Below are 42,960 nucleotides of genomic sequence, written 5' to 3'. Positions count from 1 at the left end.
AGCCCTCGAGGGAAACGGGGCCTTCACCGTCATCATGATTAAATAAATGAATAGGTTCCGAACATGCTGACCCCATGTCGTTGTCGGTAAATTCTTCGCCGGGCCAGCTGTCAAACATATTACCTTCATCATTCCAAAGCCATGCGGCATACTGGTTGTAATAATCGCCCTTAACGATAATGGTATTCTGAGGAACAACACAGGAATCTTTGATTTCAGCAGGTTCAAAAATCAAAGACTGATCGTTGCCGATTGTAGGATTATTACTGTCAACCCAAGTATCGGTCACCTTGCTGTTATCGCCGCCACTGCTGCCGCCACTGCCACATGCCGTAAGTGACATGGATAGAATTGCAGCAGAAACTGCAAAACAAAGCTTATTTTTATTAAACTTCATAAAACACTCTCACATTGTTAAGTACACAACACAAAGGCAAAAAGCCAAAAAAATGGCAAAATGCCAAAAAACAGTGTTCGAACTATAAATGAAAGCGTTACCAAAAATTGTGACAAGCGTCTTTATTTTTGGTAAAAAGAGTACATTTTCTTAAAATCTGTGAACAGCATCTATTTTATTAAACAACACATAATGGTTTTTTGTGTAAAAATTACCATGTTTTTATGTTATCAAGTATATTTAGTATGCTAATGTAAGCTTTTTTGTGGAATCAGTAGCAAAAAATAAAGGGAACTTCACGGAATTGTTGCAGATAAAGGAATGCGAAGGATTTTAAAGAGAAAATTCTGAATGAAAGTAAAAGCTGACAGGACCAAAAAGACATGCCGTGATGTGTTAACCGACAGTCTGAATCTGAGAGAGTTCGAAGGAAGTTCGGTAAGAGAAATACGTTGCACTCATAATGAACTGGTTGCCTGTTATGCCGTGAAGGAAGAGAGACTCTGTCTGTTTGAATCACTTGATGAGAAAGAGGATTACCGTGCTACTGCTGATTAAGTGCTTTCGTCGCATGGAACATGGAAAAGAGGAATCACGTACTCCGGAAAATTAGAAGCTTAATATAAAACAACTGAAAGGATGGTGAGTCCATCCTTTCTGTATTGGAAAACCGGAGGTGCAGGATAATTTTCCGTTCGCAGGTTTTACTCCCGTTAAACCGAATCCTCTCTGTTTACGAAGGCTTTAACTGCACTTAAGTCCTGTGAGCACGGGAACAGAATGCCTGACATGACGTTTACGCCAAGTTCCTTGAAGGTTTCCAGGGTAATCATGCTGTCAACATCCTGCAGAATAATCTGCGGTTCGGTATCCTGAATCCATCTCTTTACCATACGGCTCAGCATGAAACGGTCATATTCACTGGTCAGAACCCTCTTGGTAAGGGAGCCGCTGAGCATTACGGAGGAGAATTTGTTCTCCTTTATGAAATCCATGTCGATGAGTCCCATATTGTAATTCTGCAGCGTGAAGTGGTATCCGTTTGCAGACAGCTTTTCTATGGCGTCGAGACAGTTTGTAATGTCGTTACTGATTGCGTTTTCCGTAAGGGCAAAGGTGATTCTGTTTGGAAGAATGTGGTATTTTACCGTTACCATGTCCAGAAAACTAGGCAGATCACTGTCAAGCAGCTGACCGTAGTTCAGTGGAATAATCATGTTTATGTTATGGTTGGTGTCCTGATCAAGTTCGGCTAGATCATGCAGGGCGTTTTCAACCTTCCAGTAGCAGTTTTCGGTATTGAGACCGGAACTGATAATCTGGTCCGTAAAATCGTCAAGATTGTAGGTAACACCTTCCTGGAACCAGAAGCTCTTGGCAATCAGGCTGACAATGGTTTTGCCGGAAACATTCATTACCTGATCGTAACGCATGGTCAGATCTCCCTTCATTCTGGCATGTTTCAGTCTGTTTGCAAACGCCGTGTCTATGCCTGATGTCTGGGTATTCATGGAATCGGTATATACAGCATAGCTGTCGTTTACGTCCAGCTCGCAGCTGTGCTGATATGCAAGGTGAGTCTGCTTCATGATAAGGGCAGGGCTTATGGAGTTGCTGAGTACCTGAACGATACCGGCACTGATGCGAATCTCCTTGCCGTTATTGATCTGTTCAGACAGCTCCCTGCGGAAAAGGTCAAGAAGCTCATCCATTTCCGTTTTGTTTTTGATGCTGGTCGTCAGCAGGTAATACACGGTAGGTTCATAGAAGGCCAGATAGTCCTTTTCATTGATGAGGTTCAGCATTACGGAGGAAATGCGGTGACACATCTTCTCATCGTCATAGATTTCCTTAGGAAGTACGGGACAGAACTCCACGGCAAACAGCTCGATGGCACTGTTGACCTTGCGTTCCGTCTGCAGATGAGTAATCTGTTCCAGTATCCACTTACGGTTTGGCAGGCTGGTATGAGGATCGTAGTTGGAATAGAATTCCAGCTTGTTGTGCAGTGACTCAATCTGTGTTGTAAGATCTTCGTTGGAATTTAGTGAGGCCTGCAGGTGACCGAGCAGTGCATAGACCTCGTCAGAGCTGCGTGACTTATTTGATTTTGCGTATTTGCTGATGCGGGATCGGTTTCTCAGGAAGAAGCTTTCGAGTCTTACAAGATTGAAGACATAATGACACAGAATAAGCACAGCGAGAATAGTGAGTATGCAGGTTATGGTGATGTTGTTGACTATACCGTGCTTGATGGCGGCTGTAAGCGTTACCTTAGGAAGGAATGTTACGGTATAGCCTATAAGCTGATGATTGAATGTAATAGGAGTGATTACATAGTTTCCGAATCTCTGATCCTCACAGATTGCATCCAGAAGATTTTTGTAGGTAGTTTTGCCGTTAAGTGAATATCTGTACTTGGCAATGCTGTTAAGGATTCTGTTTTTCTTGTTCGGTTCTATGAAGTTTCCCCAGGAAAGCTTTGTTACGTTCTGATCCAGCCACTGCAGGTTGTCCTGATCGGTAATGCCGAACAGCATGATGGTAGGGCGGTTGTTAAGGTTTTCCAGAAGTTCAGATATTGAACGGAGCTTTAAGGCCACAATGGCTCTTCCGGAGATCTGGTTTATCTGATATGAGTTGTACAGCAGAATGAAGCATTCATGATCGCAGATGTATTTGGTGTATTCAGCAGAGATGTTTCCCTGTTGTTCCCGTTCCTGAATGCTCTGCTTGAATTTTTCCAGTATATTATGCTTGATGGTTGAGTTGTTTGGTGTTCTGGTTACCGGTCCTTTGTTGGGATCATCCGAGATCCATTCTATGTAGGAGATATTTGAAGGAATGCTTGATGACAGAGGATTGTTTTCAAGTACCTGAATAAGGGAAGTGATGTCTTCATGGGATTTGCTTTCCATGAAGTCATATATGGTGGCGCTCTGAGAGGTGATCATGCTTTCGGTATTGATGGTGTTAACCCTGTTGGTTCCGAAATACGCAACGTATACGGCAAGGATAATACATACTGAATAAAGAACCACACCCACCAGAAACTGGCGTGAAAACGGAAGATTTATATAGCGCATAAAATATCTCTGAACAATTTACAGTTACAGAATGGAGGCGGTAAAGAAAGACCCGGTGGGTACCGGGTCTTTCTTTTCGGTTAAATCCTCGGCAACATTAATAAAATATCACAATATTTTTAACGTTGTCTCAGTAAGATTGAAATTATGCTGAGTACTCTGCACTATTCTTTATGGTAACCCAGTTTAATTCAATCTTATCTTCAAGTTCCTGAGGCTTTGCAATCATGTATCCCTGAATTGCATCAACGTAGAGAGCTTCCACCTTCTGACGCTGTGCAATTGTTTCAATACCTTCCGCTACGATCACGCAGCCCTGGCGGTGTGAAACTTCAATGAGCATGCGGACAAACTGCTGAGCGGTATTGTCTCTGTCAAATGACTGGCAGATGTTCGGATCAATCTTAATGTAGTTAGGCTTGAGTTCCCTGAACAGTCTGAATGATTCGAGTCCCTTACCGAAGTGGCTGATACTTGTTGAGGCTCCGCTTCTGTGGATGATGCCGAACAGTCTTTCGGCAGCCATGTTGCTGCTTTCAAGAAGAGCTTCATCAATTTCAAATACAAGGCCTTCCGCAATGTCTGAGTTGCGGATAAGGGTTCTTTCCAGCCAGAGCAGGAAGGAGGTGCTGAGCAGGGCATTTGAAGAAAGGTTGATGCCGAATCTCATGTCGGTCTGGTTGATCAGACGGTACTTGGAAATGATGGAATCTATAATCATTTCTTCAAGCTTTACCAGAAGTTCATGACGCTGTGCTGCGGCAAGAACGGTTTCGGTTGACAGATGCTCACCTTCCTCGGTTGAGAAGTGGGCATAGATTTCCACGTATGGCTTGATGGAAATGTTCATGCTCTTAATCGGCTGGTAGTAGAGAGTGATGTTGCGGTGTTCAATAATGTCCTTAATGGTTTTTAACCAGTGCATTTCACCCTGGAAGTAGTTATCAGTGTTTTCGGTCTGAATTGCGAAGCCGTTACCGGTTGAGGTCTGAGCCTTGGCAAGTGCAAGATCCGCTCTTGACATGATGTCAGCCTTCTGTTCCTTAGGTCCGAAGAATGTGTAGCCGCTGTAACATACATTGGTCAGATCATAGGTCTTCTGGAACTCGGAAATCTGCAGCTTCAGGGTGTCGTTAATCGCATTAACCACCTTTTCGTCTCCCTTAGGTACAAGGATGGCGATATCGGTACCTGAGATTCTGTAGGCGTTGGTGCCTGGGAAACGCTTGATTGAGTCCTTGATGATGTCTGCAAGGTCGTGAATGTACTTGTCACCCATCTGGTAACCGCGTTCAGAGTTGATGTAGTTGATTTCTGATGCTCTGAAAATACCCAGAATCGATTTTTCTCTTGAAGCAACCTTGTTAAGAAGACCTTCAAAAGCGTTGTTAAACGTAGTGCGGTTATAAAGGTTTGTCATTGGATCCATTGCGGCAGCATTGGCGAGATGCTCAATCTTCTTTTTGGCATCAGCGATTTCCTTTTCATTCTGAGTGTCGTTTCTTAAAAGCTCGCGAGAAAGATCCTCAAACGGAAGATCCTCATATCTCTTGCTGAGAATTGAGTTCTTGATGAACAGGGCATACTTATAGTTTGCGATGAGGAACAGCTGAGCGGTAACAAGAGCCGCAATAACAATAAGTACGATCAGGGTAACAATCTTAATCAGGAATGAATTGTATATTTCACTTGAGTCAATTGAGAATTTAACGTCAGTGTTGGCGATTTTGAATTCATCCGTGGTAGTGAAGATCTTGTCAAAAATGCTTGCGGTATTGGTATTTGAGTTATAGACCTGATTATTGCTTACGTACACGCTGAGAGATGCCAGTTCCAGGGTAGGAATGGCATTGTTTCCAATGTCAGATGTAAAGTTTGCCCAGTCGTAGGCTCCCATCAGAACATTCTTGGTTTTTGCAAGCTGTACTGAACATTCCCTGCTGGTTGTGTAAAAAGCAATACAGATACCTATAAAGCATAATAAAACTGCCACTAGTACGCTTTTTGTCATGGTACTAATTGATTTAGACATGAAGTCCGCTCCTTGATTTCCACTGTGTTGATTTATAAGATTGCACAAACATACCGCTGTTTGACTTAATTCCGTTAGAAATTATTTTTATAGTCTGTTTATCAGTTTCACACATGCCTTAACATTCCCGTCTGCCGGAAAGTACAAATTAACGGAGTACAAAATACCAAACCGAGGTTACTTTGATTAGTTAACAAAATTATAACATATTAATAGTGACTTACAATACAAAATTGATTAAAAATTAACAATTTTTTTTAAAATTGTTTTTTGCTGATAATATAAAAATAATAGTAAAAACATAACAAAAACTAATATAAGCATGAATAAATAATACATATCATATATTTGTGTTTATTATCTGTAATTTTGTTAAATGTTTAAAAATTGTTAACAAAATATAGGGTTTTTCAGAAGTTTTTTATGACGAAAAACGTTATTTATAAGGTTTGAAGCCTTTTTTACAATGCCGAAAAAAGAGAATTCGGGGAATAATTATTTTTATGTAACATGGGACTTTTCGACAAAAACGGGGCATGCGTATCTCGCATGCCCCGGATTATTTTCAGATTATCACTCAGATCTGAATGAAATCCGTTTGGGATTCCCCAGGTTTTTTATCTGTCCGTTTCATCCTTGGATTCCGGATTTTCCTCAAAAACAGGGAGAGGCTTGTGAACCTGTCCCACGAAGGTGTAAATCACCGGAAGCACAAAAAGGGTAAACATTGTACCGATTGAAAGACCGGCAACGATTACCAGACCTATTGAGAAGCGGCTGGCAGCACCGGAACCTTCCGCAGTGAGAAGCGGAAGCAGACCGGCAACCATTGCGGCCGTGGTCATCAGTATCGGACGGAGACGGATGGAAGCGGCTTTCTTAACGGCTTCAATCTTGGAAAGTCCGTTTTTGAGCTGTTCCTCTCTGCTTACTTCGCAGATAAGGATGCCATGCTTAGAAATCAGTCCGACAAGAGTGATAAGACCTACTTCTGTATAGATGTTAAGAGTTGCAAGACCAAGTGAAAGCAGCAGCATTGCTCCGGAGATTGCCAGCGGTACCGCAATAAGGATTACGCATGGGTCTCTCCAGCTTTCGAACTGGCAGGCAAGAACCAGGAATATGATGAACACGGCAAGGGCGAAGGTGGAAGCCAGAGAGCTACCTTCGGTGGTGTACTGTCTTGATTCACCCTTGTAATCATGGGTGTATCCTGCCGGAAGGGTTGGAACCACTTCATTTTCAAAGAAGCTTACCGCTTCACCCATGCTTACTCCCGGACTAAGCGCAAAGCTCAGGGTGGCTGCGTTCTGCTGTGACATCTTTGATAATGATGCAGGTTCGGTCTTGACCTGGAGGTTAAGTACAGAACCAACGGAAATCATCTTTCCGCTCTGGGTTCTGATAAAGTAGCGGTCAAGGGATTCCGGATTCAGACGGTTGATACGTTCGGTCTGAGGAATGACTTCATACGCACGGCCGTCAATTGCCACGCGGTTTACGTAACCGTCTGCTATCATGGTTGACAGTGTCTGGCCGATGTCACTCATGGTAACACCGTAGGCACCTGCCTTCTTGCGATCTATTTCGATGTGAAGGGTAGGTGAGTCGTATGTCAGGTCACTGTCGAAATAAACAAAGAGACCGCTCTTTCTTGCCTTGTCCATGACTGTTTCGGCAACGGAATTGAGTTCTTCGAAATTATTCGGAGTCATGATTACGAACTGCATAGGCAGACCGCTTGAACTTCCCGGAAGCGGAGGCATCTGGAATACGGTGGCGTTAATGTCCGGGCTTTTGCTCAGAAGAGGGGTAACTCTTTTAATAACGTCTTCCTGCTTGTCTCTCTCGGCAAATTCCTTCAGAACCATGATGGCCATGCCCTGGTTTGATGCGGGAACACCGATCATGCCCAGAGTGTTGGCAACGGATGAATCCTTGCCGGCTTCCTCAGTAAGCTTTTTGATGCCGTTTTCAAGATAATCAAGGTTGGCGTTGGTCGGTCCTTTACCCATCATCATGAATGCACCGGTATCTTCGTACGGAGCAAGTTCGCTGGAGGTGTATTTGAACAGAATCGGAAGGGTAATCATGATGATTGCCGCCGTGATTATGATAGGTGTTCTGGTACGGAGCACCGCATCAAGGGTATTGGTATAGGCGGTTGTTAATCTGTTCAGGATAGTGTTTACGGTTTCTTCAAACTTACCCGGCTTTTCTTCGGCTTTAAGCATTTTTGAGCACATCATCGGTGAAAGGGTGAGTGCGATGATGCCTGAAATAAGCACGGAACCGGCAAGAGTAAGTGCGAATTCGGTAAACAGGGAACCGGTGATGCCGCCCATCAGTGCAATCGGAGAGTAAACCGCACCGAGCGTGATGGTCATGGAAATAACCGGAATTGCTATTTCTCTGGTACCAATGATGGCTGCCCTGAACGGGGTTTCGCCTTCCTTGATGTGACGGTCGACGTTTTCAACCACGACTATGGCGTCGTCCACCACCAGACCGATGGCAAGTACCATTGCAAGGAGTGTCATGAGGTTTATGGAGAATCCGCATACGCTCATCAGCATGATTACGCCAATCATTGACAGCGGAATCGTAACAATCGGAATGACTACCGATCTGAATGAGCCCATGAACAGGGTTATAACCACAAGAACGATGATGGCAGCTTCAACAATGGTTTCTATAACTTCGGAAATTGATTCATCGATGGAAATGGTACTGTCGTAGATAATATCCATTTTCATTGATGGAGGAAGATTCTTGTTCATTGAAGGCAACATCTTCTTAATGCCGTCCGCAATGTCCAGAGGATTGGCAGTAGGGGTCGCGTCGATTGCGGCTACCACAGCCTTCTCTCCGTTGGCAATGGAGCGGAAGGTATCATGGTTCGCTGCAAGTGAAACCTTGGCCACGTCGCGCAGTCTTATTACGGCACCTTCCTTTGATGCCACGATGAGTTCGGCAAGCTCTTCGGTATCAGACACCTGTGTATCGGTATTGGTGTTCATCAGGGTGTACATGTTGTTGATCTGACCTGATGAAGTCTGGAAGTTGTTTGCCTGGAGAACGTTCAGAACGTCCTTGGCAGTCATTGAATGAGCAGCAAGCTTAAGAGGATCTATCCAGATTCTCAGAGCATAGTCATTACCGCCGTAAAGGGTTACCTTGGCAACACCGTTCACGGTGAAGAGCTGCGGAATGATAACGCGGTTAAGGTAGTCGGTAATCTGCGGACCTTCCATTTCACTGCTGGAGAATGAAATGTATATTACGGAAGTTGTTGAACCGGTTGAAAGGGAAATGGTAGGGTCCTGGGCTTCACTTGGAAGCTGGGATTTAACCGAATTCACGCGGGAAAGAATGTCTGCAAGAGCTCCGTTCGGATCCGTGTTGAGTTTCATGTACACGGTAATGGTTGATGTACCCATCTTGGAGTTGGAGGTCATGTAGTCAATGTTGTCCGCCTGGGCAACAGCCTGTTCAATAGGTTCGGTTATAAAACCCTGAATCAGATCGGATCCTGCACCGTAATAGCTGGTTGTCACGGTAACCACTGTGTTGGTCATTTCAGGATACTGGCGCACGGCCATGTTTTTCAGGGCCTGAAGTCCGAGCAGCGCTATCAGGAGACTGATACATACCGCCATGACCGGTCTTTTTATAAAAATATCAGTAAACATATTTATTAGAGCTCCGGTACGGTATCTGTCTTATCAAGAAGGTCTTTGTCGGTAATTTCAATCAGACTGCCGTTTGAAAGTCTTACCAGACCTTCGGTGATGATTTCATCACCAGGATTGATGCCAGAGGTGATTACGACGCGATCCTTGTTTTCCTCGCCTGTCTTCACGTTAACAAGTTCGGAAATCTTCTGACCGTCCTCATTTGTCTTTACGCGATATACTGATGTACCGTAAAGGTTATATGCTACGGCAGTCTTTGGAATGGCGATCTGTTCAGTCTCGTTCGGAATCTGTACGTTTACCTTGGCGTACATGCCGGTAATGAGTTTGCTGTGAGGGTTTGGTATGGTTCCCTGAATCTGGAGAATGCCGGCATCGTGATTCATTACGACTTCAATTGCAGTGATTTCTCCTTCGAAGGTTTCTCCCGGATATGAGTCCACGGTAAGTTCAACTTTTTCATGAAGGGCGATTTTCTGAACATCGTTCTGTGATATCGTAAAACGTACCTTAACGAGAGAATTGTCTTCAAGATGAACAATCTTTGTTCCCGGCTGGAGATACTGCCCCATGTACACGTTTCTGATACCGAGTTTACCGTCAAACGGAGCTCTGATCTTCAGCTTGTCTATCTGAGCTTTGATGGCATCAACGTTGGCTGATGATGCTTCATAATCAGCTCTGGCATTATCCAGATCCTGCTGTGAAACGTTACCCTTTGTAAAGAGGGCTGAATATCTTATGAATTTCTTTTTGGCAGCTTCAGCCTGTGCTTTGGCGGCTTCGTAGTTTGCCTGCTCAACATGGTCGTTAACCTGAATCAGAACCTGCTCCTTCTTGACGACGTCGCCTGACTCAAAGTACAGACCTGTAATGCTTCCGGATGATTCTGATGATACTTCAATACCCTGATTTGGTTCAATGAAGCCGATGGCACTGATAACGTCATGCCATGGTTCCTTTTTTACTTTCATTGTTGCCACGGGATTTACTGGAGGTTTCATGTTGGCAAGGTAATCCTGAATCATCTTTGCCTTATACATGTTGAAACCTATCACGGCTCCGAATATGACTGCTGTTGCCGCAGGAACAACGATTTTCCATGAAGGCATAGAAATTTCTCCTTTAAAAATGAGGATTATTATCGCGGTCGTTAGGTTTATCGATAATAAAAAAACAAAAATAACTATTACCAGCTATTAATACCACATTTTTTTATTACGGGTATTTAGTTTGTGCCGTTTGATAAAAAAAATATTTACAAACGCACGGCATTTCATAATAAGACGGTGACTGACGATTATCAGAGGGAAGCGAGCGACAGGTGATTAAACGTAAAAGATAAAATGAAGAAAAAGGTATGCGAAGACAGTAATAACAAAAACTGTAAGGATATAAGGAACTGTATAAAAGATTATTGTGATTAGGAGAGGTGGGGTAAGAAAGGATTTAATGGCTCCTCCTGCTGGACTTGAACCAGCGACATACGGATTAACAGTCCGCCGTTCTACCGACTGAACTAAGGAGGAACTTCATTAGTAAGATGTAAGTAAATTTAATGGCTCCTCCTGCTGGACTTGAACCAGCGACATACGGATTAACAGTCCGCCGTTCTACCGACTGAACTAAGGAGGAACTTAAATTGTCAGCTTTGCTTTTCGTTAGTTCGTTAAGCACTGCCAACGCTGTGCATGATATTGGTTTTGCTAATTCCTGTCAACAATATTTTTTAAAAAAGTTTAAAAACACGTGTGTTTGCGTGTATTTTAAGCAAAAAAGGCTTTTTTTTATTAAAAACGAACAGAAAACAGTCAGATGCTGATTTTGTGCTTTTTTGGTGAAATCAGCATATATGTTTGAAATGTAAGCATTGACAGTGGAAAAACATCCGATAGTTTTTGAGAAAACGTAGAAAAGGTTCAGTTTTATTTGAGATTCGGCCGTTCTCGCCCTGTTAATTGCGCATGAATTTCCGCTGATTGTTTAATACTTATTCAATGGTATCTGCTTATTAGGCAATAACATGCAATAACATGCAATACATCAGGATAAGGAGAGGTAATAATTCTGTTTTGTATGTTTAAAACATGTCGCAGTGATAGAATGATCCGTGACTGACCAATTTTTTTGAACGCCTCCTCAACCGTATCGGGATTTTACATATGTCTTTACATGATAATGAAAGCGGAAAGGTTTTTGAACTTAAGTCTGCCTATAAGCCGTCCGGAGATCAGCCGCAGGCAATAGAAAAACTTGTTGCCGGCATAGAATCCGGAAAAAAGGCTCAGACGCTTCTCGGTGTTACCGGTTCAGGTAAAACCTTTACGATGGCCAATGTCATAGCGAGACTCAATCGTCCTACCATGATTATGGCCCATAACAAAACCCTGGCTGCCCAGCTTTATGGTGAGATGAGAGAGTTCTTCCCGAACAATGCCGTGGAATATTTTGTTTCGTACTATGACTATTATCAGCCTGAAGCCTACATACCGAGCTCTGATACCTATATAGAAAAAGATGCCAAGGTCAATGACCATATAGAGCAGATGCGTCTTAGTGCCACAAAGGCTCTTCTCGAAAGAAGGGATGTGATTATCGTTGCTTCCGTGAGTGCCATATACGGACTCGGTTCCCCTGACAGTTATCTGAAAATGATGCTGCATCTTTCCGTCGGGGAGGAAATTTCTCAGAGTAAAATCATCAGACGACTTGCCGAGCTCCAGTACACACGCAACGAAATAGATTTTTCTCGTGCCACCTTCAGGGTTCGCGGTGATGTTATTGATGTGTTTCCTGCGGAAGCTGATGACTTTGCGGTGCGTATAGAGCTCTTTGATGATGAAATAGAGTCTCTCAGCATTTTTGAGCCGCTTACCGGAAAACTCATGCGAAAGGTACAGCGTATAACAATTTACCCTAAAACCCATTACGTAACTCCAAAATCGGTTATTCAGAATGCAGTCAGTCAGATTAAGGATGATCTGAGGATTCGTAAGGCTGAGCTTCTTGAGGCCCGTAAGCTCGTTGAGGATCAGCGTCTTACTGACAGAACCACCTGCGATATAGAAATGATGAATGAACTGGGGTACTGTTCCGGTATAGAAAACTATTCAAGATATCTTTCAGGCCGTGCTCCTGGCGAAGCTCCGCCATGCCTTTTCGATTACCTTCCGAAAGACGGACTGCTTATTATCGATGAATCCCATGTTACGGTTCCTCAGATAGGGGCCATGTATAAGGGGGATCGTTCACGTAAGGAAACACTGGTTGAATTTGGTTTCCGGCTGCCGTCCGCCCTGGATAACAGACCGCTGAAGTTCAGGGAGTTTCATCAGCTGCAGCCGCAGACAATATACGTATCTGCGACCCCTAACAGTTATGAAATAGAGGAAAGCGGTGGCGAAGTCGTGGAACAGATTGTTCGTCCGACGGGACTGCTCGATCCGACTCTTGAGGTCAGACCGGTGGCCTTCCAGGTTGAGGATGTGATGAGTGAGATCAGACAACGTGCCGCTAAGAATGAAAGAGTGCTGGTTACAACCCTTACCAAGAAGATGGCGGAGGATCTTACCGATTATCTTGACGAGCACGGTATCAGAGTCAGATATCTGCACTCGGACATTGATACCGTGGAACGTGTTGAGATAATCAGGGATCTGCGTCTCGGTAAGTTCGATGCACTGGTAGGCATCAACCTTCTCAGGGAGGGGCTGGACATGCCTGAAGTTTCCCTTGTGGCAATTCTTGATGCCGATAAGGAAGGTTTCCTGCGTTCAACGCGTTCACTCATTCAGACAATAGGGCGTGCGGCAAGAAATCTTCATGGTAAGGCCATTCTCTACGCGGATCATGTAAGTGATTCCATGCGGGAGGCCATTAATGAGACCGTGCGCCGTCGTCAGAAGCAGGAAGAGTACAATAAGGAACACGGTATTGAACCGCAGGCCCTGAACAAGAAGATTGTCGATATCATGATGCTCGGTGACGAGGCTGCGGACAATACCGCCGGAGCCCAGCTTCTGAACGGAGCTGCCGAACAGTTTGACGTTTCGACGATAAACGATGCCGCAACCCTGGTAAAGCTTATGGACGAAATGCAGAAAAACATGAGAGAGGCGGCGAAGAATCTTAAGTTCGAGGAGGCTATGGTTCTGAGAGACAGAATCAGGGAGTGTGACAAGCGGCTCAGAGAAATGGAATAGATCGGAGACTGCCGTTTTGGAAAGACGTATGCCCCGTGCCGGAACAGATGAAAGTGAATTAACGATTTGCGTAAAACCCATAAAAGTTCTGTGATTAGGATTTTTCAACCGTTTTTTTTGGGTTTTGTAAAACCGGTTCAATATTTGTCTGAAAAAATTCAGCCGCCTTGAAGATAAAAAACGGCAATAGTAAACTAATGGGGGTTTTCCGTTACGGGATAAACCGGCCAAATGCCCGGAGCTCAAAAACGAAAAGAAAAAAGGACTCCCGGATAAAAGCAAACAGCTAAAAGCAAAATATAATTAATTTCATCTGTATGGTGTGGAACGATTAAAAATGAACTACTGTAAATATATACCGATAGACGTTTTAAACGGCAGGGGAACCAGATGTACTTTGTTTGTTTCAGGGTGTGAGCATCACTGCAAGGGGTGCTATAACCAGTCTACCTGGAATGTAAATGCAGGTTTTCCGTTTACCCAGGAAATGAGTGATACCATTATTGCGGATCTTAATGATACCAGGGTCAGAAGAAGAGGCTTAAGTCTTTCCGGCGGGGATCCTCTGCTTCCGGCCAATCTGTCTGCGGTGAAGGCTCTCTGTGAGAGAGTGAGAGCGGAATGCGCTCCGGAAAAGGATATCTGGATGTGGACTGGCTATGTGTATGATGAACTTACTCCTGAACAGAGGGAGGTTGTCGAACTGGTGGACGTGCTTGTTGACGGTAAATTCGTTCTGGAGCTAAAGGATCCTTCTCTTGATTTCAGAGGCAGCAGCAATCAGATTATTCATAAGTTTAACAGGGCAAATGCCTATTGGAAGACCGGGAAGAAACCGGAATAGAAAAGGCTCCTTTGTTTAATTTCATGTAACCGGATGCGTGGCCTTATCTGTTTTGACGCGGAAGGTCATGATGCGTAAAAAGAAGAAACCTCTTTACCGTTATGGTAAAGAGGTTTTCTGATCACGGCTCCTGTTGCCGGAGCTTAATCGTTTTTAGCGGAGAATCTGTTCCTCTGCTTCCTTAAGTGCGTCCTGAACAGTCTTTCTGCCTGTAGTGGCGTTTATGATTGCAAAATGGAGCGCACCCCAGTATCTGGACATTTCAAAAACATTAGGCATTAAGTCGCCTATGGCAGCGTTCTGCATTGTTACCGCGATTCTAGGATCTGAGGCTTCAAGTTTCTTTTCAAAAGATTTAAGCGCTACGGCTCCGAGAACACGATCATTTACCATAGCCTGGTATCCCTTGTCGGTGAGCAGATAGTCGGTTATGAATTTCTGGGCTTCAGCCTTTTTGTGTGAATTCACGTTTATGGTCATGCCGAGCACGCCAACAAGAGGTTTACCCTTCTTGCCACGGAGTGCAGGAAGCGGATTTACGCTGAAATCTATTGCAGAGTAGTTGCCCCAGCCCCATGGGCCGTCAATTATGCAGGCAACGTCACCTGCCGCAAATTTGTCCTTCATTATGTCATATGACACGCCTTTCTGCATGTGATCATAGATAATGAGTTCCACAAGATATCTGAGACCCAGCTGAGAACCTTCATTGTTTACACCGGTGTCTTTGGTGTTGTATACACCGTCAGGACCTTTTTTGAATGCGTAGCCGCCGTTAGCAGAGAACAGAGGATATGAGAAGTACGGAGTTCTGTAATCCCAGAGAATTGCTCTTTTGTCCTGCTGTCTCAGACTGTCGTCAAGGGCTACCAGTTCCTCAAAGGTCTTAGGGGCTTTAGGAGCCAGCTTCTTATTGCAGAGAAGTGAGGTGGATTCCATTGAAATAGGGTAACCGTAATATTTGCCGTTTACCTGCATGGCTTCCCATGCCTTAGGATAGAATTTGGCCATAAGCTCCTTGGATGGGGTTATTTCTTCAATAAGCCCTTTACTGACCAGTTCTCCGTACTGGTCATGAGCCCATGCGTAGATGTCGGGGCCGCTGCCCATTGATGCATACTGCTGGAAACGGACGCCGACATCGTCAGGATGGGCAACAACAACCTTTATGCCTGTGTCCTTTTCAAAGGCTTCGCCTACCTTGCTGATTCCGTTATATGGCTTGTCTCCGTTTATCCATATTACCAGACGGTTTTCATCTGAAGTATTTGCCGGTTCATCGGCTGCAGTTGCTGGCTGGATTAACCCTAAAGCGGCAATTCCGGCTGCAACATTAAAGATGAGCTTATTCATGCGGTGTCCCCAATGTCATAGATTATTCTGCTTTTGTGCCTTATTGATTTCCGTTTTTATTATTTTTGTGAAAATATAGCACACTTTTAATCATATATTAGCTTTTTATACGAAAAAGATCCGTGATTTAAGTATTAGATAATGATATGCCATGCTTCAGGAAGTTGTTTTGCTGCTGCTTTTAATGAAAGTGCGGCAGTTTTTATCCGAAATTTTTTCCGGAAAATCCGTATGATTTTTCCGATACTTCTTATTTTCTTTTCTGGGATGGATGAAAGATAGATAACCTGTAAAACAGGGTAAATTATCCGGTGGAATACACCTAAAACACTGAAATGGTGCTTTCCGGTAAGTGTTACATGACATGAAATATGGTAAAAATCCGGTTAATAAATAAAAAAATTAATAAATATCAGTCAAATAGATTAAATATAATCATTGTAAACTGTTTTTTTAGTGATAAAATTAAGTCAAATATATTGATTTATTTTAATGATGAATTGAGTTCGGATTTATCTCTGCAGTTTATCATCGAGAATCATGCTGTTATCCATACCAATTATTTAAACAGGTCATTGAAGCGGAAGTAAAACGGATTTCCGTCAGTCATGACAGGGAGAACATAATGAAGAATTTTGATAAGTACACACGTCAGTATTTCATGCCTCCGGTTGCAACTTACGACTGGGTAAAAAAGGATCATGTTGACAGGGTTCCGGTCTGGTGTTCTGTTGATCTCCGTGACGGTAACCAGGCTCTGATCGAACCGATGGGGCTCGATGAAAAGCTCGAATTCTTCAAGATGCTCGTGGATATCGGTTTTAAGGAAATTGAGGTCGGCTTTCCTGCCGCTTCGGAAACTGAGTTTCTTTTCCTGAGAGCCCTGATAGAAAGAGACATGATTCCTGAAGACGTGACCATCCAGGTTCTGACTCAGGCAAGAGAACACATTATCAGAAAGACGTTTGAGGCTTTGAGAGGGGCTCCGCATGCCGTTGTTCATCTCTATAACTCAACTTCTGTCGCCCAGCGTGAACAGGTGTTCAAAAAGGACAGGGAGCAGATTAAGCAGATGGCCATTGACGGAGCCAAACTGCTGAAGAAGCTTGCCGATGAAACAGAAGGGGATTTCGCTTTTGAATACAGCCCGGAAAGTTTCCACGGAACTGAAGTTGATTACGCACTGGAGGTCTGCAATGCCGTTCTTGACGTATGGCAGCCTAGTGAGGATCGCAGAGCCATTATAAATGTTCCCGCTACCGTGGAAACGGCAATGCCTCACGTGTTTGCCACCCAGATTGAATATCTGTCAAAGAATCTGAAATACCGTGAAAACGTGGTATTGAGCCTGCACCCTCACAACGACCGCGGATGCGGTGTGGCGGATGCCGAGCTCGGTCTGCTTGCAGGTGCCGACAGAATTGAAGGTACTCTCTTCGGTAACGGTGAAAGAACAGGTAACGTGGATATAATCACAGTTGCCATGAACATGTTCTCATACGGTATTGATCCCGGCCTCGATTTTTCAAACATGCCTCACATCAGAGAGGTTTACGAAAAACTGACAGGCATGCACGTGTCTCCAAGACAGCCATACGGCGGTGATCTTGTATTTACCGCATTCAGCGGTTCGCATCAGGATGCAATAGCCAAGGGTATGGCCTGCCGTGAAGCGCAGAAAAAGAAGATATGGGACGTACCTTATCTTCCTATTGATCCTGTTGATGTCGGCAGAACATACGATTCTGACGTAATCAGAATCAACAGTCAGTCAGGAAAGGGTGGTGTGGCATATATTCTTTCCCATAATTTCTCTCTGAACATTCCGATAAAGATGAGGGAAGAGGTCGGTTATGCCGTTAAGCAGGTGTCTGACGAACAGCACAAGGAGCTTTCTCCTCAGGTTGTGTATGATATTTTTGCCGAAAACTATATCAACTATGTCCCTAACTTCCATATTTCCGAAAGTCATTTCAAGCAGAATGACGGTATTATGGCTGAGACCGTTATCTGTTGCGGAGACAAGAAGACAGTGGTTGATGCCAACGGTAACGGCAGACTTGATGCGGTAAGCAATACCATTAAACAGTATTTCGGCATCAGCTATGAGCTGTCCGTTTACGAGGAGCATGCCATTTCCAAGGGCACCTCTTCAAAAGCCATGGCATATGTGGGTATTCTCTGCAACGGCGTAAGTTACTGGGGTGCAGGTCTTGATGAAGATATCATCAAGGCGTCAATCAATGCTCTGGTTGTTGCCGTAAACAAGCTCCCACAGCTTCAGAACAACAGTCTTTCCAAGGATGACAGACTGATTGCCATGATTAATTACATTCAGGCAAAGTATCAGGAAATAACCCTTGAAGACATGGCTGAGTATTTCCAGCTGTCTGCTCCTTATATTTCCAAGTACATTAAGGATAAGTCCGGAAAGACCTTTGGAGAACATTTGACCTCCATCCGTCTGAAGAAGGCCAAGACTCTCTTAAAGAACGGCAACATGACTGTTGAAAATATCTCGTATGCCATCGGATACCCTAACGTGGAACATTTCATCAGAGTATTTAAGAAATACTTTGAAATGACACCGATGCAGTACAGAAATCTTAATCAGACCATCAAGTAGCAGCTTGATAAATGTGGTCCCGAGGTAATTATCTGTTGAGGAGGATCAACGTGAATAAATTTTGTCTGACTATTGGATTTGTTATATGTTTCGGTTTATTCGGTTGCAGTAAAGATTCCGACGATCTGTTCTCGCAATGCGGTATTGCTGAAGTCGGCAGTGAATCATCATCTCAGAAAGATGCGAATACTGCCGAAATCAGTTTCCTTTTGCTGTTAAAGGATGTTGAAAACAGCCTGCTCGCACTGTCGGCACATCACCATGACGTAATCATTTCAAACTCCGAAGAGGAGTTCGAAAAACGTCTTGTCGAGATGAATGCTTCGAGACGGCAGTTTGAATACAGTCTTGCCAGATTCTCCGGTTTTTCCTGTAAGTCATCAGATGATTATCTCAACAGCAAAATTAATGAAGTTGCCATGCTGGCTCGAGACTTCCTGAACATCATGGACCAGATGACTGAAAAAAGACGCTACAATTTTCGGCTTGCTAAGGAAGCCGGCAGAAGTAAGGCCGATTTTATTGTCTGGCAGCCGGTATTCAGGCAGATGCTTCAGGAAATGAAGCTGAAGGTGTCCGATGACTATGTTGATAATCTGATGCTGAATCTTCTGACATATCAGTCACTGGTGGAAAGAAAGGTTCTCGAGGCCTTGGGTTCCAACAATACGGATGAAATTGAAAAAGCCAGGGCGACGATAGCTGTTTTTATTGAAGAATACGAAAACTGGACTGACAATCTTTACTCGGAAATGCCAGAGGCCAAAAATGAAATTGGTACCGTAATGACTCTTTTCAAATATTCATGTGTTGATGACAGCGGTGTGGTCGGCAGGCATGAGTATCTGGTAAGTAATACAAACGAACTTATTCAGGTTACGACCTCTGCAAGAGAAAAACTTCATAAAATCAAGCATGAAATAACTGACATTCAGATGTTTGTTGCCAAGAATCTTTCCGATTCAAGGGAACGTGCTGTTACAAGATATGAATACACCGTTGCCTGCACCCTTACATTCTTCATATTCATGCTTGGTGTTCTTCTTTGGCGCAGACAGGTGAAAGCAGACAAAGGCAGACTTAGTAAGACTAATAAAGGTAATTATAACTAGTCGAGAGTTGTCTGAATTTCCGCATGTTGCGGTAATCATCCGTAATTACCGCAACATGAGTTATCCCTAAACGAAAATTTCCGTTTTGTCTTGTCCGACGTATCATGAATTGTCGGCCGATCTTCCGAGTTTTTTAAGCAGAAGCTTAGGACCACCCTGAGAGATGATAAGCCCAAGTGTTATGATAAAACATGCAAGCCATCCCGTGAGGGTCAGTTTTTCACCAAGAAAGAAATCAGCCGCAAGTGCGGATATTACCGGAGTAATGTACAGGTATATTATGGCCGTGACTGCTCCGATTTTTTTTACTGACAGGTTCCATAACGTAAAACTTACCGCTGAGGCAAAAAGTCCTAAAAATATAATGTTTGACAGGTTTACGGGCTTCAGCAGTTCCGCAGTCTCAACATGAAAATCAAAGATGAAGAGCAGCGGGATCATGTATATTATTCCGTATTCAAAGGAACGTCTGGTGACCGATACGGTGTTGTATCCGAAGGAATTAATCTTTCTTGTAAGTACGGAATAGAATGCCCAGACAATTCCTGCGGAAACCGACATTAAATCTCCTACCGGATTGAATGACAGGTCAGCCGCACCTTTGACGCTGAGAAGTACAATACCGGAAAGAGCGGCAACAAATCCCAGATAGAACCAGAAATCCAGTTTTCTTTCATCCTTGTAGAAGAATCTGGTAACGATGGCCGTAAACATCGGGGTAATGGTCAGAATTATGCTGACGTTGACCGCAGTAGTGTATATAAGTGCCGAATTCTCGATAAGAAAGTAGAGAAACGGCCCCGTAAGTCCCGATAGGGCAAAATAAATCTGTTCACTCTTTCGGAATCCCACGCTTTTAAAGACAATGAGCTTGAGGGCCAGCACGGCAATGACAAAGCGTATGAACAGAATTTCAATCGGAGTGAAATCAGTTAAGAGAACCTTGGTGGATATGTAGGTAACGCTCCATATCGAAACAGTGGTCAGAGCGGCCAGATGTCCCGAAATGGTGTCGGCACGGCGTGATATGTTATTCATGGTTGTGTGTTTCTTCTTTTTGTTTTGTTGTCTGTTACTCAGAACCGCAGGTTACGTCTGTCATCTGTTCTGTTTTTTCTTCATTCTATAGTCTAACTGCGGTTTCGTACAGGACTATGTTGCTTATGGAGGAGGGAAAATACCGTCTGAAGGATATTCACGGGGCGTTGGCAAGTTCCGTGTGAGTTATCTGTGGCTGTTTCAGAATTTGAATCCGTTCTTTTTGAAATTTCCGATCATGGTTTTTGTGAGTGAGATGGTGGAGTCCGGTTCCGTAAGTTCTTCTCTGGATATCCAGAATGCTTCCGCAAGTTCGTTCTCGTCACGGATTATGTCGGTACTGCCGTCAACTTCAGCCATGAAGCCGAACAGAATATTGCTGTCCAGCCCCCAGGGCTGAGATCCGCAGTATCTCAGATTTTTGATTTTAAGTCCGACTTCCTCCATGGCTTCCCTGCAGGCAGTCATTTCCGGTGTTTCACCTATTTCACAGAATCCTGCGATAAGGGCAAGACCTCGGTACGGGCGATCCCTGTATCTCGTTACCACTATTCTGTCTCCGTCCGTTATTCCCACGATAACTGCTGGGGCTATTTTCGGATAGATTATGTTATTGCAGTGAGGGCATATCAGAGCTCTTTCCTTTGCGGAATGAACTGTTTCTGTTCCGCATCTGCCGCAATATCTGTTGTTAAAATACCAGTTGTACAGGTGGTATGCCGTAAATCCAGCAAAGCAGGTCATGCGCGGATTGTCCGAACGCAGAACTGTATTGTTCTGCCATGAAAATCCGGGAAGATTTAGCAGGGCGTGATTTCCCTTAAACAGGAAATAAGCTCTGTCATCAATGGAAAAAAGATAGACGAGATCCGCTTCATTGAAGCAGTCTGCCGTAGGCAGTGTAACGGGGGCGGAACTGCCGTTTCCGGCAACGTATACGGTTCTTTCATGAAAGGCCAGAACCGAATCTCCTGCTTTTGGCGGTCTTCTGAGCGAGAATTCATTTTTGAATACGTGTTCGCCTATATCCTGCAGCATTTCTCTTCCTCTTTTCAGGCTCGGAATTACCGAGTCGGATTTTATCTTTAGTCGCTTTCTGTCGGAAATATCTTCTGTCAGGTGTCCTGCCGGATTTTTTCCTAACAGATTTCAATAAAATTTCTGAATATGTCGAGGCCGTGTTCCGTGAGTATCGCTTCAGGGTGGAACTGAACCCCGTAGATATTTCTTCCCCTGATTTTCAGTGCCATGGGAATATGGTCTGCCGTTTCTGCGGTGATGTCAATATCATCAGACGGATTTGATATCATGAGTGAATGATATCTTGTGGCACTGAAGCCCTGATTAAAGCCCTGAAACAGTTTGAAGTCCGGTCTGAAATATATTTCGGAATTCTTGCCGTGACATGGACGTGGGGCTCTGACAATGTCGGCGCCGAAGTATCTGGCAATGCACTGCATGCCGAGGCAGATGCCAAGTATTGGCATACTGTCACGGTAATGGTCAATAACCTCCATGCTTACCCCTGAATTCTCCGGAGAACCCCATCCGGGGGAGACGATGATTCGGTTAAAATCCAGTTTCTTTATCTGACTGAGAGTTAGCTCGTCATTTTTTATGACAATGGGGTTTATGCCGAGTATTTTTAGATACTGAACAATGTTATAGGTAAAAGAGTCATAATTATCTATTACAAGCATAATTTCACCTCAAACAGGCCTCTTACTGAATTAAGACAGTATACGGCATCGGCATTAATCAGATCCTCCGGATGCAGGATTTTTTCCTGCAGAGTACCGTTGGCGATAAGCTTCTGTCTCATGACACCGTTAAGCAGACCGCAGCAGAGCGGCGGGGTAAACATTTCATTTCCGTACCTTACGGCAACATTGGTGAAGGTGCCTTCAGTGATTTCATTCTTCTCATTGGTTCTTATTTCCTCAAAGAATTCATGCGGATAGCCGCTTCTGACGGTTGTCTTATGGTAAAGGAAAGGGTTTGCCGAATTGACCTTTCCGTGTATTCTTACGTTAGGCCTGTCCGCAGGTGCCGGTATCTGCCTTGTTGTTACGGCATAGTGTCCGTCCCTGTAAAGTTCTATGCGGGAAACAATATTTTCGGGAAAAATGAATGAATCAAGTTCATCATTCCATCTGAAGCCCAGTTCACCGGCTGATTTTCTGAGCCTGTTAATGTGAAGCTCGCTGTCTCCCGTTCCGGTTTCGATGAGTGACAGTCCGCTTTCAAGAAATCTTGCCTTGGTCAGGGTTTCGTTCCATTCGTCATCAGCTGTTGAATCAAATGTTACAGCTCCTCCGGCATAATATCTGAAATCCTGTTCGTTACGGCGTTTCTGCAGGATTCTTATCGGTACCGAAAATACCGTTTCGTCCCCGTGCAGGTATGCAACGGCTCCGCAGTATATATCCCTGTCGAATGGTTCGGTCTGTTCAATAACCTTCATGGTTGATTTCTTTGGTGCTCCGGTTATTGAACCGCACGGATAGACTGCTCTGATAACATCGTAAAGCGTTACGTCATCCCTTAATTCGGCAGAGATTTCTGATGTCATCTGAAATACGGTAGGGTGTTCCTCTATTTCAAAAAGTCTGTCCGCCCTGACGCTGCCGTCCTTGGCAACAATTCCGAGATCATTGCGGAGCAGATCCACAATCATTAGATTTTCAGCCCTGTTTTTTTCATCCGTGGCCAGAAAATTTCTGTTTGCGGCATCTTCTTCAGCGGTTGAGCCGCGACGGATTGTACCCTTCATCGGTTTGGTAAGAATGTGTCTTCCCTTTATTTTGAAAAACAGTTCAGGAGAAAATGACATCAGGGTTTCGTATCTGTTTCTGATGAATGCATTGTAGGGAGTTGTCTGCCGTGGCAGCAGGTATCCGTACAGTTCGGTATCAGACAGGTTGGTTTTCAGAACGGACGGGTAGGTGTAGTTAACCTCGTATGTTATGCCGTTAAGAATCTGTTCCTTAATGAATGCAATCATGTTTACGTATTCATTTTTGGTAATCAGCGGGCACAGACATGTTCCGACCGGTTCTCCGTTGCCACGCGGACTTTCGGTACCGGTATTTCCGGCTTCCTCCTGTTTTTCCGGTGGTTGTGCCAAGGAGTTTTCATATGCTTCAAAATATACAAGAGGCATTCCTTTGCCGTTCGGCTTTTCGAGATTGTATCGCATGTAGCCGAGAAGGTGAAAACCGTCATTTCTGAGTTTTTCGATCCTGTCAATTCCTGCTTTCACATCCTCCGGGCTGAATACTTCAATGATTTCAGCCGGACTGCTAAAATATCTGTCAGCGTAAATTTGCATATCGGTTATTCTGATTCAGTGAATCGGTTCCTTTTTAAAATTGGCTTTATTAACTGCGGCTTATTTTACATCACCACGTCGGCAGAGACGAAAAAATCAGTGAAAAAGGTGTATTTATTTTTTCGAACCGTCAGGTAGGTGCGTCACTTCGTACTGATGGATGATAAATGCATTTTCAGGTGCGGATCATTTTTTGCCAAGGTCGTCAGTGCATTTTCTTTGAGAAAGACTTCTGACTGAATTAATATGTTTTTCTGTTTTGTTTTAATAATGTTTACCTGCAGAAAAACATGTCTGTGTGAGGCTTTATATGACTAAAAATCTGGTGATTTATTTTTCACGTCCTGGGCTGAATTTCGTCGGCGGTGATATCAGATTCCTTGATAAGGGCAATACTGAAACGGCTGTTGAGTATCTTCTTAATGAGATAGATGCCGACGTATTCCGTATTGAAACCGTAACAAAGTACAGCGAAGACTATTACGAGTGTACAAATGAAGCCAAGGCAGAGAAGAAGCTTGGGATAAAGCCTGAACTTGTCAGATATCTGTCTGATGTCAGCGGTTACGATGACATCTTTGTGTGCGGTCCGTGCTGGTGGTCTACTTTCCCGATGGCCGTGTATGCCCAGCTGGAGAGGCTTGACCTTAAGGGAAAAAGAATACATCCGCTAATGACTCATGAAGGATCCGGTCTGGGGCACAGTGAGGAAGACCTGAAAAAGTACTGTCCGGGGGCCGAAATAGAACCAGGATTGGCCATTACTGGCAGTCATGTCGGTGAGTCGCTTGATTCAATCAGAAATTGGATTGCATCATTTAAAGTTTAAGGAATGCTTCATGAACGAAATTATACTGAAACAGATAAGTCCGGTTCCTGATGAAATAAGGTTGATGGCTGATTTTGCGTCTTCCATCTGGCGTGAGTACTGGACCGAAAGACTTCCTGAAGGTCAGACTGAATACATGATTAACAGGTTCCAGTCTGCCGAGGCTATGACAAGGCAGCTTGAAAGTGAAAATTACAGCTATTTCTACATTGTGGCCGATGGCGTAAAAGCAGGTTACACGGGACTGTCGGTAAGGGATGATTATCTTTTTCTGTCAAAGCTTTATATTCTTAAGGATTTCAGACACCGGGGAATTGCTACGGAAGCGTTTTATAAGATTGTGGAATTCGCAAAAGCCCATGACAGAAAGCGTATTGTGCTTACCGTAAACAAGGGAAACATTAATGCCATAAAAGCCTATAAAAAATTGGGTTTCATTCAGGCTGACGCCGTAGTAACGGATATCGGATGCGGGTATGTCATGGATGACTATATTATGGAGTATCGCCTGAGTATCGGTTAAGTCTATGAAGCTCAGGATAAAATCCGGTGTTTTGCGATTATACGTTTTTTGAAAAAACTCTCTGGTTTAATACCTTAAACTGATAACCATACAGAGGACGGCGGGATTCAATTTTGAGCGTAGTATTTTCCTGATGAACGTCGTTTTCTGTATCTCCTGATGGTTCAAAACGTGAGTGATGTGAAAAACGCATGCAGACCGATATCAGTAAGCAGGAGAGAATAGGTTGTTTATGAAAGAGTCAGGAAAAGAGTGAATATGTAACAATGAACGGTAAATAATGACTAAAACAATAACAAAACGTTCAGAGATTTTATTGAATAATGATTTATCAGAAAAATGTTTGAAGATGGTTGCGGGGGCCGGATTTGAACCAACGACCTTCGGGTTATGAGCCCGACGAGCTACCAGACTGCTCCACCCCGCGCCAAACGGAAGTGTGCTTATAATAACACTTTTTCCTGTATTTGCAAGTTTTTGTGCGAAAAAAAATTATTTTAGGTTTATTTGTCGTATTTTTGTTCTTTTTGGATGTTTATGTGTCGGAAAATTTATCCGGGAAGGAATGCATTAGGCTGCAGAAAATGATAAACGGAATAAAAACGGTTAAGGAAAATAAAGCAGATTAAACTTAGTGCGGATAAAAAAGATTTTACGGATTTTTGAATGCCTGTCGGCAGATGGTTGCGGGGGCCGGATTTGAACCAACGACCTTCGGGTTATGAGCCCGACGAGCTACCAGACTGCTCCACCCCGCGTCAAATTGAATTGTGCATAATGTTAACACAAAAATTCGTAATTGCAACAGCTTTGGCCGAAAAAATCATTTTATACGGCGAAATGCTGTTTATTTAAACAGTTTTATCATGTTCAGAATGGTTTTTAAGGATTTACGGTGAGGTTGGCAGAAATTTGTTTGCGGTCATGCGAGACATTTGGGTGTACGGGCTGATAGATGTCTCAAATAAAAGAGACAGGCAGGGTATGATGCCAATCGGATAATTGCTAGCGGAAATTAGGATGAGACGGAGAGATACTATAATGAATAATACGACTGCAGCAGAAATTCTTCAGATAACGATACAACGATGCTTAAGTAATTCAGAAAACAGCAATCTTGGATAAAACCGAAAATGTTCTGATCCTGAGACAGAAGAAGGAGGTGTCACTATATAGTGCACCTCCTCCAATATTACAAGCTTCACTGTTTTAGGAAGCCGATTCATCATGATTATCGTTCAGCGGATGTTCCGCCTGCCGTTTAGTTGAGTCTTTCGTAGTTGTTATAGCCAGAATACCCGTTATAGCCTGTATTCTCATTGTCAGCGTTCTCATTTGAAAAAATGTAGTGACCGGTCTGACTGTAGAAGCATATATAGGCGTAACCGCTGGTTATAATTAAAACAGCTACCGGAATCGTGTACAGGATAATGGAAACCGGTGATGCGTGGTGTGATATCAGATAAAACATCGGCAGTACGATGATAATGGACAGCAGGGAAATGCATAAAGTAACGATGAAAACCGAAACCGTTACGGACAGATTCTTAAATGATGCCATTATTCCTTTACTGAAAGCTGAAAAAACAGATTCGTTTTCTCCGTAAGGTACGAGCAGATAGTAGCTTAACATCGTTCCGTTTCCGAGTATTAAACACAATCCAAGGACAGGAATGCCGAGTATGATTCCGATCAGAATTGAAACTGTAAATGAATTGAGTGCAGCCCCCAAACCAATAAGAAGAGAGGCCAGCAGTCCTATGACAAAGAAAAGTGCTGCATACGCAAGAATCCACAGAATTGCCAAACCGAGAGCCTTTAAAAAGAAATCCCAATCGCCAAGTATGGATACGACACTGTTCCAGCGTACTTTTTCACGGTAAAAAATATGTTTGCAGGCAACATTCATTAATCCGATGGCAATTACCACCTGAAGAAGGTTTGCGATGAGTCTTACAAGAAAGGCTGCGACGCAAGGGAAAGGTCCTAATACTGCAGTAAGAAGAAATGCCAGTCCCATAAAGAAAACAAGGAGTAGCAGGAATAATACGATAGAGGCCAGTACCAGTGCAGGAGTTGACGGTAATGAAATTTTAAAAGCATTGGTGAAGTTGCTGAAGCACTGTTCAACGGTGATTGATTTCATGTAAGGTCTCCAAAAGACAAAAATGTATGTTGTTATTATTTAGGTTGTGTATTTGTGATACACAACATTTTAAGTATAAATATTTGTTAGATAAATGTAAATATTTAATGATTTTCTCACCATTAGGTATCAGCTTTTCCTTGGAATGAAAGGTATGTTTTACGTCACGTGAGAAACATCCTGACTGTGGTTAAGGAATTCGTCAGAGCTGACAGAAACGGATGACAGTCTGGCCGGTGCGGGGATTTCTCATGTTATGGATTCTTGAGCGGTTTTTTCGTACTATCCCAATTTGTTTTTTTGCCGCCCAAAAGTCACATGGCTCAGTCAAAATAAATCAAATGAGATATAATAGCCACAGAAACAGGGGGAATTCAGAGATGACTACTTATGCGGTAATATCAGACGTGCACGGCAATGCCGAAAATCTGGAAAAAGCACTGAATGTGGCTGATGCCAATAATGCCGACTTTTTGATTTTTCTGGGGGATTTTTTGAATCACGGGCCGCGTAACGGTCTGCCGTCAGTATATGATCCTATGTATATCGTGAAGCTTCTTAATTCCGTAAAGGAAAAGATAATCGCCGTTCGCGGAAACTGTGACAGTGAGGTTGATTCAGCCGTTTTGGAATTTCCGATAGATGCCACGTACAATACTCTCGTGATTAATGGGAGAAAGGCATTTATGACCCACGGTCACCGTTATGACGAATCGGATGCGGAATTCATTGGACTTTCCGAAGGCGATATCTTCATGAGCGGGCATACGCACTGTCCCGTGCTTAAGAAGAACCGCAGCGGCATTTACATACTGAATCCGGGCTCAATAACCTTCCCAAGGGGCGGCAGTGACAAAAGCATGGCCGTTATTGACGAAAACGGTATATCACTGAGAAATCTTGATAACGGAATTGTTCAGGAAATAAGATTTTAAACTGATGCGGATAATTCCGTATCGGACGAATACGGCAGGACATGCGTTTCCGCATGTGGCGGATACCTGATGTTTAATCCGTGATTTTAAACAGAAATTAAATGCGTGTCCGTTCGGAAAGCATTGAAAAAGATGGAATAAAAGAGACTGGCGGCAAAGGTGTTTGTTTTTTTTGAGAAGTTACTGTCTCCATTTTCGGATGATCCGGTGGAGAAACCTCCTAAGGGCTTTTTCAGATTCGTCTGGTTTTTTACCCGTGACATCAAATGGTATCTGCTGATGATATCCGTGCTGGCCGCGATAATCGGGGCCGGAGAGGCTTTCCTTTTTTATTTTATCGGTCTTTTTGTCGACATACTTAACGGATACACGGGGAATTCCGTATTCTGCGACTATCATGGCGTGTTCATCCTGTTCGGGCTGATGACGCTGGTGCTCCTTCCTGCCTGTATTACCCTGCATGCACTGCTTCTTAATCAGACCATAAGGGTTAATTTTCCGATGCGCATGCGTTACCGCATGCACCGCTATCTGCTGAGACAGAGTCTTTCATATTTTGCGGATGAGTTTTCCGGAAGGGTTTCTCAGAAGCTTATGCAGACATCTTTGAGTCTTCGCGATACGGTCCTTAAATTCTCCAATGTTATCGTACATATTCTGGTGTATTTCGTAACCATGATGGCCGTGCTTGCCGGTACGGATCTGTATCTTATGCTTATTATGCTGGTATGGCTTGCGGGATATCTGTCACTTATGTACTACTTTATTCCCCGCCTCAGCCGTCTCAGCAATGATAATGCGGAAAAGAGATCTCTCATGGTGGGCGGAATTGTTGACAGCTATGCCAACATCCAGACCGTAAAGCTTTTTTCCCAGTATGCAAGGGAGGAATCCTATGCCCGCGGAAACATGCAGGCCTGTGTTGATTCCGAATACCTGATGATGCGCATGGTTTCAAGATTCAACGTAAGTGTTCAGATCATAAACTATCTGCTGATTCTGTCCCTGGTTCTGGTGTCCGTGGTGCTCTGGAATCATGGTATGGTGCAGGTTGGTGCCGTGGCCGTTTCTCTCGGACTTGCCATAAGAACGGCCAACCTTTCCCAGTGGGTAATGTGGGAAGTGGGAATGCTTTTCGAAAATGTAGGCAACGTCAACAACGGCATAGAAGCACTTTCCCGTCCGATAAGCATCAGTGATCCGGAAACCCCGGTGAGATCCAATAACCTTAACGGAGACATCTGTTTCAAGGACGTGGTGTTTGCCTATAATTCCAAGGTGAAGGTCTTTAACGGTCTTAATCTTCATATCCGCAAGGGGGAACGTATCGGTATCGTGGGACCGTCAGGCAGCGGTAAATCCACTCTTGTCAGTCTCCTGCTTCGTCTTTACGAGGTTGATTCCGGAATGATCACCATAGACGGAGTGGACATCAGAAAAATGTCTCAGGATGAACTGCATCAGGCTGTTGCCATGGTTACTCAGGATACTTCTCTGCTGCACCGTTCCGTAAGGGATAACATTTCCTACGGAAGATCTGCCGAAACCGAGAGTGCCGAACTAGACGTTATGGTACGAGCAGCAGCGGATCAGGCAAGAGCCACTGATTTTATTGAGCTGCTTAGCGATTCTCAGGGTAACAGCGGCTTTGATACGCAGGTAGGGGAACGCGGCGTAAGACTTTCCGGGGGGCAGAGACAGCGAATTGCGATTGCCAGAGTTATTCTCAAGAATGCCCCTATCCTTATTCTTGATGAGGCTACCTCTGCTCTTGATTCCGAGGTGGAGGCTGCAATTCAGGAGAATCTTGAGGGACTGATGGAGAACCGAACCGTTATAGCCATTGCCCACAGACTGTCCACCATTGCTTCGATGGATCGCCTGATAGTTCTATCGAACGGCGGAATTATCGAGCAGGGAACCCACAAGGAGCTTTTGGCAAAGAAGGGGGTATACGCCAGACTGTGGCAGAAACAGACTGATGGCTTTATAGGAGTTAAATAAAGAACATTACCGGACGGAAATTAAATCCGTTACCAGTGTGTCTGACTGTAAATATACGGGATTTCAAAAAGACAATTCCTGAACTTCAATTTTTCTGAAAAACAACAAATTTTAGTGGTGTATTCGGTTAACTCCCGATATCCTTCCTATATTCGTTTCTTATCTCAAAAATTTATGAAAAGGTTATTGTTTTGGAGTACAATAGCGTCAGTTTAAAGCGATTACTGCGGAGACTGACTGAGATGAGTGAAATAAGCAAAGAAGCTGCAATGGTACGTGATGCACTTCTGGCCCAGGGGCTGGAAACACCGCGAATTCCCGTTGATATGTCTCATGACGAACAGAGAGCCGAAATTGAAAAGCACATGGGTGCGATCATGGATATTTTGGGGCTGGATCGTTCGGATGACAGCTTAAACCGCACTCCGTACCGTATTGCCAAAATGTACGTTAATGAAATCTTTTCCGGCCTCGATTATGCCAATTTCCCGTCAATTACCGTGATTGACAACAAGATGAAGGTTGATGAAATGGTCAAGGTAAGTGACATTACCCTTACCAGTACCTGTGAACATCATTTTGTGACAATTGACGGTAAGGCCAAGGTGGCATATCTTCCTTCAAGAAAGATTATCGGCCTGTCCAAGATTAATCGCATAGTGCAGTTCTTTGCCCGCAGACCACAGGTTCAGGAACGTCTCACCCAGCAGATTCTGGTGGCTCTGCAGACATTGCTTGAGACCCAGAATGTTGCCGTTACCATTACGGCTACTCACTACTGTGTCAAGTCCCGCGGTGTTCAGGATGCCACAAGTGAAACCACAACTACGGCTCTTGGAGGTTACTTCAAGTTTAACCAGGCCTCCCGTCACGAATTCCTCACCGACTGATTATTAGGAAGGTAAACGGAGCGAGATGGGCTGATTTCATAAGGCCTACAGAAAACAATTATCATAATAACAGGTCATGCACCGTAAGGTGCATGTCAATGACCGAAATGCAGACTGATGACAGGCAGATTACATCTGATAATCATAAGTAATAATAAGTAAGTATGAACAGTCCCGAATTACGCCTTGATACAGGAAAACAGGTGTGACTGGCGGACTTAAGTCAACAACATTTGGATATTATGTTTATGAAGAACAGTAATGCACTTTTTGTGTCATGTATGCTCATCCTGATACTGGCAATGGGTGGGTATTACGTGTATGTACTGGATCTTAACAGACACAGAGACGTGTCTGACTCATATCAGTACTACTATCTTGATAAAAAAGTAAGGTTCTGGAATAAATACCAGAGTATGTATATCATCCCCGGGCATGTTTATGACACTACCGTGGAAAGACCTTTTTTTCTGGACAGAACGGGGTTTTCCGCACCTGACAGCAATGGTCGCGGCATGGCCTTTACCGACCGAAGTGCATTTATTTTCAAGTTATATAAGAATCCGGATACGGTTTATGCGTTTCTGCGCCTTAAATCGGAGCTGGGTCATACCATGATTACCGTTGGTGATCATTCGACCGCCTATCTTGACGAACCCGGGAGCTACGAAATCTATATACCGATCGAGCGGGATTTCATAAGCGAGATTCCCGGTGAGGTTAACTACGTCCCGGTAAGCACCTCTCTGCCGGTAAACATTTACGCACTGGCAATCACTTCCCGAACAACAGTTCCGGGAGATTCCGAAGTTTTCAGTCTCAACTACGTGGCTGAAGATGAACTGGAAGAGGCTGTTTACTAGACTTACTGAGTCGCGGAAAAATTTTGGACAAGTATCCGGACGGGAGCCCGGACACGGCTGAAAGCTGGCATCGTCAACTTTTCGGCATTTATTATTATTTCGGCAGAAAACAATGGACAAGAATAACTATTTTATAACACTGCTGGTTCCTGTTTATAACGAACACGAAGCCATAAACAGTTTCTATGTTGAAGTTACCAAGGCACTGAGTGAAATTGAAGGTCATTATGAAATCATGTTCGTGAATGACGGCAGCAGGGATGATACCGTTGAAATCATTAAAAAGCTGATAGAAAAAGATAAGAGAATAGCTCTGGTGAACCTTTCCCGTAATTTTGGTAAGGAAGCGGCCATGACCGCAGGTCTCAGACATGCCTCAGGTGATGCGGTAGTACCGATTGACGTTGATTTACAGGATCCTCCTCACCTCATCCTTGATTTTGTAAAAGCCTGGCTTGATAAGGATTATGACATGGTCTACGGTATCAGGGTAGACCGTTCCAAGGACACTCCGATGAAGAGACTTACGGCGGGAGCCTTCTACAGGGTATTCAACGTGATGACCAACAAGGTTCACATTCCGGTCAATGCCGGTGATTTCCGTCTTATTGATCGTCGGGTTATTGATGCGATAAACCAGCTCCCTGAAAGAAACAGATTCATGAAGGGCATATTTGCATGGGCCGGTTTTTCCTCTTACGGTATTCCGTACGAAAGACCGGAGAGACAGGAAGGTTCGTCAAAGTTCAACTACTGGAAGCTGTGGAATTTCGCTCTTGACGGAATAGTAAGCTTCTCAAGCATGCCTCTGCGTGTGTGGAGCTATATCGGCGGGATGCTCGGAATCATTGCCTCCTGCTACATGATTTACATTTTTACCAAAACCCTGATTAACGGTTCCGATGTTCCCGGGTATGCATCAATCATGTGTGCCGTGCTGTTCCTAGGTTCCGTACAGCTTATCTCCATTGGTATTCTCGGTGAGTACATATCACGCATCTTCATCGAGGTAAAGAACAGACCAGTATATATTCTGGAGAACATTTACCGTAACGTGAAGTCCGGCGTGAAGCATGGACATGTTGAACAGGAAGTTGAACTGACTTCCGAAAATGACGTAAACGACAGGTAGTTAAACCGAATACGGAGAGTGCGGATGAGTGTTGGTACGTGCGGGGATTCCGGAATTTTCGGACTGCTGAAAAACGGTGAATTCCTGAGAATTGTCAGATTTCTTGTTGTGGGCGGGCTGGCGACTCTCGTGGATCTGGCTGTTACCGTTTTTATGTTTCAGGTTGTGGGAACTGAAGGCTTAAGTTCCTGTGTTCAGGCTCTTGCAGGTCTTATTGGAGCTGACTGTTCAGCAGAGACCGTGAGCGATACCGTAGGCAGGTATTTTGAGGAAACCGTGTCCGTGATAAGCTTCTGCGTGGCTTTCAGCGTATCTTTTTTCGGACACAGCAGGGTAACCTTCAGAAAGAAGGGAAGCATGGATGTATTCATGAAGCTTATTACCCTTTCAGTTGTCACCCTGTGCCTCAGGGCGGGGATTATAGCCATGATGAAGAGCTGTCTTGGGCTTTACGGATACGTTCCGGTGGTTAGCGCAATGGTTATTGTTACCGTGCTGAGCTATGCGGGCTCAAAATACTGGGTTTTCAGAAAGGCGGCGGATATTCCCGTAAAAAAATAAACGGCTGAGAATTATAAAAACAATAAACAGACATGACAGTGTTTATCGGAATTCACGAAAAAATTATACATAAGTGATGGATCAGATAAACCGGAGTTCCGTCGATGCGGAACCGTAGTTTTGACTTATATTTGGATAAGGATTTAATCCGGCTCATTGATATGCATAATGATTTAAATAACGATACATCTTACAGAAATGATTCAAGAGCTGTTTCTTCACCGGTTCACGGGTGGAACAGATCCTGGGATTATCCATACTCAAAGGAAGTTACCTCCGGAAATGACGGTGGAGAAAATTCCGAAGCCCCGTCTGCCTCCTCACCTAAGGAGGTGAGCCGCGGACACCGGTTGTTGGAAAAACTGTCCTTAAAATCCGGTTCGCTGGGTGAAAAGATTACGGAAGTTTCGTGGATTTTTATTATATTCATGATTTCCAGGTGTGTTCTTTTTTCAATCATCTACCTCGGTAACTATCATTATCCTTCAGAAGTAAATTACATTCATGAGCCGTTGTTCAGCAACGTTGTCGGTGATACCATGAACATCATGTGTCAGTTTGACTGTGCCTGGTTTGAGACGGTGGCCCGAGACGGATATGCCCCCGTGCCTCAGAATCTGACCACAGGGCATGCTGCAAACTGGGCATTCCTGCCGGGATATCCGATGCTTGCCAGAGCAGTATCCTTCGTTTTGGGAGGCAATTATCTTCTGGGACTTATGGCCGTAAGCAATCTGTCATTCCTGCTGGCACTGTTTCTGTGGAACAACTATCTTAAGCTGCATAATCTGTCACGCTCTGTGCGTGAGGCATCAACGGTCATTCTCTGCTTCCTGCCTTACTCAATATACTTTATGGCGCCTTATTCGGAAAGTCTGTTCCTGGTATTCTCCATACTGGCCTTTACATTTATTGCCAAAAAGAATTTCCTGATGGCCGGACTTGTGGCCATGGGCATGAGTGCCACCAGAAATGTCGGCGTTATGTTCGTGTTTCCTCTTCTTCTTGCCGGTATCATGGAGTACGGCTTCAGAAACCTTTTTACCTTCAACAGAAACAATCTCAAACTGATTCTGGGAATTATGCTGGTGCCGCTGCCGATGTTCATATATCAGAACTATCTGTTCAATCTGACCGGCGACAGCTTTGCCTTCATGCATATACAGTGGGCCTGGGGTCGTTCAATGGGCAATCCGGTAAAATACGTTATTCAGGGGCTGATGACGGGCGGTTATAAGGAATATTTCAGCATCATGATTATCATGAGTCTGCCTCTGGTATGGTATCTTTTCAGACAGAAATACTATGCAGAATCCCTGTATTTCATAATCTGCATTCTTATTCCTGTCATGACCGGCGTTAATGCTTTTCCAAGATATCTCTTCTGCATGCTGCCATGTCTGCTGACGTTCACTCTTATCGTCAAGAACAACATGGCTGCGCGCAGCCTTCTGCCGGTTGTATTTGCCCTGTTCAGCGTATTTTTTGCGCTGGCATGGGGGCATTCCAAATTCTTTGTGATCTGATTTTCAATCCTAAACACCGGGAACCTCCGGAAGAGACGGTTCCCGGTGTTTCTTCCGTATTGTATTTCCTTCCGCTGGTTTTTTGCCGTTGGGATTTGTGGTATATTTAGCCGTAAAATCAGGCTTGCCGGTTTTTTACCGGGGCTGTCAGAAAATAAAAGGAAAACCGAATGAACATTGCTCTGGGAATAGAGTATAACGGACAGGCCTATAAAGGCTTTCAGCGTCAGAAATCATTTGACAGTGTCCAGGAACGCATCGAAAAGGCTTTGAGTCGTGTGGCCGGAACTGATATTGAGACATTCTGTGCCGGCAGAACTGATGCCGGCGTGCATGCAACGGGACAGGTCGTCAATTTTACGACTGACGTCGTCAGACCGTCTCATGCTTGGATGCTGGGAACAAATGTCTTTCTGCCTTCAGATATCAGTGTGAAGTGGGTAAAGGAAACGTCGGATGATTTTCATGCCAGATTTTCTGCTACGGCGAGACGATACCGTTATGTTATTCTCAACAACCGCAGCCGTCCGGGAATTCTTTCCGGAAAGGTCTCACATTATTATCACGGCACGCTGAACGAGTTCGACATGAATGAAGCAGCTCAATGTCTTGTCGGCGAGCATGACTTTACCAGCTTCAGGGCAGCCGGATGTGAGAGCAGAACCCCGTGGCGCAATGTGCACAGGGTGTCCGTTAGCCGTATTGGGGATTACGTTATAGTGGATATTACCGCCAATGCTTTTCTGCTGCACATGGTGAGAAACATCGTCGGTTCCCTTCTTGAGGTGGGGTATGGTCATCAGCCGGTAAGCTGGATGGCTGAGGTGTTTGAGGGAAAGGATCGTACTAAGGCCGGACCTACAGCCCAACCTGACGGACTATATCTTGTTGACGTTACCTATCCTGATGAGTTTGCCATTCCTAAAAACACCAATCTGGGCCCATTTCTTCTGCTCTAGCTCACGGCTTGAGAATCACAATTTAAGCTGAAAGAGGCGTTAGAAAAATCAGACGGATTTCAGCAGTGACTGTTTCATGAATGACTGGTAAAACTTCGTGGTGAATGAAGCATGATTACGGAGATGCCCATCATAAAGGCTTTGAGGTTAGACACAGGCGGTTTTAAAAAGTGATGAAAAAACTGTCAAAATAGCCGACTGTATGGTGCTATTTTAGACTGAAAAATAATAAAATCGCTTGATTTATTTTAATTCACAAGTTTATACCCCAAAAGTGTGAATAAGTAAAAAACCTTGACGTAGTTCAAAAAACATGCATAAATACGCATGTTTTAGCGGAAGGTAAGTATCCGTTACAAAAACATGAATTGATAAAATTTAATGTCTGTCAATAAGCGGTGAACAGCATTTCCGATATTCGGAGCAAGCCGCAAACCCGTAAAACGGATTGCGTTTCCGGCAGCCGCAGAAAAAACAGCAATGGAAAAAGATAATTAGGGGAATTCGGATGTTAAAACAGAAAGCTCCGCCACATGATCAGAGCTTTGACAACAGAGCGGAATTTTTCAAGAAGCAGATATACGGCACCAGTAAGGGAAAAATACGTGGAGCCGTTGTCTGGAGAGATCTGGAGGAGATTCTGGCAAAGCCTGAAATGTCCCGTCCGCTCAAGGTGCTTGATGCCGGCGGGGGATTCGGATTCATGGCAATGAAGCTTGCAGCCCTGGGGCATGACGTTACCCTTGTTGACATTTCTCAGGATATGCTGGATCTAGGCAAAAGGGAGCTTGAGGAACACTCCGTCAGCGGAAGGATTACCTTCATGAAAGGCGAGGTTCAGAAGCTTAACGAGATTCTTCCCGGTGAAAAATTCGATCTGGTGATATGTCACGCCGTTCTTGAGTGGCTGGTGGATCCGAAGCCGGTGATCGGTATTCTTAAGTCAATGCTGGATGTTAACGGTGTGCTGTCACTTATGTTCTATAACCGTACGGCTCTGCTGTTTCAGAGTCTGGTGGTCGGAAATTTTGATTACATCAGACAGGGACTTGTCAAAAAGCGCCGTCAGAAGCTGACACCTATAACTCCTTTATATATCAGTGAGGTAAGGCGCTGGCTTGCCGAAAGCGGACTTACGGTATCGGGAATGAGCGGTGTCCGAATCATTCATGACTATATGCGTGACAAGAGTGAACAGGTGAGCAAGTTTGACGATCTGCTTTCATTTGAGCTGGAGTACAGCCGCAGCGAGGATTTTGCCCATCTTGGAAGGTATATACACCTGTGGACTGAACCGCTCAGGTGAGTATTTATCAAGAGGGCATTTTATGTCGCTCCGGCCTGAAAGAGTTTAGAGTATGAACGGTGTCGTTCCTTATCAGTTGTTCTTAAGCCATTCCTTAAAGGCTTTTCTGGTTTCGGGATCGGCACTGCCGTAAATAGATTTAAGGCCTTCAAGCATCTGCACGTTTACCTTATCAGCAGATATGTTATTTTCCGTTGTGGCGCCGGATGTCCTTTCCTCTGATTTTGATTTTTCAGCCACGGCGGTTATGTTTTCTGAGCTGGCCACAACCTCAGTAGGGCAGTCGGTAAAGGAATCTCTGCAGTTCGAAAGCTTCTCGGCAGTATTCTTCTTTATTTCCTTATTGCTTTCGGAAACGTAAAGAAGGTCGAGACTCTTCAGCTCAGATATGTAATCACGGTCAAGCTGAAAGCCCCTGTCTGACTTCAGAATCATGTATGATGCCTCATCGCGGTCTGCCGGAGCACCGTTTTTGGTAATTGTGATGCTCTGCTTGGCGGCATAGTCCATGGCATCGTCGTAGTCTGTTATGCGGCGGAAGGTAAATGAGTAGCTGTCATCCTTCTTTACGTCAGGTATGTTAATAACTATCGGGTTTACTGCTGAAGCAATAATCTTGTCATGTCCCTTTTTGAATGCTCCCTTAAACATGACAACCAGCTGGTGCTTTCCCTCGGACAGCTCCATTTCTCTCGTTTCACTGAAATATCCGGTCGTTTTTGCTCCGTCTGCGATTATGATGCTGTAGTTCTTTGGTGTTTTGAAAGACGCCGCTTCGGCATTTACTGCCGCTGCAACGGCTGAAACGGCAAGCAGAGCGGGTACGAGAATCTGTTTCTTCATTAAAATATTCCTTGTTTTGTTAGCTGCAGGTTTCGGTTAAGCAAACCGCCGTGTTTTGGGAGAACCGGCCCGATAACGGGGGAATTTCCCTTAAAGTGCGTCATGCCCCGAGCGGTTAACTACCGGTAATTATTATGAGTGACGCCGATACATTATAATCCGTTCCTGTTTTTTTGGACAACGGAAAGGTGTTGGGCAGGATAAAAAGCCTGTCAAAGGCGTATATTTTTTGTTCAAATTCTATCAGTAAAAAATTTTTTTACGAATTTTTATAGACAAGTAATTATTAAAAGTGTAAAGTATGTCATGTAAACCATATAAAACATATCGAATAGATATGAAATAAAAACGGAATTGAAAACGACTTGTGAATTGCTATATCATTTCGGCGTTTCAGTTTTGATAAAGAAAAAATATAAATTTTCAAAAACAACTTATGAAGGAACAGATACTATGACTATAAAGACCAAATTACTTGCCGGTGCGGTTGCTCTCATTGCTTTCGACTATGCTCATGCGGCAAACGTATACAATACTGATGATACCTCCCTCGTTTTAGGTGGTCGTGTTCAGGCTAACTTCAACAGCGTAGAAGCTACGGCCGACCATGATAAGGCGGCTCTTGAAACTAAGGCTCGTCTGCGTGTCGACGGTTCCACAAAGATTTATGACGGCGTGAAGGCCATTGGTTTTGCCGAATGGGAAGTAGGCTCAGAAACATCTCAGAACGGTAAGTGGAATACCCGTTTTGCATATACCGGTTTTAAGACTGATAATTACGGTACTTTAACATTCGGTCAGGATCATACCGGTATCTACTATGTAATTGACAGAACCGATGTGTTCACCGATTATGGTTCACGCGGTAATACCTACTGGTCTTACGGCGGTCGTCAGGAAGGTCAGATTAAGTACAACTACACCAATGGTGGTCTGGTATTCAACGCAACCTATCAGTCTGCAGGTCTTGATGCCGTTAACAACGGTGCGGCAACATCTGTAGGCTATACCTTTGATGTTGGTCTGCCTCTCGTTGCAGCCCTCGGCTATGATTTCTATGACGTTGCCGATTCAACCGATGACAAGCAGTCTGTTGCCGCAGGTCTCTCATTAGGTACTGAAGGTGACGGTTTCTACTCAGGTCTTCTTTATCAGTTCACTGATTATAAGGATTCCAAGAATAAGAACGGCTGGGAAGCTCTTGCATCTTATGGTTGGGAAAGTGGCTGGGTTCTTTATGCCGGTTACCAGAACTTAAGACAGGGACACGCCATTCTTAAGAGTAATCTCATCGGCGAACTTCAGTATAACTTCAACTCAAACTTCAAGGTTCTGCTTGAAACCGAAATCGGTGTAACTGATATCGACCGCGTTGATGTACTCGGTAATAAGATTTCATCTACCGGCGAAAGAAGCGACGATAAGGTATCAATTGCCGCTCAGTACAATTTCTAACGGAAGCAGCATACCTTAACTAAAAATGTGTCATTCAGAGGTACCGGGCTCTGCCCGGTGCCTCTTTGTTTTTTTACCGTGCATTAAAATGGTAATTTTTACCATTTATGACTTCATTTACTCCGGAAATATTCTGTGAAAAACATCCTTAATTTCTGAAGGCTTTCAAAATTACTTTTTTATTATGATATTTTTTTATAGGATTGATTATTTTTCTTTAATAATCTTTTCTAAAAAATCTTTATTAATGAGCGGGTGATTGTATCCTTTGCACTGATTTTTTAAGCAGAAAGCGCTGACTGATGATAACATCTGGCCTGAATCATGCATTGTTTTAAGTTGAGGATTATAACAGGTGTCCTGATAAGGCTCCCTGATGTATAACATAAAAAAGTGTTAGCAAAGTCTAACAAAAAATGTATAATTGGGGCGCTAAAACTATAATAAATTTTTCGATACATTATTTGCTGTATTACATGAAGGAATTTAACATGTTTAAGAAGACTTTACTTGCTCTGTCAGTGAGCATGATGACTGCTTCAGCCGCTCAGGCAGCAACCGTATATAATAACGACAATACCAGCCTTAATTTAGGCGGCCGTGTTCAGTCAAACATCAACAGTGTGTTTGCTGCATATGATTTCGATGAAACAGATCAGCACAAGGTTAAGGTTGAAGGTTCAGCACGTCTTAACGTTGATGCCAAGACAAGAATTTATGACGGCGTGAACGCTGCGGCGTTTGCTGAATGGCAGGTTGCCTCAGAAAGTTCTGAAAACGGCAAGTTCGATACCCGTTATGCAACCGTTGGTTTTGAAACCGATCACTTCGGCTCACTGAAGTTCGGTCAGACTGAATCCGCACTTTACAATGTACTCGGCGTTACCGATGTGTACGAAGATATTTTCTTCTCCGCTAATACCCTTGGTGCTTATGCTGACGGCGGCCGTCAGGAAGGTCAGATTATCTACTCCATTGAAGATCTGAACGGCTTCAGTTTCGGTGCAACATACCAGTCTGCCGGTCTTAGAGGCGTTAAGTCAGGTGCGGCTTTTTCTCTCGGTTATACCTTTAATCAGGAAAGTCTTCCTATATTTTTAGGTGCAGGTTACGATACATATAATACCGAAGAAACTGAGGCACAGAACGAAGACCTGGTAGGTCTTTCCTCAAGCTTAAGCAGAGATTCATTCGGCTTTGGTCTCTCAGTAGGTGAAATCGGTGACGGTTTCTACGGTGCTGCCGGTTATCAGCTTTCAAAATATGCAAAGCGTAACGGCTACAAGCTGAATGACGTAAACAGCTATGAAGTTGTTGCAGGCTACGGCATTGAAGGCTGGCAGTTCCTTCTCGGTTACGAAAATGCCCAGTTCGGCGGTGAAACAGTTGTAAATGACATTGACCTCGAAATTAAGTACAACTTCAATGATCAGTTCCTCGTTTACGCTGACGCATTACTCGCTCCTACAAATCATACAGAAAACAGAACCGTTCCTGATTACGTAAGATTCAAGGACAAGGCTCACGATTTACTGACTGTTGGTGTTCAGTATAACTTCTAATTATGGATTAAGCCGTGTCAGGCCTGATGCGGCTGTCTTATGAAGAACAGCATAAACGGCATGCGGAAAACCGCATGCCGTTTTTTTCTGCGGTCAGACATGCCTCTTCTGAGTTTTATGGTGGTGGAGTGCTGTCTTAGTGAAAGTCCTCGCATTCAAAGACCTGCGGTTCAATTTAATCGGCATTTTGACATTAATTGTGATAATATTGCATCACACAATATTTAAACGGAGTTTTTTATGAGATTACCACTGGTTGCGGCAATGATTTCGGTGCTGGTGTCAGGTTCAGCACATGCCGTAAACGTATATGATGACAACGGTACGCAGCTGAATGTTTTCGGACGGCTTGAAGGAGGTTTCTACAACAAGCAGGCGAACAGGACAAGAGATCACAATCAGAAGTCAAAGGCTTCCGTGGAAGGGGAGGCCAGACTCGGCGTATCCGCTTCGAGCACTCTTGTAACCAATATCAAGGCTGTGGCTTTCGGTGAGTGGGAAGTTTCATCAGAAAGCTCTGACAACGATCGTTTTGATACCCGTTATGCCTATACCGGTTTTGATTTGTGTCAGTATGGTACTCTCGTGTTCGGACAGGGGGATACCGCAAGATACATTACTGTCGGTATGAATGATGTTTTTGAGCATTACGGTGATAATTCAAACAGCTACTGGGAGCTCGGCGGCCGTCAGGAAGGGCAGATAATGTATGTTAATGCCGTGGGCGGTTACACCTTTGGTTTCAGCTATCAGACTCCGCGTGACAACATGGCAACACATCTCCACCGTGATACTCTTATGGTGCAGGATCTTGACGTGAATGCGGGATATGCGGCTGCAATGGCCTATAACTGGCAGGATGGTCTTCTTGAAAGTCTGGCTTTCTCACTGTCTTATGACTGGTATGATTTTCATAAGAGTCCGGCGGGAGACAGGCACGGATTCAGTGCCGGTCTGAGCTACGGTCACCTCAATGATGGTATTTATACCTCATTTGTTTACAGCAGGGATAAGTATCAGCGCGAGGATCACCATATGTCCGGTTTTGAAGGTGTACTGGGCTACACCATGGACAACGGTCTCGGCGCCACCCTGGGATACGGCTATTACGGTTATGAAAACAGGAAGAGGGAGGTTTCCGAAATAACCTCGCAGGTTGCCTACCACTTCTCACCGGCGTTCATGACCTATTTTGAAGGCAGATTCGGTCTCGGCAGGGTTGATTTCCCGGTTGAGGAGACCAGTCAGCATGCGTCATACATGATTAATGTGCAGTATAATTTCTAACAAAGAATCAGGATCCTGATAACTTCAGGTTCCGTTGCGTAAAAATTTAATCTGATAAAAACAATTGGGCATTATGCCGGTCTTGATGCTTCAGGCGGACTCCGCCTGAAATCCCTCGGGGAATTTATGTACCGGACATAATGCGGAGATAGAGCAAATGTACATTCCAGACTTAAGCAACCTCAGTCTGCCGGATCTTCCGGCTCCATTAAGCAGCAGTGACATTGCGGAGTATACCGACAGAATAGCCGAAAAACTCAGGGAAAGGGATGCTGTGGTGATAGCTCACTATTACACTGCGGATGAGGTTCAGCATCTTGCCGAAAAAACCGGCGGCTTTATCGGCGATTCACTGGAAATGGCCAAGTGGGGCCGCAATCATTCTGCAAAGACCATTATCGTTGCAGGTGTGCGTTTCATGGG

Annotated in this window: 32 protein-coding genes and 4 tRNA genes; 20 read left to right on the top strand and 16 right to left on the bottom strand. The window is 44.1% G+C overall.

Annotated features, from left to right (window positions below; translation table 11 throughout):
• Positions 1-397: hypothetical protein (locus QZU58_RS03700; protein WP_294495021.1), on the bottom strand; the 397-nt coding region annotated here is incomplete at its 3' end.
• Between the two features lie 351 nt (positions 398-748).
• Between QZU58_RS03700 and QZU58_RS03695 the strand changes: the two genes are divergently transcribed.
• On the top strand, positions 749-955 hold the full coding sequence (locus QZU58_RS03695; protein ID WP_294495018.1) for a hypothetical protein: 207 nt from the start codon (positions 749-751) through the stop codon (positions 953-955).
• 155 nt (positions 956-1,110) lie between these two features.
• Here QZU58_RS03695 and QZU58_RS03690 read toward each other — a convergent pair whose 3' ends face one another.
• From QZU58_RS03690 to QZU58_RS03665, 6 genes are all read right to left on the bottom strand, one after another.
• The gene (locus QZU58_RS03690) at positions 1,111-3,483 is read right to left on the bottom strand and encodes an EAL domain-containing protein (RefSeq protein ID WP_294495016.1); all 2,373 of its coding nucleotides are present in this window, start codon (positions 3,481-3,483) and stop codon (positions 1,111-1,113) included.
• A gap of 145 nt (positions 3,484-3,628) precedes the next feature.
• Complete coding sequence (locus QZU58_RS03685) at positions 3,629-5,515, bottom strand: EAL domain-containing protein (protein WP_294495013.1); 1,887 nt, start codon at positions 5,513-5,515, stop codon at positions 3,629-3,631.
• Positions 5,516-6,132: 617 nt separating this feature from the next.
• Complete coding sequence (locus QZU58_RS03680) at positions 6,133-9,207, bottom strand: multidrug efflux RND transporter permease subunit (protein WP_294495010.1); 3,075 nt, start codon at positions 9,205-9,207, stop codon at positions 6,133-6,135.
• 5 nt (positions 9,208-9,212) lie between these two features.
• Positions 9,213-10,322: an efflux RND transporter periplasmic adaptor subunit gene (locus QZU58_RS03675; protein WP_294495007.1), complete on the bottom strand. Its 1,110-nt coding sequence runs from the start codon at positions 10,320-10,322 to the stop codon at positions 9,213-9,215.
• 341 nt (positions 10,323-10,663) lie between these two features.
• Positions 10,664-10,739 (bottom strand) — tRNA-Asn (locus tag QZU58_RS03670).
• A 30-nt stretch (positions 10,740-10,769) separates the two neighbouring features.
• A tRNA-Asn gene (locus QZU58_RS03665) sits at positions 10,770-10,845 on the bottom strand.
• Positions 10,846-11,372: 527 nt separating this feature from the next.
• On the opposite strand from QZU58_RS03665, the gene uvrB reads away from it, so the two are divergent.
• Positions 11,373-13,412: an excinuclease ABC subunit UvrB gene (gene uvrB, locus QZU58_RS03660; RefSeq protein ID WP_294460226.1), complete on the top strand. Its 2,040-nt coding sequence runs from the start codon at positions 11,373-11,375 to the stop codon at positions 13,410-13,412.
• 337 nt (positions 13,413-13,749) lie between these two features.
• Positions 13,750-14,256, top strand: coding sequence for an anaerobic ribonucleoside-triphosphate reductase-activating protein (gene nrdG, locus QZU58_RS03655; RefSeq protein ID WP_294460229.1), 507 nt, complete (start codon positions 13,750-13,752; stop codon positions 14,254-14,256).
• Positions 14,257-14,409: 153 nt separating this feature from the next.
• Here the strand turns inward: nrdG and malE are convergent, their stop codons facing one another.
• Positions 14,410-15,609, bottom strand: a complete 1,200-nt coding sequence (gene malE / locus QZU58_RS03650; RefSeq protein WP_294495006.1) for a maltose/maltodextrin ABC transporter substrate-binding protein MalE — start codon at positions 15,607-15,609, stop codon at positions 14,410-14,412.
• 625 nt (positions 15,610-16,234) lie between these two features.
• On the opposite strand from malE, the gene QZU58_RS03645 reads away from it, so the two are divergent.
• Positions 16,235-18,235 carry a 2-isopropylmalate synthase gene (locus QZU58_RS03645; protein ID WP_294495003.1) on the top strand — a complete coding sequence of 667 codons (2,001 nt, stop codon included), beginning with the start codon at positions 16,235-16,237 and terminating at the stop codon, positions 18,233-18,235.
• Positions 18,236-18,285: 50 nt separating this feature from the next.
• A complete protein-coding gene (locus QZU58_RS03640; protein WP_294495000.1) occupies positions 18,286-19,347 on the top strand; it encodes a hypothetical protein in 1,062 nt (353 codons plus the stop codon).
• A 102-nt stretch (positions 19,348-19,449) separates the two neighbouring features.
• Here the strand turns inward: QZU58_RS03640 and QZU58_RS03635 are convergent, their stop codons facing one another.
• The 4 genes from QZU58_RS03635 to QZU58_RS03620 all read right to left on the bottom strand — a co-directional run bounded on the left by QZU58_RS03635 (position 19,450) and on the right by QZU58_RS03620 (position 23,716).
• On the bottom strand, positions 19,450-20,385 hold the full coding sequence (locus QZU58_RS03635) for a DMT family transporter (protein WP_294494997.1): 936 nt from the start codon (positions 20,383-20,385) through the stop codon (positions 19,450-19,452).
• 201 nt (positions 20,386-20,586) lie between these two features.
• Positions 20,587-21,423 carry an NAD(+) diphosphatase gene (nudC, locus tag QZU58_RS03630; RefSeq protein ID WP_294494995.1) on the bottom strand — a complete coding sequence of 279 codons (837 nt, stop codon included), beginning with the start codon at positions 21,421-21,423 and terminating at the stop codon, positions 20,587-20,589.
• A gap of 101 nt (positions 21,424-21,524) precedes the next feature.
• Entirely contained in the window at positions 21,525-22,085 is a 561-nt protein-coding gene (locus QZU58_RS03625) for an aminodeoxychorismate/anthranilate synthase component II (RefSeq protein WP_294494992.1), read from the bottom strand.
• Entirely contained in the window at positions 22,076-23,716 is a 1,641-nt protein-coding gene (locus QZU58_RS03620) for a chorismate-binding protein (protein ID WP_294494990.1), read from the bottom strand. The genes QZU58_RS03625 and QZU58_RS03620 overlap by 10 nt, the downstream gene beginning before the upstream one ends.
• 310 nt (positions 23,717-24,026) lie before the next feature.
• Between QZU58_RS03620 and QZU58_RS03615 the strand changes: the two genes are divergently transcribed.
• The gene (locus QZU58_RS03615) at positions 24,027-24,545 is read left to right on the top strand and encodes a flavodoxin (protein WP_294494987.1); all 519 of its coding nucleotides are present in this window, start codon (positions 24,027-24,029) and stop codon (positions 24,543-24,545) included.
• Positions 24,546-24,555: 10 nt separating this feature from the next.
• Positions 24,556-25,068 (top strand): GNAT family N-acetyltransferase, encoded by a 513-nt coding sequence (locus QZU58_RS03610; RefSeq protein ID WP_294462071.1) that lies wholly within the window; start codon positions 24,556-24,558, stop codon positions 25,066-25,068.
• Positions 25,069-25,418: 350 nt separating this feature from the next.
• On the opposite strand, the gene QZU58_RS03605 is transcribed toward QZU58_RS03610, so the two are convergent.
• From QZU58_RS03605 to QZU58_RS03595, 3 genes are all read right to left on the bottom strand, one after another.
• Positions 25,419-25,495, bottom strand: a tRNA-Met gene (locus QZU58_RS03605).
• A gap of 254 nt (positions 25,496-25,749) precedes the next feature.
• Positions 25,750-25,826 (bottom strand) — tRNA-Met (locus tag QZU58_RS03600).
• Between the two features lie 503 nt (positions 25,827-26,329).
• Positions 26,330-27,214 (bottom strand): hypothetical protein, encoded by an 885-nt coding sequence (locus tag QZU58_RS03595; protein ID WP_294494984.1) that lies wholly within the window; start codon positions 27,212-27,214, stop codon positions 26,330-26,332.
• Positions 27,215-27,594: 380 nt separating this feature from the next.
• On the opposite strand from QZU58_RS03595, the gene yfcE reads away from it, so the two are divergent.
• The 9 genes from yfcE to QZU58_RS03550 all read left to right on the top strand — a co-directional run bounded on the left by yfcE (position 27,595) and on the right by QZU58_RS03550 (position 37,390).
• Entirely contained in the window at positions 27,595-28,149 is a 555-nt protein-coding gene (yfcE, locus tag QZU58_RS03590; RefSeq protein ID WP_294494981.1) for a phosphodiesterase, read from the top strand.
• A gap of 207 nt (positions 28,150-28,356) precedes the next feature.
• Positions 28,357-30,153 carry an ABC transporter ATP-binding protein gene (locus QZU58_RS03585; RefSeq protein ID WP_294494978.1) on the top strand — a complete coding sequence of 599 codons (1,797 nt, stop codon included), beginning with the start codon at positions 28,357-28,359 and terminating at the stop codon, positions 30,151-30,153.
• Positions 30,154-30,395: 242 nt separating this feature from the next.
• The gene (gene folE / locus QZU58_RS03580; protein WP_294463470.1) at positions 30,396-31,043 is read left to right on the top strand and encodes a GTP cyclohydrolase I FolE; all 648 of its coding nucleotides are present in this window, start codon (positions 30,396-30,398) and stop codon (positions 31,041-31,043) included.
• Between the two features lie 248 nt (positions 31,044-31,291).
• The gene (locus QZU58_RS03575) at positions 31,292-31,906 is read left to right on the top strand and encodes a hypothetical protein (RefSeq protein WP_294494975.1); all 615 of its coding nucleotides are present in this window, start codon (positions 31,292-31,294) and stop codon (positions 31,904-31,906) included.
• 112 nt (positions 31,907-32,018) lie between these two features.
• Positions 32,019-33,038, top strand: a complete 1,020-nt coding sequence (locus QZU58_RS03570; protein ID WP_294494971.1) for a glycosyltransferase family 2 protein — start codon at positions 32,019-32,021, stop codon at positions 33,036-33,038.
• 24 nt (positions 33,039-33,062) lie between these two features.
• Entirely contained in the window at positions 33,063-33,599 is a 537-nt protein-coding gene (locus QZU58_RS03565) for a GtrA family protein (protein ID WP_294494968.1), read from the top strand.
• A gap of 161 nt (positions 33,600-33,760) precedes the next feature.
• Positions 33,761-35,125 (top strand): hypothetical protein, encoded by a 1,365-nt coding sequence (locus QZU58_RS03560; protein WP_294494965.1) that lies wholly within the window; start codon positions 33,761-33,763, stop codon positions 35,123-35,125.
• Positions 35,126-35,295: 170 nt separating this feature from the next.
• Complete coding sequence (gene truA, locus QZU58_RS03555; protein WP_294494963.1) at positions 35,296-36,084, top strand: tRNA pseudouridine(38-40) synthase TruA; 789 nt, start codon at positions 35,296-35,298, stop codon at positions 36,082-36,084.
• 508 nt (positions 36,085-36,592) lie between these two features.
• Entirely contained in the window at positions 36,593-37,390 is a 798-nt protein-coding gene (locus QZU58_RS03550) for a methyltransferase domain-containing protein (protein ID WP_294494960.1), read from the top strand.
• A gap of 72 nt (positions 37,391-37,462) precedes the next feature.
• On the opposite strand, the gene QZU58_RS03545 is transcribed toward QZU58_RS03550, so the two are convergent.
• Complete coding sequence (locus QZU58_RS03545) at positions 37,463-38,233, bottom strand: DUF2057 family protein (protein ID WP_294494958.1); 771 nt, start codon at positions 38,231-38,233, stop codon at positions 37,463-37,465.
• 453 nt (positions 38,234-38,686) lie between these two features.
• Between QZU58_RS03545 and QZU58_RS03540 the strand changes: the two genes are divergently transcribed.
• The 4 genes from QZU58_RS03540 to nadA form a co-directional block, all read left to right on the top strand.
• The gene (locus tag QZU58_RS03540) at positions 38,687-39,688 is read left to right on the top strand and encodes a porin (RefSeq protein WP_294494956.1); all 1,002 of its coding nucleotides are present in this window, start codon (positions 38,687-38,689) and stop codon (positions 39,686-39,688) included.
• A gap of 491 nt (positions 39,689-40,179) precedes the next feature.
• Positions 40,180-41,250 (top strand): porin, encoded by a 1,071-nt coding sequence (locus QZU58_RS03535; protein ID WP_294494952.1) that lies wholly within the window; start codon positions 40,180-40,182, stop codon positions 41,248-41,250.
• A gap of 240 nt (positions 41,251-41,490) precedes the next feature.
• Positions 41,491-42,537 (top strand): hypothetical protein, encoded by a 1,047-nt coding sequence (locus QZU58_RS03530; protein WP_294494949.1) that lies wholly within the window; start codon positions 41,491-41,493, stop codon positions 42,535-42,537.
• A 157-nt stretch (positions 42,538-42,694) separates the two neighbouring features.
• Positions 42,695-42,960 (top strand): quinolinate synthase NadA (gene nadA / locus QZU58_RS03525; RefSeq protein ID WP_294494946.1); only part of this gene is annotated, 266 nt, incomplete at its 3' end.

Origin of the sequence: uncultured Ruminobacter sp. (assembly GCA_902764345.1) — a bacterium.
GTDB lineage: Bacteria > Pseudomonadota > Gammaproteobacteria > Enterobacterales > Succinivibrionaceae > Ruminobacter.
This window is presented reverse-complemented; position numbering and strand designations above follow the sequence as displayed.

Excerpts from the sequence above, each read along its gene's own strand:
- QZU58_RS03680 (WP_294495010.1), bottom strand. The coding sequence starts at position 9,207 with ATGTTTACTGATATTTTTATAAAAAGACCGGTCATGGCGGTATGTATC.
- QZU58_RS03565 (WP_294494968.1), top strand. The coding sequence starts at position 33,063 with ATGAGTGTTGGTACGTGCGGGGATTCCGGAATTTTCGGACTGCTGAAA.
- QZU58_RS03625 (WP_294494992.1), bottom strand. The coding sequence starts at position 22,085 with ATGCTTGTAATAGATAATTATGACTCTTTTACCTATAACATTGTTCAG.
- yfcE (WP_294494981.1), top strand. The coding sequence starts at position 27,595 with ATGACTACTTATGCGGTAATATCAGACGTGCACGGCAATGCCGAAAAT.
- QZU58_RS03570 (WP_294494971.1), top strand. The coding sequence starts at position 32,019 with ATGGACAAGAATAACTATTTTATAACACTGCTGGTTCCTGTTTATAAC.
- QZU58_RS03615 (WP_294494987.1), top strand. The coding sequence starts at position 24,027 with ATGACTAAAAATCTGGTGATTTATTTTTCACGTCCTGGGCTGAATTTC.
- uvrB (WP_294460226.1), top strand. The coding sequence starts at position 11,373 with ATGTCTTTACATGATAATGAAAGCGGAAAGGTTTTTGAACTTAAGTCT.
- QZU58_RS03540 (WP_294494956.1), top strand. The coding sequence starts at position 38,687 with ATGACTATAAAGACCAAATTACTTGCCGGTGCGGTTGCTCTCATTGCT.
- QZU58_RS03695 (WP_294495018.1), top strand. The coding sequence starts at position 749 with ATGAAAGTAAAAGCTGACAGGACCAAAAAGACATGCCGTGATGTGTTA.
- QZU58_RS03610 (WP_294462071.1), top strand. The coding sequence starts at position 24,556 with ATGAACGAAATTATACTGAAACAGATAAGTCCGGTTCCTGATGAAATA.
- QZU58_RS03620 (WP_294494990.1), bottom strand. The coding sequence starts at position 23,716 with ATGCAAATTTACGCTGACAGATATTTTAGCAGTCCGGCTGAAATCATT.
- QZU58_RS03635 (WP_294494997.1), bottom strand. The coding sequence starts at position 20,385 with ATGAATAACATATCACGCCGTGCCGACACCATTTCGGGACATCTGGCC.
- malE (WP_294495006.1), bottom strand. The coding sequence starts at position 15,609 with ATGAATAAGCTCATCTTTAATGTTGCAGCCGGAATTGCCGCTTTAGGG.
- QZU58_RS03675 (WP_294495007.1), bottom strand. The coding sequence starts at position 10,322 with ATGCCTTCATGGAAAATCGTTGTTCCTGCGGCAACAGCAGTCATATTC.
- QZU58_RS03690 (WP_294495016.1), bottom strand. The coding sequence starts at position 3,483 with ATGCGCTATATAAATCTTCCGTTTTCACGCCAGTTTCTGGTGGGTGTG.
- QZU58_RS03575 (WP_294494975.1), top strand. The coding sequence starts at position 31,292 with ATGAAGAACAGTAATGCACTTTTTGTGTCATGTATGCTCATCCTGATA.
- QZU58_RS03545 (WP_294494958.1), bottom strand. The coding sequence starts at position 38,233 with ATGAAGAAACAGATTCTCGTACCCGCTCTGCTTGCCGTTTCAGCCGTT.
- QZU58_RS03595 (WP_294494984.1), bottom strand. The coding sequence starts at position 27,214 with ATGAAATCAATCACCGTTGAACAGTGCTTCAGCAACTTCACCAATGCT.
- nrdG (WP_294460229.1), top strand. The coding sequence starts at position 13,750 with ATGAACTACTGTAAATATATACCGATAGACGTTTTAAACGGCAGGGGA.
- QZU58_RS03550 (WP_294494960.1), top strand. The coding sequence starts at position 36,593 with ATGTTAAAACAGAAAGCTCCGCCACATGATCAGAGCTTTGACAACAGA.
- folE (WP_294463470.1), top strand. The coding sequence starts at position 30,396 with ATGAGTGAAATAAGCAAAGAAGCTGCAATGGTACGTGATGCACTTCTG.
- QZU58_RS03645 (WP_294495003.1), top strand. The coding sequence starts at position 16,235 with ATGAAGAATTTTGATAAGTACACACGTCAGTATTTCATGCCTCCGGTT.
- QZU58_RS03535 (WP_294494952.1), top strand. The coding sequence starts at position 40,180 with ATGTTTAAGAAGACTTTACTTGCTCTGTCAGTGAGCATGATGACTGCT.
- truA (WP_294494963.1), top strand. The coding sequence starts at position 35,296 with ATGAACATTGCTCTGGGAATAGAGTATAACGGACAGGCCTATAAAGGC.
- QZU58_RS03530 (WP_294494949.1), top strand. The coding sequence starts at position 41,491 with ATGAGATTACCACTGGTTGCGGCAATGATTTCGGTGCTGGTGTCAGGT.
- QZU58_RS03560 (WP_294494965.1), top strand. The coding sequence starts at position 33,761 with ATGCATAATGATTTAAATAACGATACATCTTACAGAAATGATTCAAGA.
- nudC (WP_294494995.1), bottom strand. The coding sequence starts at position 21,423 with ATGCTGCAGGATATAGGCGAACACGTATTCAAAAATGAATTCTCGCTC.
- QZU58_RS03685 (WP_294495013.1), bottom strand. The coding sequence starts at position 5,515 with ATGTCTAAATCAATTAGTACCATGACAAAAAGCGTACTAGTGGCAGTT.